58 protein-coding genes and 1 riboswitch (2 of these 59 only partly in view) are annotated in these 57,671 nt (G+C 41.5%); of the genes, 43 read left to right on the top strand and 15 right to left on the bottom strand.

Annotated features, from left to right (window positions below; translation table 11 throughout):
* The 6 genes from NSS78_RS15600 to NSS78_RS15575 form a co-directional block, all read left to right on the top strand.
* Nucleotides 1-247, top strand: the end of a protein-coding gene (locus NSS78_RS15600) for a heavy metal translocating P-type ATPase (protein WP_268492592.1). The gene continues 2,189 nt to the left of window position 1, outside the view; the window shows 247 of its 2,436 coding nt (coding positions 2,190-2,436); the start codon falls outside the window, past its left edge; its stop codon occupies nt 245-247.
* Nucleotides 244-378 (top strand): hypothetical protein, encoded by a 135-nt coding sequence (locus NSS78_RS15595; protein ID WP_267885135.1) that lies wholly within the window; start codon nt 244-246, stop codon nt 376-378. Before NSS78_RS15600 ends, NSS78_RS15595 begins: the two co-directional genes overlap by 4 nt.
* A gap of 176 nt (nt 379-554) precedes the next feature.
* Nucleotides 555-1,832, top strand: coding sequence for a cation:dicarboxylase symporter family transporter (locus NSS78_RS15590; RefSeq protein WP_003213370.1), 1,278 nt, complete (start codon nt 555-557; stop codon nt 1,830-1,832).
* A gap of 16 nt (nt 1,833-1,848) precedes the next feature.
* Nucleotides 1,849-3,294, top strand: a complete 1,446-nt coding sequence (gene aspA / locus NSS78_RS15585) for an aspartate ammonia-lyase (RefSeq protein ID WP_050944151.1) — start codon at nt 1,849-1,851, stop codon at nt 3,292-3,294.
* A 116-nt stretch (nt 3,295-3,410) separates the two neighbouring features.
* Complete coding sequence (locus tag NSS78_RS15580; RefSeq protein WP_003213283.1) at nt 3,411-4,727, top strand: sensor histidine kinase; 1,317 nt, start codon at nt 3,411-3,413, stop codon at nt 4,725-4,727.
* Nucleotides 4,724-5,656 carry a response regulator gene (locus NSS78_RS15575; protein ID WP_003212842.1) on the top strand — a complete coding sequence of 311 codons (933 nt, stop codon included), beginning with the start codon at nt 4,724-4,726 and terminating at the stop codon, nt 5,654-5,656. Before NSS78_RS15580 ends, NSS78_RS15575 begins: the two co-directional genes overlap by 4 nt.
* Before the next feature lie 16 nt (nt 5,657-5,672).
* Here the strand turns inward: NSS78_RS15575 and NSS78_RS15570 are convergent, their stop codons facing one another.
* A complete protein-coding gene (locus NSS78_RS15570) occupies nt 5,673-6,281 on the bottom strand; it encodes a TetR/AcrR family transcriptional regulator (protein WP_253622240.1) in 609 nt (202 codons plus the stop codon).
* Between the two features lie 89 nt (nt 6,282-6,370).
* Between NSS78_RS15570 and NSS78_RS15565 the strand changes: the two genes are divergently transcribed.
* Nucleotides 6,371-6,919 carry a hypothetical protein gene (locus NSS78_RS15565; RefSeq protein WP_003213116.1) on the top strand — a complete coding sequence of 183 codons (549 nt, stop codon included), beginning with the start codon at nt 6,371-6,373 and terminating at the stop codon, nt 6,917-6,919.
* A gap of 37 nt (nt 6,920-6,956) precedes the next feature.
* Here NSS78_RS15565 and NSS78_RS15560 read toward each other — a convergent pair whose 3' ends face one another.
* Genes NSS78_RS15560 through NSS78_RS15550 form a run of 3 tightly spaced genes read right to left on the bottom strand, consistent with a single transcriptional unit; the run spans nt 6,957 to nt 9,524 of the window.
* Nucleotides 6,957-7,895 carry a metal ABC transporter substrate-binding protein gene (locus NSS78_RS15560; protein ID WP_050944146.1) on the bottom strand — a complete coding sequence of 313 codons (939 nt, stop codon included), beginning with the start codon at nt 7,893-7,895 and terminating at the stop codon, nt 6,957-6,959.
* A 13-nt stretch (nt 7,896-7,908) separates the two neighbouring features.
* Nucleotides 7,909-8,781 (bottom strand): metal ABC transporter permease, encoded by an 873-nt coding sequence (locus NSS78_RS15555; RefSeq protein ID WP_003212785.1) that lies wholly within the window; start codon nt 8,779-8,781, stop codon nt 7,909-7,911.
* Nucleotides 8,781-9,524 carry a metal ABC transporter ATP-binding protein gene (locus tag NSS78_RS15550; RefSeq protein WP_212045543.1) on the bottom strand — a complete coding sequence of 248 codons (744 nt, stop codon included), beginning with the start codon at nt 9,522-9,524 and terminating at the stop codon, nt 8,781-8,783. Before NSS78_RS15550 ends, NSS78_RS15555 begins: the two co-directional genes overlap by 1 nt.
* Nucleotides 9,525-9,955: 431 nt before the next feature.
* On the opposite strand from NSS78_RS15550, the gene NSS78_RS15545 reads away from it, so the two are divergent.
* From NSS78_RS15545 to NSS78_RS15500, 10 genes are all read left to right on the top strand, one after another.
* Nucleotides 9,956-12,055: a heavy metal translocating P-type ATPase gene (locus tag NSS78_RS15545; RefSeq protein ID WP_212045542.1), complete on the top strand. Its 2,100-nt coding sequence runs from the start codon at nt 9,956-9,958 to the stop codon at nt 12,053-12,055.
* 144 nt (nt 12,056-12,199) lie between these two features.
* A complete protein-coding gene (locus tag NSS78_RS15540; protein WP_050944130.1) occupies nt 12,200-12,886 on the top strand; it encodes a DsbA family protein in 687 nt (228 codons plus the stop codon).
* Nucleotides 12,883-13,296 (top strand): disulfide oxidoreductase, encoded by a 414-nt coding sequence (locus NSS78_RS15535; RefSeq protein WP_003212957.1) that lies wholly within the window; start codon nt 12,883-12,885, stop codon nt 13,294-13,296. Before NSS78_RS15540 ends, NSS78_RS15535 begins: the two co-directional genes overlap by 4 nt.
* Before the next feature lie 146 nt (nt 13,297-13,442).
* Complete coding sequence (locus tag NSS78_RS15530; protein WP_003212961.1) at nt 13,443-14,054, top strand: trimeric intracellular cation channel family protein; 612 nt, start codon at nt 13,443-13,445, stop codon at nt 14,052-14,054.
* 322 nt (nt 14,055-14,376) lie between these two features.
* Nucleotides 14,377-16,392 (top strand): Na+/H+ antiporter, encoded by a 2,016-nt coding sequence (locus tag NSS78_RS15525; RefSeq protein ID WP_003212699.1) that lies wholly within the window; start codon nt 14,377-14,379, stop codon nt 16,390-16,392.
* A gap of 63 nt (nt 16,393-16,455) precedes the next feature.
* Nucleotides 16,456-17,325 carry an ROK family protein gene (locus NSS78_RS15520; protein WP_050944124.1) on the top strand — a complete coding sequence of 290 codons (870 nt, stop codon included), beginning with the start codon at nt 16,456-16,458 and terminating at the stop codon, nt 17,323-17,325.
* 69 nt (nt 17,326-17,394) lie between these two features.
* Complete coding sequence (locus tag NSS78_RS15515) at nt 17,395-18,240, top strand: aldo/keto reductase (RefSeq protein WP_212045541.1); 846 nt, start codon at nt 17,395-17,397, stop codon at nt 18,238-18,240.
* A 208-nt stretch (nt 18,241-18,448) separates the two neighbouring features.
* Nucleotides 18,449-18,952 carry a hypothetical protein gene (locus NSS78_RS15510; protein ID WP_212045540.1) on the top strand — a complete coding sequence of 168 codons (504 nt, stop codon included), beginning with the start codon at nt 18,449-18,451 and terminating at the stop codon, nt 18,950-18,952.
* A gap of 110 nt (nt 18,953-19,062) precedes the next feature.
* Nucleotides 19,063-19,725: an ATP-binding cassette domain-containing protein gene (locus NSS78_RS15505; RefSeq protein WP_212045539.1), complete on the top strand. Its 663-nt coding sequence runs from the start codon at nt 19,063-19,065 to the stop codon at nt 19,723-19,725.
* A complete protein-coding gene (locus NSS78_RS15500; RefSeq protein WP_212045538.1) occupies nt 19,700-20,662 on the top strand; it encodes an ABC transporter permease in 963 nt (320 codons plus the stop codon). Before NSS78_RS15505 ends, NSS78_RS15500 begins: the two co-directional genes overlap by 26 nt.
* Nucleotides 20,663-20,691: 29 nt before the next feature.
* Here NSS78_RS15500 and modB read toward each other — a convergent pair whose 3' ends face one another.
* The 4 genes from modB to NSS78_RS15480 all read right to left on the bottom strand — a co-directional run bounded on the left by modB (nt 20,692) and on the right by NSS78_RS15480 (nt 24,751).
* Nucleotides 20,692-21,357: a molybdate ABC transporter permease subunit gene (gene modB / locus NSS78_RS15495; protein ID WP_342468155.1), complete on the bottom strand. Its 666-nt coding sequence runs from the start codon at nt 21,355-21,357 to the stop codon at nt 20,692-20,694.
* A complete protein-coding gene (gene modA, locus NSS78_RS15490) occupies nt 21,357-22,133 on the bottom strand; it encodes a molybdate ABC transporter substrate-binding protein (protein ID WP_327839826.1) in 777 nt (258 codons plus the stop codon). Before modA ends, modB begins: the two co-directional genes overlap by 1 nt.
* A gap of 151 nt (nt 22,134-22,284) precedes the next feature.
* Nucleotides 22,285-24,135, bottom strand: coding sequence for an LTA synthase family protein (locus NSS78_RS15485; RefSeq protein ID WP_003213307.1), 1,851 nt, complete (start codon nt 24,133-24,135; stop codon nt 22,285-22,287).
* 124 nt (nt 24,136-24,259) lie between these two features.
* Nucleotides 24,260-24,751 carry a metal-dependent hydrolase gene (locus NSS78_RS15480; protein WP_050944121.1) on the bottom strand — a complete coding sequence of 164 codons (492 nt, stop codon included), beginning with the start codon at nt 24,749-24,751 and terminating at the stop codon, nt 24,260-24,262.
* 171 nt (nt 24,752-24,922) lie between these two features.
* On the opposite strand from NSS78_RS15480, the gene NSS78_RS15475 reads away from it, so the two are divergent.
* The 3 genes from NSS78_RS15475 to NSS78_RS15465 all read left to right on the top strand — a co-directional run bounded on the left by NSS78_RS15475 (nt 24,923) and on the right by NSS78_RS15465 (nt 27,477).
* Entirely contained in the window at nt 24,923-25,351 is a 429-nt protein-coding gene (locus tag NSS78_RS15475; RefSeq protein ID WP_003213061.1) for a MarR family transcriptional regulator, read from the top strand.
* Between the two features lie 82 nt (nt 25,352-25,433).
* A complete protein-coding gene (sspJ, locus tag NSS78_RS15470; RefSeq protein WP_003213383.1) occupies nt 25,434-25,577 on the top strand; it encodes a small acid-soluble spore protein SspJ in 144 nt (47 codons plus the stop codon).
* Nucleotides 25,578-25,698: 121 nt separating this feature from the next.
* Nucleotides 25,699-25,877, top strand: a riboswitch (Lysine riboswitch).
* A gap of 193 nt (nt 25,878-26,070) precedes the next feature.
* Nucleotides 26,071-27,477, top strand: a complete 1,407-nt coding sequence (locus NSS78_RS15465) for an amino acid permease (RefSeq protein WP_050944120.1) — start codon at nt 26,071-26,073, stop codon at nt 27,475-27,477.
* A gap of 35 nt (nt 27,478-27,512) precedes the next feature.
* Here the strand turns inward: NSS78_RS15465 and NSS78_RS15460 are convergent, their stop codons facing one another.
* Nucleotides 27,513-28,451, bottom strand: a complete 939-nt coding sequence (locus NSS78_RS15460; RefSeq protein WP_309215937.1) for an iron-hydroxamate ABC transporter substrate-binding protein — start codon at nt 28,449-28,451, stop codon at nt 27,513-27,515.
* A 259-nt stretch (nt 28,452-28,710) separates the two neighbouring features.
* Here NSS78_RS15460 and NSS78_RS15455 point away from each other — a divergent pair, with 259 nt between their 5' ends.
* The 20 genes from NSS78_RS15455 (at nt 28,711) to NSS78_RS15360 (ending at nt 50,174) form a co-directional block, all read left to right on the top strand.
* Entirely contained in the window at nt 28,711-29,763 is a 1,053-nt protein-coding gene (locus NSS78_RS15455) for an iron ABC transporter permease (protein ID WP_212045534.1), read from the top strand.
* Nucleotides 29,764-30,786: an iron ABC transporter permease gene (locus tag NSS78_RS15450; RefSeq protein WP_065098030.1), complete on the top strand. Its 1,023-nt coding sequence runs from the start codon at nt 29,764-29,766 to the stop codon at nt 30,784-30,786.
* Between the two features lie 19 nt (nt 30,787-30,805).
* A complete protein-coding gene (locus NSS78_RS15445; protein WP_050944116.1) occupies nt 30,806-31,621 on the top strand; it encodes an ABC transporter ATP-binding protein in 816 nt (271 codons plus the stop codon).
* Between the two features lie 176 nt (nt 31,622-31,797).
* Complete coding sequence (locus NSS78_RS15440; RefSeq protein WP_342468154.1) at nt 31,798-32,520, top strand: response regulator transcription factor; 723 nt, start codon at nt 31,798-31,800, stop codon at nt 32,518-32,520.
* A gap of 3 nt (nt 32,521-32,523) precedes the next feature.
* Nucleotides 32,524-34,278: a HAMP domain-containing sensor histidine kinase gene (locus NSS78_RS15435; protein ID WP_050944114.1), complete on the top strand. Its 1,755-nt coding sequence runs from the start codon at nt 32,524-32,526 to the stop codon at nt 34,276-34,278.
* A gap of 136 nt (nt 34,279-34,414) precedes the next feature.
* Nucleotides 34,415-35,851: a glucuronate isomerase gene (gene uxaC, locus NSS78_RS15430; protein ID WP_212045533.1), complete on the top strand. Its 1,437-nt coding sequence runs from the start codon at nt 34,415-34,417 to the stop codon at nt 35,849-35,851.
* A gap of 68 nt (nt 35,852-35,919) precedes the next feature.
* Complete coding sequence (locus NSS78_RS15425) at nt 35,920-36,930, top strand: LacI family DNA-binding transcriptional regulator (protein ID WP_003212963.1); 1,011 nt, start codon at nt 35,920-35,922, stop codon at nt 36,928-36,930.
* A gap of 59 nt (nt 36,931-36,989) precedes the next feature.
* Nucleotides 36,990-38,447, top strand: coding sequence for a tagaturonate reductase (locus NSS78_RS15420; RefSeq protein WP_327839832.1), 1,458 nt, complete (start codon nt 36,990-36,992; stop codon nt 38,445-38,447).
* The gene (locus NSS78_RS15415) at nt 38,444-39,937 is read left to right on the top strand and encodes an altronate dehydratase family protein (RefSeq protein ID WP_212045531.1); all 1,494 of its coding nucleotides are present in this window, start codon (nt 38,444-38,446) and stop codon (nt 39,935-39,937) included. Before NSS78_RS15420 ends, NSS78_RS15415 begins: the two co-directional genes overlap by 4 nt.
* 20 nt (nt 39,938-39,957) lie before the next feature.
* A complete protein-coding gene (locus NSS78_RS15410) occupies nt 39,958-41,349 on the top strand; it encodes a glycoside hydrolase family 28 protein (RefSeq protein WP_212045530.1) in 1,392 nt (463 codons plus the stop codon).
* 172 nt (nt 41,350-41,521) lie between these two features.
* Complete coding sequence (locus tag NSS78_RS15405; protein ID WP_212045529.1) at nt 41,522-42,472, top strand: ABC transporter substrate-binding protein; 951 nt, start codon at nt 41,522-41,524, stop codon at nt 42,470-42,472.
* Nucleotides 42,438-43,496: an iron ABC transporter permease gene (locus tag NSS78_RS15400; RefSeq protein WP_003212738.1), complete on the top strand. Its 1,059-nt coding sequence runs from the start codon at nt 42,438-42,440 to the stop codon at nt 43,494-43,496. The genes NSS78_RS15405 and NSS78_RS15400 overlap by 35 nt, the downstream gene beginning before the upstream one ends.
* Nucleotides 43,493-44,773, top strand: coding sequence for a heme ABC transporter ATP-binding protein (locus tag NSS78_RS15395; RefSeq protein ID WP_327839836.1), 1,281 nt, complete (start codon nt 43,493-43,495; stop codon nt 44,771-44,773). The genes NSS78_RS15400 and NSS78_RS15395 overlap by 4 nt, the downstream gene beginning before the upstream one ends.
* Nucleotides 44,774-44,895: 122 nt before the next feature.
* Nucleotides 44,896-45,465, top strand: coding sequence for a cob(I)yrinic acid a,c-diamide adenosyltransferase (locus NSS78_RS15390; RefSeq protein ID WP_212045527.1), 570 nt, complete (start codon nt 44,896-44,898; stop codon nt 45,463-45,465).
* A 166-nt stretch (nt 45,466-45,631) separates the two neighbouring features.
* A complete protein-coding gene (locus NSS78_RS15385) occupies nt 45,632-46,024 on the top strand; it encodes a hypothetical protein (RefSeq protein ID WP_050944105.1) in 393 nt (130 codons plus the stop codon).
* 15 nt (nt 46,025-46,039) lie between these two features.
* Complete coding sequence (locus NSS78_RS15380) at nt 46,040-46,705, top strand: PspA/IM30 family protein (protein ID WP_003213665.1); 666 nt, start codon at nt 46,040-46,042, stop codon at nt 46,703-46,705.
* A gap of 111 nt (nt 46,706-46,816) precedes the next feature.
* Entirely contained in the window at nt 46,817-47,686 is an 870-nt protein-coding gene (locus tag NSS78_RS15375) for a DUF4097 domain-containing protein (RefSeq protein WP_137054420.1), read from the top strand.
* A 30-nt stretch (nt 47,687-47,716) separates the two neighbouring features.
* Nucleotides 47,717-48,481, top strand: a complete 765-nt coding sequence (liaF, locus tag NSS78_RS15370; RefSeq protein ID WP_034620120.1) for a cell wall-active antibiotics response protein LiaF — start codon at nt 47,717-47,719, stop codon at nt 48,479-48,481.
* The gene (gene liaS, locus NSS78_RS15365) at nt 48,478-49,542 is read left to right on the top strand and encodes a two-component system sensor histidine kinase LiaS (RefSeq protein WP_003212649.1); all 1,065 of its coding nucleotides are present in this window, start codon (nt 48,478-48,480) and stop codon (nt 49,540-49,542) included. The genes liaF and liaS overlap by 4 nt, the downstream gene beginning before the upstream one ends.
* Nucleotides 49,539-50,174, top strand: a complete 636-nt coding sequence (locus NSS78_RS15360) for a response regulator transcription factor (RefSeq protein WP_003213157.1) — start codon at nt 49,539-49,541, stop codon at nt 50,172-50,174. Before liaS ends, NSS78_RS15360 begins: the two co-directional genes overlap by 4 nt.
* Before the next feature lie 47 nt (nt 50,175-50,221).
* Here the strand turns inward: NSS78_RS15360 and NSS78_RS15355 are convergent, their stop codons facing one another.
* Genes NSS78_RS15355 through NSS78_RS15340 form a run of 4 tightly spaced genes read right to left on the bottom strand, consistent with a single transcriptional unit; the run spans nt 50,222 to nt 54,251 of the window.
* Nucleotides 50,222-50,590 (bottom strand): hypothetical protein, encoded by a 369-nt coding sequence (locus NSS78_RS15355; protein WP_003212877.1) that lies wholly within the window; start codon nt 50,588-50,590, stop codon nt 50,222-50,224.
* A gap of 37 nt (nt 50,591-50,627) precedes the next feature.
* A complete protein-coding gene (locus NSS78_RS15350) occupies nt 50,628-51,749 on the bottom strand; it encodes a Ger(x)C family spore germination protein (RefSeq protein WP_212045526.1) in 1,122 nt (373 codons plus the stop codon).
* Nucleotides 51,746-52,840, bottom strand: a complete 1,095-nt coding sequence (locus tag NSS78_RS15345) for an endospore germination permease (protein ID WP_106029297.1) — start codon at nt 52,838-52,840, stop codon at nt 51,746-51,748. Before NSS78_RS15345 ends, NSS78_RS15350 begins: the two co-directional genes overlap by 4 nt.
* Complete coding sequence (locus NSS78_RS15340) at nt 52,827-54,251, bottom strand: spore germination protein (protein ID WP_212045525.1); 1,425 nt, start codon at nt 54,249-54,251, stop codon at nt 52,827-52,829. The genes NSS78_RS15345 and NSS78_RS15340 overlap by 14 nt, the downstream gene beginning before the upstream one ends.
* Before the next feature lie 114 nt (nt 54,252-54,365).
* Between NSS78_RS15340 and NSS78_RS15335 the strand changes: the two genes are divergently transcribed.
* Nucleotides 54,366-54,533: a YvzF family protein gene (locus NSS78_RS15335; protein ID WP_003213147.1), complete on the top strand. Its 168-nt coding sequence runs from the start codon at nt 54,366-54,368 to the stop codon at nt 54,531-54,533.
* A gap of 88 nt (nt 54,534-54,621) precedes the next feature.
* The gene (gene fumC / locus NSS78_RS15330) at nt 54,622-56,016 is read left to right on the top strand and encodes a class II fumarate hydratase (protein WP_137054422.1); all 1,395 of its coding nucleotides are present in this window, start codon (nt 54,622-54,624) and stop codon (nt 56,014-56,016) included.
* A 79-nt stretch (nt 56,017-56,095) separates the two neighbouring features.
* On the opposite strand, the gene NSS78_RS15325 is transcribed toward fumC, so the two are convergent.
* Complete coding sequence (locus NSS78_RS15325; protein WP_050944099.1) at nt 56,096-56,974, bottom strand: TetR/AcrR family transcriptional regulator; 879 nt, start codon at nt 56,972-56,974, stop codon at nt 56,096-56,098.
* A gap of 192 nt (nt 56,975-57,166) precedes the next feature.
* On the opposite strand from NSS78_RS15325, the gene spxO reads away from it, so the two are divergent.
* Nucleotides 57,167-57,331, top strand: a complete 165-nt coding sequence (spxO, locus tag NSS78_RS15320) for an anti-adapter protein SpxO (protein ID WP_003212782.1) — start codon at nt 57,167-57,169, stop codon at nt 57,329-57,331.
* Nucleotides 57,332-57,351: 20 nt separating this feature from the next.
* Here spxO and NSS78_RS15315 read toward each other — a convergent pair whose 3' ends face one another.
* On the bottom strand, nt 57,352-57,671 hold the end of the coding sequence (locus NSS78_RS15315) for a HAMP domain-containing sensor histidine kinase (RefSeq protein WP_106032222.1). The gene runs 1,012 nt beyond the window's last position; the window shows 320 of its 1,332 coding nt (coding positions 1,013-1,332); its start codon lies off the right edge, out of view; its stop codon occupies nt 57,352-57,354.

The following is a 57,671-nucleotide window of genomic DNA, read 5'->3' as shown; positions in this document are numbered from 1 at the left end:
ACTCATGACAGGAGACCTCCATGCCATTGCTGATGCGCTTGAATTTAGTCAAAAAACGATGAGAAACATCAAGCAAAATCTATTTTGGGCGCTTGCTTATAATTGTATTGGGATACCGATAGCTGCTTTAGGACTTCTTGCGCCATGGCTTGCAGGAGCAGCAATGGCCTTTAGCTCCGTGTCGGTTGTATTGAATGCGCTCAGATTGCAGCGATTGAAACCGGTTAGAGAGGGAGTGGCACAATGAAGCTGAATGTCAAATGGATTTGGACGATTAGTGCATTGTTCTACGTTGCTCTTGTCCTTATTGGATATGCGATATACGATAGATTTTATCCACAACAAGATACACCAAGTGAACAAATGCAAAATCATTAGGACTTCGCCCAAAAGCGGAGTCTTTTTTTAACAATTTTGTGGAAAAACCCACCTTTTAAAAGATTTTTCATAAAAAATTCACTTCTTTTTGTTCCTTTTTGTCGTTTTTTGTAGGTTCATCGTTAAGATGCGATTAAGCAACAAAGAAAGCGTTATCAAAAAAAGGGGGTTCACGTATGAAAAAGTTAGGGTTAGCTTCACAAATACTCATTGCACTTGTTCTGGGTGTTATCGTGGGAGCGCTGTTTTATCAAAATGAAACCGTTATTAATGTGTTAACGCCGATTGGCGATATATTCATCCATTTAATTAAAATGATCGTTCTTCCAATTGTTATTGCTGCGTTGATTGTAGCAGTAGCTGGTGTAGGGGATATGAAAACCATCGGAAGACTCGGTGGGAAAACGATTCTTTACTTCGAAATTGTGACAACGATTGCATTAGCAGTAGGACTGCTTGCAGCAAACGTCTTCCATCCTGGTACAGGAATTGACATGAGCAACATGGAAAAAGGCGATATCTCTAAATATGAAGAGACATCGAAAGCTTCTTCCGAAAAAGCAAGTTTCTCTGAAACGATTGTGCATCTAGTGCCAACAAACGTTTTCCAATCCATTGCAGAAGGTGATCTATTACCAACGATCTTCTTTACCGTCTTATTCGGATTAGGAATTGCCGCAGTAGGAGACAAAGGGAAACCAGTGTTAGGGTTCTTTGAGGGTATACTCGAAGCCATGTTCTGGGTGACCAATAAAGTGATGAAGTTTGCACCATTTGGTGTATTCGCGCTCATCAGTGTGACGGTGATCAAATTCGGGGTCGGAGCGCTTCTCCCGCTAGGTAAGCTGGTACTTGTCGTTTACGGCACAATGGCATTCTTCGTGATTGTCGTACTTGGCATTATCGCAAAATTAGCTGGAACAAGCGTCTTTACACTATTTAGAGTGCTAAAAGAAGAAATCATTCTTGCATTCTCAACAGCAAGTTCAGAAGCTGTACTGCCTAGACTAATGGATAAAATGGAGAAGTTCGGCTGCCCGAAAGCGATCACGTCGTTCGTTATCCCAACAGGCTACACCTTTAACTTAGATGGAAGTGCCATCTATCAATCCATTGCCGCCATATTTGTTGCACAAATGTACGGCATGCCACTTTCCATCTATGAGCAAATTACGTTACTATTAATCTTGATGCTGACATCTAAAGGAATGGCTGGTGTACCAGGTGCATCAATCGTTGTTGTCATCACAACACTTGGTGCAATGGGACTGCCGCTTGAAGGACTTGCCTTCATCGTTGGGATCGACCGTATTCTTGACATGGTTCGTACAACTGTTAACGTATTTGGTAACTCACTTGCAGCCATTGTCATGTCTAAGTGGGAAAAAGTTTTTGATCAAGAGAAATCGAAGAAGTATATTGAGGAATTAAAACAACAAACAAAAGCAGCGTAAAAGGAGATCTTTTCAAATGACGAAGCTACAGGACAAGCAAGTTCGAATCGAACGAGACTTTCTAGGTGAAAAGGAAGTAGATACTCAAGCGTATTATGGAATTCAAACATTACGTGCAGTAGAGAACTTTCCAATTACTGGCTACCATGTTCATGAGGAACTCATCAAAGCATTAGGGATTGTCAAAAAGGCAGCCGCACTTGCAAATATGGATACAAAGCGACTATATTCTGGTCTTGGGGAAAAAATTGTTCAAGCAGCAGATGAGGTTATTGAAGGAAAATGGAACAATCAATTTATTGTCGATCCAATTCAAGGCGGGGCTGGCACTTCAATGAATATGAATGCCAATGAAGTCATTGCAAACAGAGCGCTTGAACTACTAGGAAAGGAAAAAGGCGCTTATACTGAGCTAAGTCCAAACACGCATGTGAACATGTCGCAGTCAACAAACGACGTTTTCCCAACAGCGATTCATATTTCAACATTGAATATGATTGAAAAACTACTTTATACGATGGAAAACATGCATCAAGTTATGACAGAAAAAGCGCAAGAATTCGATCATGTCATCAAAATGGGACGTACGCATCTTCAGGACGCTGTTCCAATCAGACTTGGTCAAGAGTTTAGTGCTTATGCAAAGGTTCTTGCTCGTGATATTAAACGTATCAAGCAGTCTAAACAGCATTTATATGAAGTCAATATGGGTGCAACAGCAGTCGGAACTGGCTTGAATGCTGATCCTAAATATATTCGCCAGGTGGTTGGCTATCTATCTGACATTAGCGGATTACCGTTAGTTGGAGCTGAAGACCTAGTCGATGCCACGCAAAATACGGATGCTTATACAGAAGTATCAGCTGCACTGAAAGTATGTATGATGAATATGTCTAAAATGGCGAACGATATTCGCTTGATGGCATCAGGTCCAAGAGCAGGCTTTGGTGAGCTTCACTTGCCACCAAGACAGCCAGGTTCATCCATCATGCCAGGGAAAGTCAACCCAGTGATGCCAGAGGTCATGAACCAAGTAGCATTCCAAGTCATCGGAAATGACCACACGATCTGTCTTGCATCAGAGGCTGGTCAGCTTGAGCTGAACGTGATGGAACCAGTCCTTGTGTTCAACTTGCTTCAATCTCTCAGCATCATGAAAAATGTCTTTGAGTCCTTCGTAGACAACTGCTTGCGTGACCTAAAAGCAGATGAATCTAGATTAAAAGAATATGTAGAAAAAAGTGCTGGTGTCATGACAGCGGTGAATCCGCATATTGGTTATGAAGCTGCTGCACGAATTGCCAGAGAAGCGATTCTTACAGGCGTATCTGTACGTGAGCTTTGTCTGCAAAATGATGTTTTATCAGAGGAAGAGCTTGATGTCATCTTGAATCCTTTTGAAATGACTAAACCAGGTATTGCTGGCGCATCACTTTTAGAAAAGGATCGTTTAGAAGATTAAGCAGCATCATGAGAAGCGCACACCGACAAAGTTCCGGTGTGCGCTTTTTTATGGATGTTTGTTTTTCTCAAGCCCACATAGTATACTATCGTCAATTATTAGGGATGTGACTGCGTTTGAATCTACTGAAAAAATGGCTAAATACAGAGCCTTATTTAATTGTGATGCTTATTGTACTGACACCGATTGGCGGAGAGTTTAAATTTTATCCATTTGAGGACAGTTTTCGGGTCAGCTTTGGAACCGTTGTCTTTTTCTTTATCCTACTCCAAATGAAAAAATTCCCAGCGTGGGCAAGCGGTATCATTGCAGGGGTTTCTGTTTTTGCGTTTCGCGTGCTTCTTGATACAGCCGTCACAGGTCATCTTCCGCTGGAAGAGGCGATTTCTTTAAGATTTCCTTCCCTGCTTTATTACGTCGTCTACGGCACGCTCTTTTATTTATTAAAGGTCAGACGTTTCCGCGATCAGCCTTGGCTGATTGGAGCGACAGGTATCATCATGGAGCTATGCGCGAGCGTTGTTGAAATGATTGCACTTCGTGGCACCATCGATGAAATTTTAACGATGCGGACGCTGTTTCAACTTTTCGTGTTGGCGATTTTCAGAAGCTTTTTCGTGTTGGCTTGTTATACAATGATTCGATTATATGAAGAGCAGGCGAGAGAGCGTCAGATGAAAAAGGAAAAGGAACATCTGCTCATGCTCCTGTCTAATCTTTACACGGAATCTACATACTTTCATAAAACACTTGCACATGCTGAGCACATTACAGCGACATCCTATCAATTGTATCAATCCCTGCATCACGCAAAGGATGCAGAGTCATTGGATTTGAAAAAGCTCGGAAAAACAGCCCTGCAAATCGCAGGAGAGGTGCATGAGATCAAAAAGGATAACCAGCGGATTTTTTCTGCATTATCAAAGCTGATTCATGAAGAAAATTTTCAGGCGTATGCAAGTCCTGCGCATATTGCTGGGCTCGTGATTCGTATTCATGAAAATTACGCAGAATCTCTTAAAAAAAACATTGTCTTTCATTATGATGAAGATGGGCAGCATCCCGTCTATCACGTGTATACCATTCTATCTTTGTTAAATAATATCGTTTCCAATGCTGTCGAAGCCATTCCGGTGGATGGAGAGGTGTCACTCTCTATTTCCCAGAAAGAGAGCCATGTGATCTTTCAAATTAGTGACAACGGGCCTGGCATTAAAGAGCGTAATCATCATGTGATTTTTAAACCCGGTTTTACTTTAAAATACGATCAGGCTGGGAATCCATCAAGCGGTATCGGTCTTTCCTATGTAAAGGATACAGCGGAGAAGCTTGGCGGAAGTGTTGAGATGAAGAGTATCCCAAATAAACAAACGACTTTCACGTTAACGATACCAATGGATCAAGTTAGTAGAAAAGAGGGGATTGGGAGATGAGATTTTTTATTGTGGATGATGATGAAGCCGTGCGTTCTTCACTCGCTCAGCTCATTGAAGATGAAGAGCTTGGCTTCGTCGCGGGAGAAGCAGAGGATGGCGCAGAGTTAACGGCAAGCTACTTAAATGATTTGCACATTGATATCTTATGTATTGATCTATTGATGCCGGAACGAGACGGACTTGAAACGATTCGAGCCATTAAGGATGAGTTTCATGGCAAATACTTAATGCTGTCACAGGTAGAAACAAAGGAATTAATCGGCCAGGCGTATACGCTTGGTGTCGAGTATTATGTGACAAAGCCAATCAATCGTGTAGAGGTCTTAAGTGTGCTCCACCTCATGATTGAGCGGCTTCATTTAGAGCATTCAATTGAAAATATTCAGCACTCACTCAAATCCGTCATGCAGTTTCAGCAGCGCGGTCAGACGAAAACGAAGCAGCGTGGGAAAAGTCTTGCAGAGGCAGGCCAGTTCTTGCTTGCAGAGCTTGGAATTGTGGGCGAAAAGGGATCTAAAGATTTATTAGATATGATCCTCTTCACAGATCAGTATTTAGCGCTACATACCGAACATCATGATTCATTTCCTTCTTTAAAGGTCATTTTCACGGGTGTCACCGAGGATAAATTAAATGAGCCTTACACATCGGCAGACATTGCAAGAGAAGCGAAAGCAGCGGAACAGCGGGTGAGGCGTGCGATCAACCAATCCTTGAAACACATCGCTTCACTTGGGTTAACTGATTTTTCTCATCCGACCTTTGAAAATTACGCTTCTAAATTCTTTGATTTCACCATCGTGCGAAAGAAAATGAGTGAATTAACAAAAGAGACGAGCGGTAGAGAAGAACATACCCGTATCAATGTGAAGAAATTTGTGCAGGTACTCTACTACGAAGCAAAACGTATTTTTATGGAAGATTAAAAAAAGACATGCTCCCTCATGAGGGAGACATGTCTTTTTTGGTGATGGATTGCATGTGCATCTGCAGTACGGAGCGTATGAGCTGAGGCGGTAAGCGATGAGGCTGCAAGATTCCATTCAATGCAAGCCCATTGATGACCGCATAAAGCCGCTCAGTTTCGACTAAAAGATCGATATGATCAAGCAAGAGCCCATCCTCTTTTAATTTCATTAAACAATATTGGGTCATTTGGAAAAGCTCGTCATACATCTTTGTATTGAGCGGCTGTAAATCAGGTTCAGTCATCGACTTGACTGTAAAAGCCTGCCACACCTCCATTTCAAATCTTCGTTCTTCATCAAGTGGGAGAACCTGCTCCAATAACGCGAAGACATTTTCTTCCGTTGAACCGTTCAGCTGAAGTCCTGTCATCCGCTCTTTGACTCTTTCCTGAATCAATGTCATAGAGAAAAGAAATAGCTCCTGCTGTGTGGAGAAATAATGACGCATAGAGCCCGCTGAAATGCCAGCTTCTACCGCTACTTTTCGTACAGAAGCGTTTTCCAATCCATCCTGTTTAATCACTCTCATGGCAGCTTGAGCGACTTTTTGTTTTTGTTTATAGTGATCGACGATTTTTGGCATACATTGATTTTAGCACAGCTATTGTTTTTTTAACACAGTTGTGTTATTTTTTATTTAATACAATCGTATTAAAAAGGATGTGGTGAATATTGATCGGGTTATTGATTGTGGCATGTGAAATTGGCTTTTGGCTGTTTATTCTGGTGGGGTTAACACTTCGTTATGTGTTTAGACAGAAAAAGTGGGGCGCCTTCTTCCTCATTTGTACACCGATTTTGGATCTCATACTTCTTGCAGCGACTTATATGGATTTAAGAGAGGGGGCTGTGGCAAGTGTCATTCACGGGCTCGCAGCTGTTTATATTGGGGTGAGTCTCGCTTTTGGACATCAAATGGTGAAATGGGCAGATGTCCGGTTTGCTTATCGATTTGCAGGAGGCCCTAAGCCGAAGGGAAGACCAAAGTACGGGAAGGAACGGTCTGTATATGAAATAGTCGGCTGGACGCGGCATCTCGTCTCTTATGTCATCGGAGCCGGTCTACTATTTGGGTTATCTTATCTCATCCAAGCACCAGAACGAACGGAAGCACTGATGCAGCTAGCGAGAGTATGGGGAATGGTCTTAGCCATTGATTTCGTCATTAGCATCAGCTATGTGATCTGGCCGAAAAAACACCCGCAAAATATAGCCAGCTAATAAAAAAGACAGGCGAACTCACTCCGCCTGTCTTTTCTTATGATGAAAGCCCTTTGTAAATGGTGTCAATATTCCATTTCATCATCTTATAGTAGCTGTCCCCATCTTCACCTTTCTTTCCAATGGAGTCAGTAAATACTTTTCCTTTAATCGGAACACCAGTTTCTTCAGATAGGCTTTCAAGGCTGCGTGGATCGACACTTGTTTCAAGAAAGAGCGCAGGCACTTGATGATCTTTGACGAAATGAATGATGCGCTTCATTTGTCCAGGTGTTCCTTCATTCTCTGTGTTGATCTCCCAAATGTAGCCTGCCTTTAGTCCATAGGCATCTGCAAAATACTTGAAGGCTCCCTCACTTGTCACAAGACGCTTTTTGTCTTTTGGCAGCTGGTCGAACTTGTCTTTTGCTTCATCATGAAGCGCTTGAAGCTTTTTGATATAGGCTTCTGCATTTTTTTCGTAATCCTCTTGATGCTCAGGGTCCGCTTTAATAAGTGCATCTCTGGCATTTTTAGCATACAGAATCCCATTTTCGACATTTAGCCAGGCATGGGGGTCCTGCTGGCTTTCGAGGCCTTTTGAAGATAAATGTTTTACTTTGACGCCTTTACTCATTTCGGCTACAGGTGCATCATCCCCGTCCTTGCCACTCGATTCGAGCAGCTTTTGAAACCAGCCATTCCCTGTTTCAAGGTTTAAGCCATTATATAGAACAAGGTCTGCATCCGTTGTATGCTGAACATCCTTTGGCAGTGGGTCAAATTCATGTGGGTCTGTACCAATGGGAACAATGCTGTGAATAGAGACATGCTCTCCGCCTACTTCCTTCACAATGTCATAAAGAATAGAGTAGGTCGTGACGACTTTTAATGTGCCGTCATCTTTGCCGGAATTATTTTGTTTTGTAGAACAGCCTGTGATGACCATAAGGGCAATGAATACTGCGGTCAAACGGATTGCAAATACCTTCTTCATATATGTCCTCCTTTTACATAGACGCTTCCTTTTTTAGCTGCGTTCGTTTTCGTTTAGATCTTAATGATCTCCATAGAATTCCTTGCTTTGGTGAAAGGATAAAGGCACTCCCGAATAAAATGGTCGCAACTAGCACGATAGAAGCGCCAGACGACAAGTTATACGTAAAACTAAGCCCAAGACCGGCAACGGCAGAAACTGCCCCGAAAAATGCAGATAAATAAATCATAATCCATAGCCGGTCTGTTAAGAGATACGCAGTGGCTGCCGGCGTAATAAGCATGGCAACGACAAGAATAATCCCAACAGTTTGTAGTGAAGCAACGGTCACAAGGGTCAACAAGGTCATGAGAAAATAATGGATCATTCGATTCGGTAAACCGTAAACCGAAGAAATCACCGGATCAAATGAACTAATGAGCAATTCTTTGTAGAAAATGATGACGGCCAGCAGGATAAAAATGCCGATGCCAAGCGTAATCCACATATCAGATGAACGAACAGCTAGAACGTTTCCAAACAAGATATGATATAAATCACTGGAACTTTTCAAAAATGTGATCAAAATAATTCCGATTGAGAAAAAAGCGGTGAAGACAATACCGATGGCAGAGTCATTTTTAATGCGGCTGTTTTGACTCACATATCCGATCCCAATCGCTGTTAATACGCCAGTTAAGACGGCTCCGAAGAAAAAGTTAATTCCCAGCATATAAGAGATGGCGACACCTGGCAGCACAGCATGCGATATGGCGTCTCCCATCAAGGCCATGCCCCGTAAAATGATAAAGCAGCCAATGACCCCGCAAATAATGCCTACCATCACGGATGTAAATAATGCTTTTTGTAAAAACGCATATTCAAAGAGTCCGGTTAAAAATTCCATTACACGTCTCCTCCTGCTGATTTTAAGAATGGTAGCTGCGTTTCATATGCCTCCAGCATGACCTCTGGGCGAAGGATATCGTGTACAGGTCCAGCTTTGATGAGTTTTTTATTTAACAGAACGAGATGGCTGAAGTAATCATCGGCTTTACTTAAATCATGATGGACCACCAAAATGGTTTTTCCTTCATCCCGTAATTCCTTCAAAATGCCAACCATCGTTTCTTCACTTGCCATATCAATCCCAACAAATGGTTCATCCAAACAGAAGAGCTGTGCGTTTTGCGCAAGTGCTCTTGCAAGGAAGACACGCTGCTGCTGACCGCCGGATAACTCACCAATTTGTCTTTTGGCAAAGTCCTGCATGCCGACTTTTTCTAAACAGTGGTACGCATATGACCGGTCTTCTTTTTTCGGACGTTTGATCAGGCCAAGCTTCGGATATGTTCCAAGTAGGACGGTATCCAGCACATGAATAGGAAACGTCCAGTCTAGATCATTTCTCTGAGGTACATAGGCGATCTGTTTTCTAACTTGTTTAAAGGGCTGTTCAAAAAAGCGAATATCCCCTTGATCTTTTTCAATTAAATCCAAGCATGCCTTGAGTAAAGTCGATTTACCGGCACCATTTGGACCTATGATTCCTGTCATCGTTCCTTCCTGTATGGAAAGAGAGATGTTCTCTAAAGCATCCTGCCCGTGATATGACACATGAAGACGGTCGATTGTTAAAGCATTTGGCATCTCTTGCGGCCCCTTTCGATCATCATTGCACTTCCTAAAGATATATGCATACATTAAATAATTTTGACTAAAGGATGAAATGATTCTCTAACGCTAATTTGTTTCCTTGGGGAAACTTTTATTTCATTCTAAGCGTCTGTCCTTCTTTTGTAAAGAGAAAAAACTGCACTTATTCTGTCAGAGATCAAACGATCGTTTTTATGTTATGCGCAGAAAGGGGGACATGAGCTTGGTTTATTGAAAATCCGTGTGACAGAATGGGACACAAAAAACCAATTATTTCTTCATAAATGATTGACAGAAGATAAGAAATCCTCATATAATAAGGGTAATCCAATATATGAATATATGCTCATATATAAAGTTTTTAATTTTTAATAGGTTGAATCGATCCAGGGAACGTTACTTATCATATAGAAAAAGGTGAGAACATGAAAAAGATGAAGGATGAATACGTATTAAGCGGTCTTGATTGCGGCAACTGTGCACGTAAAATAGAAACAGGTGTCAGCAAAATGGATGGAGTGGAAGCTTGCTCTGTTAACTTTGCGACAGGCACCTTGACTGTGACGCATGCAGATAAGCAAGAAACGATGACAAAGCGTATTGAAAAAACTGTTCAGTCCATTGAACCTCATGTGAGTGTATCACCGAAAGAAGAAGGACATCATCACGATCATGATCATGGGACAAAAAATTTAAAAACGATTGTGCTGAAATTAATTGGCGGTGCAGTCATTGGAACAGCCGCTTTCTTTATACCTGAAGATGGTGTATTAAAGTTCCTTATGTTCTTCGCAGCATATTTACTAGTCGGCGGTGATGTGGTTTTTAAAGCGCTGAAAAATATCGTGCGAGGCCAAGTATTTGATGAGAACTTTTTAATGACCATTGCAACAGTTGGCGCTTTTGTGATTCAGCAATATCCAGAGGCACTGGCAGTGATGCTCTTTTACCAAGTTGGAGAGCTCTTCCAAGGGGCGGCAGTGAATCGTTCAAGACGTTCAATTAGTGAATTAATGAATATACGTCCAGAATACGCGAATCTAAAAGTTGGAAATGAAACGAAAAAAGTGAATCCAGAAGAAGTAAAAGCCGGTGACCGTATTGTCGTGAAGCCTGGTGAAAAAATTCCGCTGGATGGGCTCGTTATTGAGGGCTTCTCACTTGTTGATACATCCGCATTAACAGGGGAATCGGTGCCGCGGGATGTAGAAGCGGGAAAAGAAGTTCTTGCAGGATTTGTGAATCAAAACGGTATACTTGAAATTGAAGTCCAAAAAGAGTTAAGCGAATCGGCAGTGACGAAAATTTTAGATTTGGTTGAGAATGCAAGCAGCCGAAAAGCACAGACAGAAAATTTCATCACAAAGTTTGCAAAATATTATACACCGGCTGTCGTCGTGCTCGCCTTATTGCTTGCCTTTGTGCCGCCGCTTCTTATTCCATCAGCACAATTGTCTGACTGGGTGTACCGGGCGCTTGTCTTTCTCGTGATCTCTTGTCCTTGTGCTCTTGTTGTATCCATTCCATTAGGGTTTTTCGGGGGAATTGGGGCAGCGTCTAAACGAGGCATCCTTGTCAAAGGCAGTAACTATTTAGAAGCATTGAATTCTGTGAAATATGCGGTATTTGATAAGACGGGCACGCTTACAAAAGGAAACTTTACAGTGACCAATATTGCCACAGTCAGTGACAAGTGGTCAGAAGAAGAGCTGCTTTCTTTTGCAGCACTAGCAGAAGCCCATTCCTCTCACCCTATTGCAGAATCGATTAAAGCGGCATATAGCTCACCGCTTGATGAAAGCCAGATCGAAGCATATGAGGATATCGCGGGACATGGAATTAAAGCGACCATCAGCGGATCTCACGTCTTAGCGGGAAATCACCGCCTGATGGAGCGAGAAGACATTGCGTATGAAAAAGAAAAAAGAAGCGGAACCGTTGTGTACATGGCAATTAACGGTGAGTTTGCCGGATCAATCTTGATCGCAGATGAATTAAAGGACGATGCAATCGAAGCCGTTTCTGCTCTAAAAGCGTCTGGTATTCAAACCGTCATGCTCACTGGTGATGCTAAGCAAGTCGGAACGGCGGTCGCTAAGCAAATTGGCATTGATGAAGTACATGCAGAATTATTACCGCAAGACAAAGTAACGAAATTAGAAGAAATTGATCAGAAAAAATCGCCTCAAGAAAAGCTATTATTTGTTGGGGACGGCATTAATGATACACCGGTATTAGCAAGAGCGGACATAGGAATTGCAATGGGCGGGCTTGGTTCAGATGCAGCTGTCGAAGCGGCTGATATCGTCATCATGACGGACCAGCCATCAAAGGTAGCAGAAGCCATCGCTGTCGCAAAACGAACAAGAAGGATTGTCTGGCAGAATATCGCATTTGCCCTTGGTGTCAAAGGCGTTTTCCTATTACTCGGAGCATTCGGAATTGCGACGATGTGGGAAGCCGTCTTCTCGGATGTCGGTGTCACCGTACTCGCTGTTTTAAATGCGATGAGGGTCATGAAATAAAATTGTAAGGAAAATTTCATGAATACCATCTTTCATAATGGACCCCCTCTTGTTAAAATAGAAGAAGTTGGATAATGGCATTTTTCTAAGCTATTATCCTTTTTCTTTTTTAAAAGGAATGAAAAAGATAAGGTAGGTGCTTATGTGAGTAAGAAAAATAATCAATCTTCATCCATTAAATTTGCTGTCATTTTAACCATCATCGCAGCTCTTCTCATCGGTATATTTGTTGTGATTGGAAACAAGAACAGCCAAGAAGCACAAACAGTTGACAGTAAGCCTTCGATTAAAGGACAGCCTGTCATAGGAGACAAAGATGCAGCGGTGCAAATTGTCGAGTTTGGGGACTACAAATGTCCGTCATGTAAATCATTCGAAACAGACATTTTCCCAAAACTGAAAGCAGACTACATAGATAAAGGCGATGTATCATTTTCATTTATTAACTTGCCACTGCCTGTTCATGGAGATGGCGCAGTGTTAGCAGCACTAGCTTCTGAAGAAGTATGGAAAGAAGATCCAAAAAACTTCTGGGCATTCCATGAAGCTGTCTATCAAGCACAGCCAGATAGTGAAGCAGAATGGGTTACGCCTGCTAAGCTGACTGAATTAGCGAAAAAGACAACAAAAATTGATACGGACAAACTCAAAGATAACCTATCAAAGAAAACGTATCAGCCGCAGCTGAACACAGACGATCAGCTTGTGAACAAATACAAAGTGAATTCAACACCAACGATTTTCATTAACAATAAACAAGTCCAAAACTTCTATGACTATGATGAAATCAAAGAATTAATTGATCAAGAGCTTAAAGGGAAGAAATCATGAAGAATAAGCTTATTTACTTGTACAGTGCTTGGATTGTCTCGATCGTTGCGACGATGAGCAGCCTGTATTTAAGTGAAATCAAAAAGTTTATTCCATGCGATATGTGCTGGTTCCAGCGTATTTTCATGTACCCGCTCGTGCTTTTACTTGGAATTGCTACGTTCCGGGGTGATGTCAAAGTGAAGTATTACGTACTGCCTTTAGCTGTAATCGGTGCTGGCTTTTCCATCTATCATTATATGGAACAAAAGATCCCAGGCTTTGCGTCGATTCGCCCTTGCCTCAGCGGTATTCCTTGTTCTGTTGATTATTTGAACTGGTTTGGTTTTATCACCATTCCGCTATTAGCACTTATTGCATTTATTCTGATCATCATCAGTATGCTGCTGTTAAATGCAAAAGAAGATTGAGAGATAGCCTGCTTTTTAGCGGGCTATTTTTTATTTTTGCAAAAAGATAAAATTTAAAGAAAATTTGTATTGCTTTTCGCTTATGTCAGATATACATTAAGGGAGTAGTGTTGGATGATCAGATCATGTAAGGAGATAAGCGGAAAATGGCATGGGAAGTCTTAAGTATCATTGGTATTATCGCATTCGCCATTAGTGGTGCGATAGTGGCAATGGAGGAAGAGTACGATATTCTTGGTGTGTACATTTTAGGGATTGTGACAGCATTTGGCGGTGGAGCGATTCGGAATCTATTAATCGGTCTTCCGGTGTCTGCTTTATGGTCACAGGGCAAGATGTTTACCATTGCTCTTGTATCCATTACGATTGTGTTTCTTTTTCCAAAGCTTTTGCTCAAGCACTGGAGCACATGGGGGAATTTCTCGGATGCGATTGGCTTAGCAGCGTTTGCGATTCAAGGTGCATTATTTGCTGTGCAAAGAGAGCTTCCACTCAGTGCGGTCATTGTGGCAGCCATTCTGACTGGAAGCGGTGGCGGAATTGTGCGTGATTTATTGGCAGGGCGAAAGCCGCTTGTGCTAAAAGCGGAGATTTACGCAGTTTGGGCAGCACTTGGCGGCTTACTCGTAGGACTCGGTTTAGCACAAGGAGAGATTGCTTTGTATTTGCTGTTTCTCATCCTCGTCGTATGCAGGGTTTGTTCCTATCTATTCAAATGGCGGCTTCCCGCTAGGTCTTATTTTTTAAATAAAGGGTAAAACGAGAAAAGAGCGATTTCGCTCTTTTTTTTGTGTTTGAAACGAGCTGGATGTCAGCAGGTAATGGAGTTTTCGTGTAAAATAAAAGCAGGGTCTTTTTGTTCATCATTGGAACAATACATATGATGAAAATTTTGTCAGCTGGCTGAATATCTGGATTCAGCCTTTTTTTGCCTAGATGGATTGTTATGTGTTGGTTTCACATTTTGCGGAATACTAAAGAAGCTTCTATGATCGGACGGATGAATCAACTCGAAATGAACACATCTTTGCATGTAAGCAAAACTTGACGAAAAAATGAAAATAGGAGGGACACGTACTAGTGGAGATTTTTTTGGCAGTGCTCGTACTACTTGCACTCATTGCATCATCTAATATTATCAATCGTTTTGTCCCCTTTATTCCAGTCCCGTTAATTCAAGTGGGCTTAGGAATACTGGTGGCAGCTTTTCCTTCAGGTTTACATATTTCTTTAAATCCTGAACTATTCTTCGTTTTATTCATTGCACCGCTGTTATTTAATGACGGGAAGCGTACCCCAAGGGACGAGCTGTGGAAATTAAGAGCGCCGATTCTTCTGTTAGCCCTAGGGTTAGTCTTTGCGACAGTCATTGTCGCGGGATATACCATCCATTGGATGATCCCAAGCATACCACTTCCAGCCGCATTTGCGCTTGCAGCGATTTTATCACCGACAGATGTGGTAGCAGTCAGTGCTCTTTCCAGCCGTGTGAACATGCCAAAGGGCATCATGAGACTGCTGGAAGGCGAGGGATTGATGAACGATGCATCAGGACTTGTCGCCTTTAAATTTGCCATTGCAGCAACAGTAACTGGCGCTTTTTCAATTGCTGAGGCATCCTTTAGCTTTGTCCTGATTGCCGCAGGTGGTCTATTGACTGGATTTATTCTATCCTTTTTTATCATTCGTTTTCGCTATTTTCTCCGCCGTTTAGGAATGGACGATGTCACGATGCATATCATTCTGCAAATCCTTACACCATTTGTCATCTATTTAGCAGCTGAAGAAATTGGTGTATCCGGTATTTTAGCGGTTGTTGCTGGCGGTGTGACACACGCTATTGAGCAGGATCGAATGGAAGCAAATTTAGCCAAACTGCAAATTGCTTCATCAAACACATGGAATATTATTTTATTTATTTTAAACGGACTTGTTTTCGTTATTCTTGGATTGCAGATTCCGGATGTATCGACAGTGATTTTCCAGGATGAAGCGTTTAATAATATGCAGGTCATCAGTTACATCTTAATCATCACGCTATGTCTCATGATCCTGAGATTCTTATGGGTATGGCTCTTCTGGGCAGGTAACTGGAGTGTAACGAAAAAGCAGAATGTGAAAAAACCGAAGCTGCGTGCTTCGATGCTGATGACATTCTCTGGTGTTCGTGGTGCCGTCACTTTAGCTGGTGCCTTCTCAATCCCATTTACGCTTGCGGACGGATCACCATTCCCCGAGCGGCATTTGATTATTTTCCTCGCAGCAGGCGTCATTTTATGTACACTCATTTTAGCTAGTGTATTATTGCCTCTTTTATCTGAGAAAAAAGACAAGCAAATTGCTGTGGATTTGGATACAAAGGTTCAGCATGCGAAACGGAAGCTGCTGAGAAGTGCCATTAAAACCTTAAGAGAAGGAATGAATGAAGACAACAGGGAAGTGTCTCTAGCACTCATTAATGATTACCGAATGAAGCTGCGTAATATCCAGCGTGAGCCGTACCAATTCGGGATGAGAAGACAGGAACGAAAAATTAGATTGCATGGAATTAAAGCAGAACAAATGAAGCTTCAGCAATTAATTGATGAAGAGAAATTAGATAAAGAAGAAGCCTATGAGCTACAGGAGAGATTTCATGAGCTGGAAATGCTGTATTCAAACTCCTTCAAAATTCGTTTTTCAAAAGTGAAGTTCCTGCGCTTGCTTCAGTGGCTTCAATTATGGCGACCGAATCAGCTCGTTTCCAGCGGTATTTTAGAAAACGAAGACTCGTACAAGCAAATCCGTAAGAAAACGGCAGAGGCTGCTGTGGACTCGATCAAACAGCATATGACCGATGAAAATAAACAAACGTGTCACCAAGTGATTGGCTTTTACAACCAAGTCATTTATCGATGTGAACACGGTCCAAGCTTCTTTCAGCAAAAAGACCGTTCGTTTGACCGGAAGAAAAAAGAGCTTAACTTCCAAGCTGTACAGACGATTCGAAATGAAATTCAAACTTTGTATGAAAATGGTGAAATCAATCGTGATATTGCCCATCATCTAAGGGAGTATATCAATGATATGGAAGCTGTTCTCCTGACCAACACGTAATGTTGTTATCTTTTTCCCTATGTTTTATGATGAAGAAAGAGAACAAGCAGGGGGAGATCAATGATGGCGTATTATGGAGCAATTGAAGCTGGCGGTACAAAGTTTTGTTGTGCAATTGGCAATGAGCACGGGGACATTCTCGAAGAAATGACAATTCCTACAGAGCACCCAGAAAAAACATTACAAAAGCTCATGCCATTTTTCGAGCAGCATGACATTGAAGCATTAGGGGTCGGCTCCTTTGGACCGATTTGTGTCCAAAAGGACGACCCTTCTTACGGTTATATCATGAACACGCCGAAAGTAGAGTGGAAGCATTACCCGTTCATTCCAGAGCTAGAGAAGCAATTAGAAGTCCCAGTATCTTTTACAACAGATGTAAATGCGGCAGCCTTAGGTGAATTAACAAAAGGAGCAGCCAAAGGGCTGAATAGTTGTTTGTATATCACGGTCGGTACGGGTATCGGTGCTGGCGCTGTTGTAAAAAACGAGCTTCTTCACGGTCATTCGCATCCAGAAATGGGGCACATCCTTGTCAGGCAGCATGAATCAGACGTGTTTGAAGGAGTCTGCCCAGCGCATGGGACGTGTTTAGAAGGACTGGCAGCTGGACCAGCGATTGAGAAAAGATGGGGGAAATCTGCTAAAGAGCTTACGGAGGAAGAATCAGTTTGGGCACTTGAAGCTGACTATTTGGCGCAGGCGCTGATGCAGTACTCGCTTATTTTAAGCCCAGAGCGCATCATTATGGGCGGGGGCGTCATGAAGCAAAAACAACTGTTTCCACTAATTCGAGAGAAGCTTGCTGCTTATCTCAATGATTATGTAGACCTGCCGCCGCTTGATTCATATATTGTCTCTCCTGGACTTGAAGACAAGGCCGGCATGACAGGTGCTTTGCTGTTAGCCATCGAAGCGAAGAAAAACGCCTGATAATAGAGTTTTAATGGACAACGTGAGATAATGAAAAAGATGGAATCTATGAAAAAGGTGGTTGTTAAAATGGTTAAAAGCTTGAATGATACCGTAACACTGAATAACGGAGTGGAAATGCCTTGGTTTGGTTTAGGTGTATTCAAAGTGGAGGACGGCAATCAAGTGGTAGATGCCGTAAAAGCAGCCATACGCAACGGATACCGCAGTATTGATACGGCTGCCGTTTATAAAAATGAGACAGGCGTAGGCAAAGCAATTAAAGAATCTGGCGTGAAACGAGAAGATTTGTTCATTACGTCTAAAGTATGGAATACGGATCAAGGCTATGACAAAGCGCTGGCTGCAATTGACGCAAGCTTGAATCGATTAGGTCTTGATTACTTAGACCTCTATTTGATTCATTGGCCTGGCCCAAATGCAGAAACATTTAAAGACACATGGCGTGCGCTTGAGAAGCTTTACAAGGATGGGAAAGTGAGAGCCATTGGCGTCAGCAACTTCTACATTCAGCATTTAGAAGAGCTGTTAAAAGATGCTGAGGTTGTTCCAGCCGTGAACCAAGTTGAATTTCATCCGAAACTGACACTTGTCGAACTGCGTCAATACGCAAAAGAAAAAGGCATTCAAATTGAAGCGTGGTCTCCGCTCATGCAAGGAAAGCTATTAGATCATGACGTATTAAAGGACATGGCTGCACGCTACAACAAATCTGTTGCACAGGTCATCCTGCGCTGGGATCTGCAAAGCGGTGTCGTGACGATTCCAAAATCAATCAACGAAGAACGCATTAAACAAAATGCAGATATTTTTGATTTCGAATTATCAAAGGAAGACATGGAAAAAATCGATGCATTAAACAATAACGAGCGTGTCGGCTCGAATCCAGAGACGATGACGGTTGGGTTTGAATGATAATGCAATAGAATAATGATAAGAACACCTTTCGATAGGCGTAGGAGTGAGACACTTCTATGACTAATAGAAAGGTGTTTTTTTATTAATGAAAGATAATCTATGATCCTAAGAACTCCTTAAATCCACCTTAAATATAATTGTATTTATGGAATTATAATGAAGTATATGGTAAATTATTAACTGTGAATAAAAGGATGTTAATTATATGAAAAAAGTCATTCTTGGCTTGTCGTTAACTTTGGGTGCCACGATTCTACCTACGACATTTGCCGAAGCAACAAATGTTGGTTTAAGTAAGGAGCAAAAAGTACTTCAAGAAGATTATTCTAGTAGTACCATGTATGTACAAACAATAAAGGAAACGAATAAAGGTGAGATGTCTACAAGTGCTTCGAAAGTGTATGCTAAAAGGCTAACCACATCTAGAGGGAGCTTTATGGCTTGGTCCAAATCATATGTAGATTGGAAATATTCTTCGGGTAAAGTCAAATCGAGTTCTGGTTCTCAAGATGCGGGCTATGTCTTCCCTAACAAAGTGGTGAAAAATGGGTCTAAAAGATACTATAAGGGATCTAAACTTCATAAATGGGCACATAAAACAACCCTTAAATTTGGAACACCCACTCCGTGGGGAGATGTTACCTTTGTGAGTAACTCTTTTACAGATCGAGTTTGGGTTAATGGAAAAGGGAAACATGGTTGGGATTAATATAATAGATTAATAGAAAAGGCGCTACTTAAGAACTATTTACAAATCATAGTAGCGCTGTTTAAATATTATAAATAATCTCAAAAAATACTAAGAGGGGTTTTTGGAAAATGATCCATGTAAAAGGATTGACAAAAACATATCGACATCAGCCTGTATTTGAAGATTTACATATTCAAATAAAACATCAAAAAATAAATTTCATCATGGGCAAGAATGGATCCGGAAAAACAACTTTTATGAAATGCTTACTCCAATTAGAACACTATGAAGGGGAAATCTTGTATAACGATCAGCCAATTGACCAAGTAAGAAATGAGATTCAGGTGATGTTTGATGATACTCCACTCTATTTAAATCTAAACGGTTATCAAAATATAAGATTATTGTTAAATAGCCATGTTGATCAAAAAAAGTGTGATGAACTGGCAAGAGAATACCTGCCACATGAGATTCTCAAGAAAAAGGTCAAACATTACTCATATGGACAAAAAAAGAAGCTAAGTTTCATATTCATTGCCTTAACAAAACCAACATATTTATTCTTAGATGAGATATCAAATGGTTTAGATTATGGAACAATGATGGAATTAAAAGCAATGATTAAGAAATGGTCTGAAGACATGACGATTATTGCTACAGGTCATCAGTTTGAATTTTATTCATCTATTGTGGATGAATTGTTTATTTTAAAAGACAAATCAATGATTCAAATCCATGACTTTCAGGAAAAAGGAGAGGATTTGGGTGACATCTATCAAACATATCTTTAAATTAATGAAAAAAGAGTTTTTATATCAATATTATGCCAAAGCATTTCTTGTTTTGTTCATTCCATTAATGCTGATTTCGTTATGGAATGTATATGCTCAATATGAAACAACAAAATCCAACTATGCCCAATATGTAAAAACAGAAAGTGAATACAAAGAGCTCGGGATTGATATTAAGAAGGCTTTGACGATGCCAGTCAACATAGAAGAAGGAGAATTAGCCGGAGCTGAGGGGGAAGTTGTCGAGAATGTCTTGAAATATGATTATGAGCAGTTTATTCATTCACTTCATTTGATGGAACCCACTCAAACGATTTCAACAACTTTAGAATGGATGGGATTTATCTTTTATCCTCTCGTATTTGGTTTATATGCTATTTATTTATCAACATATGATGTTAAATATAAAACACTGAAAATAAAGGCAGTTCGATATGAGTGGAATGATGTATTGTTTTCTAAGCAATTAACTCTGTATGTCATCATTCTACTATTGATTCCTATTCTTTCTCTTATTTCTTATATAGCTAGCCATATCTTTTATTCTGTCATATCAAATGATATATCTGTTCAATTGTTTACATATCAAGATAGTACTGAACATTCTATACTGCTTCAATTCATGTTTGTTGTTTGTACTAGTTGGTTATTTAGTACACTTGTTTTTTACTTAGGCAGTTTATGTCGAAGTTTTATTTTATCAGGGGGCATCTATATGGTTTATTTTTTACTGATTCCTAACTTAGGTGTCTTTGATTTAAAAAATATGATCGCCAACTTAGCTATGCACTTTTTTTTGTTTAAAGGAAACTACCAATTATTTGTGCCGATTCCCATGAATATAACCACCATTCTGATTAGTATTTCATTGCTATTCTACCTGTCATCTTTGATGACTTATACTATTGTAAAACGTCAAAGTAAATATGTAGTCTAAATCCCTCTATTCTCACATAGAGGGATTTTTTACGTACTACTTCTACGCACAGCCAAAAGCATAATAAAAGATAAGATCACAATACAGATCGTCCACGCCCAAGCAAGCTCCATGCGTCCAGAATCAATCGCCACATAGATAGCGGTTGGGAGTGTTTGGGTTTTTCCTGGGATGTTGCCGGCAAACATTAAGGTCGCTCCGAATTCTCCAAGGGCTCTTGCAAAGCTAAGGATGCTGCCTGACAAGAGGGATGGAAGGGCAAGAGGTACAGTAATATAGGAAAAGACTTGGAATGAATGAGCACCATCTACTTTTGCAGCCCCTTCAATATCTGACTCAATTGTAGAAAAGCCCGCCTTTGCTGATTGATACATGAGCGGGAATGCCACGACTGTCGAAGCAATAACCGCCGCCCACCATGTGAAAATGACCGGCTGATGGAAGATCCATTCAATCGCGCCCCCTATTACACTATGCTTTCCGAATACGACGAGCAATAAAAAGCCAACGACTGTTGGCGGGAGAACGAGCGGCATCATCAGGAGCGTTTCCACAATCATTTTCCCTTTAAAAGTTGTTCGCGCCATCCAGAAGCCAATTGTTGTGCCAAAAACTGTGGCCAACAGCCCGCTGACGATAGCCACTTGCACGGACAGCCAAATGGGTGATAGAAAGTCTTCAGTCAGCATAGGCATTACGACACTTTAAAGCCGTATTTCTTAAAAATGGATGTGGCTTTATCAGATTGAAGAAATTGAAAAAAGGCTTTGGCTTCCGTAAGATGATTTGACCCTTTGACAATCCCTACTGGATATATAACCGGGGAGTGCATGTCCGAATTTGCTTCAGCTGCAATCTTTACTTTTTTAGAAACGAGGGCGTCTGTTTTATACACAACACCTGCTTCGACATTTCCAGTTTCAACGTAGCTTAAAACTTGCCGTACATCTTTGGCATAGACAGCATTCTTTTTCACTTGATCCCATATATTCAGTTTTGTGAAAATCTCTTTGCCATATGTACCAGCAGGAACCGATTCAGGTGTGCCAAGAGCGATCTTTCCTTTTACGTGCTGGACGTCTTGAAAGCTTTTAATAGAGGAAGAGCCATCTTTTGGCACAATAAGGACTAGCTCATTTTGTATGGCGTCCTTGATATATTCTCGGTCAATGTCTCCAGATTGAACAAGTTCATCGAAGTGCTCTTCAGCTGCTGAGAAAAAGAGATCCGCTTTTGCTCCTTGAGCGATTTGCTGCTTCAATGCGCCGGATGATCCGAAGTTATTCGTTAATGTCACATGTGGATGCTGTTTGTGAAAGGAGGCTTCAATTTCCTTTAGTGCATCCTGAAGACTTGCCGCTGCTGAAATCACAAGCTCTGTTTTTTTATTCGAATTAGATGGCTTCATCTCTGTTTGGCATCCACTCAGAAGCAAACATATGGAGATGAAGGCTAAGAATATATACTTCATGTTCACACCTCTTATCATTCAATATCATGTAGTTCCCTTTATTATAAGCAAACTTATTTGAGCATTCATAGGCTTTCAATAAAAAGAGAAAAGAAAAAGCCGCCAAATGGCGACTTTCAGCGTGACGACTAAGGAGATCGTTTTATCCTGTTTACTGCTGATAAAAACGCAGCAAATTCCCATTGATCACCTTGTCTGATAAGGAGAGCTCTTTATTGGCTTTTTCGATATAAGGCTGACATACCTCATCCTGCTTCACGGGTTCTTTTGTTTTTTGATCATAGCAGGTGTTCTTTGTATAGAGATAATCATCTGTAATAAAGTTACCGTTTCTCAATACAGCGAAAGGCGTCCGTTCATTTGAAAATAAATCATTGCCGAATTGAATGGAATCCTTCGTTTCAATCCCTAGTAAGTGAAGAAGTGTCGGCTTGACGTCCATTTGACCAGCTGTTTCAGAAATCGTCTGCGGTGCTTGGTCCGTGACACCAGGAATGTAAATCAAAAACGGAACACGCTGCAGTTTGACCGCATCAAACGGTGTGATTTCCTCTTGATTGAGTAGCTGTGCCATTGCCTCATGATGTGCCTCAGATATGCCATAATGGTCACCCATGAGGACAAACATCGTATTGTTATACAATCCTTCTTCTTTCATACGGTCAAAAAACATCTTAATCGCTTCATCTTGATAGCGGACGGTCGTCACATAGCGGTTTAAAATGGTACTGGACGAATCATATTCATCAATAAACTGATCCTTCGGGTCAATTTCAAATGGAAAATGATTGGTCAAAGTAATGAACGTACTGTAATAAGGCTGCTTCAACTTTTTTAAATAATCAATGGATTGATCAAAGAAGTCGATATCCTTTAAGCCCCAGCCAGTGGAATTCCGTTCATTGACATGATATGAATCGACATCATAAAAACGATCAATTCCTAGAGATTCATACATCACATCACGATTCCAAAACGTTTTATTATTCGCATGAAATTGGACGGATTGATAGTTTTCCTTTTTCAACTGCTTGTATAACGTATCATATTCATTATCACTCGCTGTGAAAAAGACAGCGCCGCTGCTAGAAGGGTAGAGGGAATTCGCGACAATAAACTCTGAATCGGACGTCTTCCCCTGTTCTGTCTGCTGATAAAATTCATCAAAATAAAAACTCTTTTTAGCCAATTGATTTAAAAAGGGAGTGATATATTGTCCATTTACCTTTTGATTCATGACAAATTGCTGCGTCGATTCAAGTGAAATGAACACAACGTTCTTGCCTTTAGCAAGTCCGAAGTACTCTTCGTTTGGTGCACTGTAATCAGCCTTTGTGTAGTTTGCTACAGTAGAAAGCGTATCTTCATCTGCAAAAGCCTTTTGTCCAATGCGTGCCGTTTGGGCAGCACCATCGTAAAGATGGAATTGGAACAGCCCGAGGTTTCTGACAATGACTTCACGATCATAAGAGCTTGTCAGAAATCGAGGGTGATCCATCATAGCTGAGCTGACATGAAACAATAGGAAGCTGCAGCAGATCGCATAATATGTTTTGATCGTCTTGTATGACGCTTTTGGGGCTAATGGTTTGCGCTTGAGCAGCCAAGCAAGTACGACAAAATCAACGAGCATCAGCACAAAGAGCGGGTGGAATAATTCCGTCATACTACTGCCCATATCTCCCATGTTCTTCGCTTGGAATAGCACGGGAATGGTAATGAAATCAATGTAAAAACCATAAAAGATCGTATTCGATATAAGAATCGCCGTAAGAATAAAATTTGCAGTCAATAAAAAAACCTTTTGTTTGGTTTCATTTAAAAAAAGAGCTATCCCAAACAAAGGGAGTAGAAAGCTAAGTGGATTGATCAAAAGCAGCCATTCATGAAACAGATTGGCCGTTCGTATGTGAAAACCTAGTTGATAAATGATGTATGTTTTCATCCACATGAAGAGGATGGAATACACTAAAAACCAGTGATTTTTGAAAAACGCTTTCATTTATGTATCTCCTCATCATTCTGTATTCAGCTGCAAGGCAAAAACACTTATCTTAAACCTACTAAAAAAATGAGGAATGATCAATTCATATCTTATCTTTTTCGCAAAACTCTTTTTTATTCTGTTAGAACTGGATGGGGATAGATATGCCGCAGATGACGGCGATGTAATAGCAGGTGACGACAGTGAGAGCAGCTAGTACGACTTGTTCTCCTGTGCTGCCTGTTTTGACATAGAAGGGGAGACGCACTTTAATGGAAGCTGGAAATAAAAATTTAATGCCGTTCACTGTTCCAGCATCAAGGATAAGGTGGCTCGCCATTCCAACTAGTAAACCGATACTTAGGCTGTCATTTGGAATGTATGTTGTCGCAAGAAAATAAATGATCAGCAGAAATAATAAACTGTGAGTGAACGTGCGATGACCGAATACGCTGCTGATCAGTGCCGAGAGCAGCGGAAATTTTCTACCGATTTTACTTTTTGTATGGCAAAGATCGGGGATCAAAGCACCTGCTGATCCAGCTGCAGCCATGATGACTGGGTCGAATCCGTAGTAGTAGGCGACGGCTGTTGAGGCGGCGATTCCGCCCATAATGTGTGTTTTTCCTGTCATGATGCGTACTCCTGTTCTGTTTTTTGTTCAAGTCCTCACTATATCAAGGGTGAATTCATTCAGCAAGACTTATTTCTAAAGAAAAAGAGGGCAAAAGGGTTGGCTGATTGGAAAAACATTCTATAATAAGGGGGAAGTCATGTTGATACTAACGATAAGGATGCGATTCGGATGGGTAATGCAGACATTTTAAAAGAAATTGTTCTTGTACATTATGAAGTCAGCCGTAAATTAAACCGCAAGTTACTTGAGTTAGAAAAAGACATCACGCCTCCGCAGATATATGCTCTTTCTATTTTGATACAAGGCAAAGTATCACATGCCGAAGAGCTGAAACAAAGACTCTCTTTAAACCCAGGTGCAGCCTCCATTGCACTCAATAAATTATGTGAGCAGGGCTATATTCAGAGAGAACGGGACAAAGACGACCCCTCGCTCGTCCGGTTAGAAGCCACCGAAAAAGGGCAGGTGATTTATGAAAAGCACACACGTCTTTTCGGAAAGGTGATTCAGCATATGATGTCAGACTTCACAAAGGAAGACTTAAAGACCTATTTGACGTATCTGCAAAAAATGAGACAGACCTTTCATGATGATTGAGCCTTTCCACTTTGTATAATGCGGCGCACTGTAGCACAAATTAAACAGGCAACCGCATTTTATGAAAAGGGAGGAAACAGCGATGTCATTTTTCCAAAAGGATAAAAAGGCGAAAAGCGAGAAAGACCACAAGCAAGTAGATCAGCTGTTAGAAGAAGCAAGCAAAGAGCTAGCAGGCGATCCGCTTCAGGAAGCTGTACAAAAGAAGAAAAACAACGATCAATAAACAGGTATAGGGCAGAGAAAAGGATCTCTGCCCTTTTTCTATGTTTTTCCCTTTGACAGAAGTGAGAATGTTTGATAACCTTCGTGTAGTAAAAATGAATAGAAATCCTCACGCTATGTCTCAGTGAGGTAGAGGTTGCGCGGATGATGAGTCACTCATGGGAGAGATGGAATCGAAGAACATGAGAAAAAAGGCATCAGCGCCGAAGTGTAGAGAGAGCTCCAACTTTCTTTATGCTGGGTCTGCATTGAATAAATGCAGGACTGCCACGTCTTTGAAGCGTGGAGGGCTATCCGGAGATCAAGGTGTATGTTTTGAAAAGCATGGACTGTTGTTCAGGCTTTTTTTTATGTTCTGAGTACCGAAGATAAGGGTATGCTGTTAAGAAAGTGGACCCATGAGGAACATAAAGAATACAAGTCATTGCTTCACAAATATATCAATGAAGATACTGCCGGGTCTGGTCCGAAGTGAATATAACGGAGGTACGGAAATGGAACAGACAAAAAAATGGGGTTTTTGGTTATTGACGGCTTTTGTCGTCGGAAATATGGTAGGTTCAGGCATCTTTATGCTGCCAAGTACGCTTGCCCAGCATGCGAGTCCTTTAGGTGTGACGATGGCATGGCTTGTCACAGGTGGCGGTGTGCTGATGATTGCACTTGTTTTTGGGCATTTGTCCATTCATAAGCCGCAGCTAACGGCAGGACCACAAAGTTATGCAAGAGCACTTTTTAACGATCCGAAAAAGGGGAAAGCGGCCGGTTTTACAATGGTTTGGGGATATTGGGTAGCAAGCTGGATTAGTAATGTCGCGATTATTACGAGTCTTGCCGGTTATTTAACGACATTTTTCCCAATTCTCACAGTGAAGACGGAGATTTTCACCTTTGGTAAAGAAGCGATCACACTTGGTCAGCTGACAACGTTTATTGTATGTACCATTCTTCTTTGGGGAACACATACGATCTTAATTACAAGCTTAAGTGCTGCAAGTAAATTAAACTTTATTACGACCTTTTCAAAGGTACTTGGATTCGTCCTTTTTATTGTTGCGGGATTATTTGCATTCCAAACGGCATTATTTGAACATTATTACTTCCCAGTTGCAGCAGAAGGCGAAGGAATGCTCGGACTTGGAGGCCAAATTCATCATGCGGCCATTTCCACTCTATGGGCATTTATTGGCATCGAATCTGCTGTCATTTTATCAGGAAGAGCGTCCTCGCAGCGCGATGTGAAACGTGCAACGATTACAGGTCTTTTAATTGCACTTTCTATCTACATGATTATTACTTTGATTACAATGGGCGTCCTGCCACACGATCAGTTGCAAGGCTCAGATAAACCATTCGTTGACGTGCTTCAGCTTATTATTGGACCGGCTGGTGGAATTGTGATGGCATTGCTTGCGATTATTTGTTTATTTGGCTCGATGCTTGGCTGGATCTTACTTGGTTCAGAAGTACCATACCAAGCAGCAAAGGCTGGCGATTTCCCGGCAGTATTTGCAAAAACAAACAAAAAAGGCAGTCCTGTTTTTGCTTTAACGGTTACAAATATCATGTCACAGCTGTTTATTTTCTCAGTGATGTCTCGTACGATTAATGAAGCTTTTACCTTTTTAACGACATCAGCGACACTTGCGTATCTCATTCCGTATATTGTGTCTTCGATCTATAGCTTTAAAGTCATCATGCAAGGTGACACGTATGATCTTCAAAAAGGGAAGCGAACAAGAGACGGAATCATTGCGCTTGTTGCGATGGGGTATTCCGCTTGGGTCATTATTTCAGGAACAGCTGATTTGAAAACATTTGGACTTGGCATCGGTCTGTTCTTAGTAGGTATTTTGCTTTATCCATTCATGTCAAAAGGATTTGCCAAAGGAACGGAATAAGGGAAACGTTTCTCCACATATGGAGAAACGTTTTTTTATGATGCAGATGTTAATCGGTCCACAATAAACTCAAGCTGTCCTTCTAATGAAACTGGGTCATTAAAGAAGTAACCGACAGGGTCGATTTCAAATACGTGTTTATTTTGTACAGCAGGAAGTGATGCCCAAATGCTGCTTTCATACACCTGGTCTCCTTTACTTTTTGACCCGCTCCATGGACTAGTGAAAATATAGTCGCCTGCGTATTCTGGCAGCTTTTCAAGGGAAATGTTTGCATAGCCGACGCCGCTGTCGATGGCATCTTTTTTAACTGCCTTTGGCGCACGTAATTTCAGCTCATCATAAATAATTTCGCCTCCGCGTGCAAAGGTGTTTCCAAAGATATAGATCCCTTTATCAAAAGGTGACACGATTGAAACGGTTTTACTGCCGACCGCTTTTGTTACTTTAGGCTTTACCTCAGCTATTTTGGTATCCCATTTTTTGATCCATTCTGCTGCTTTTTTCGGTGTACCTGTCATTTTACCGAATTCTTTTAGTTGATCTTTAAAGGAATATTGATTGTATTTAATGGCAACGGTTGGCGCAATTTTTTTATATTGATCAAATTTCTCGTCTTCTCCCCAAGCAATAATCATATCTGGCTTCAAAGCGGCGACCTTTTCGACAGAAGGGGTTGTTCCAAGGTTTTTGACACCATCCGTTTTGCCTTTATAGAAAGGGTTTTTAAAGATGGGTGCCGTTGCAGCAATTGGCGTCTTGCCAAGTGTCACGAGGTCACCGTAGTAGCTTTCTGCCAGAAGCACAATTCGTTTTGGATCTTTAGGGAGTTTGACTTCACCTTTTACATCCTGATAGGTGATTGTGTCATCCTGGTTGGCACCAGATTTTTTATTTGAAGTGCTGCCGCAAGCAGCTGTAAAAAGCATGAGAATGGCTAAGGATATCAAAAGAAATCCAGATCGGTTTTTCACAAAGATTCTCTCCTATTCACTCATATATGATAATGATTATCAATTTCAATTATATCGTAACATGATGGAATGAAAAATGCATCGGCTATTTTAGGGCCTAAAGAAAAATGGTGAATTTCTCCCGGTTTTTTGATGAAAATAAAGAAAATGTTCAGAACAATGATTTCAAAAAGAAAAGAAAGTGATATACTAGACTTCGAGATTGATAATCATTATCACTAATGAGGAATAGATTTGAACGGAAAGGAAGAGACTGGTTTTGGGCTCACAATCGAATAAACAGCTGCCGGCCAAAGACAATGCAATGGATATTGTCACGAAACCCTTTGGAACAGCAGTTGTTGTCATCATAGGAATTATCGCTTTAGCATTTGGTCTTTTTTTATCGGTATCATTAGGAGCAGCAAATATTCATCTTCACACGGTATGGGAAGCCATTTTTCAATTTGATCATGAGCAAACTTCACATCAAATCATCCGGGAATTGAGGCTGCCGCGTACAGTTGGGGCTGCACTCGTCGGTGCCTTTTTAGCCGTATCGGGGGCTATTATGCAAGGCATGACAAGAAATGCGCTTGCGTCTCCTGAAATTATGGGTGTGACAAATGGCTCTGCATTTGCGATTGCCATTGCGTTTGCTTTTTTCCCAGGACAATCTTCTTTTACATTAATTCTTTGGTCATTTGTTGGTGCGGCACTCGCTGCCTCTATTGTGTTTGGTGTCGGTACTCTTTCAAAAGGTGGATTGACCCCAGTGAAGCTCGCACTAGCTGGTACGGCTGTTGGGGCACTTTTAAGCTCCATCTCCTCAGCAATTGCCATCCGGTTTGACGTCGCTCAAGACATGAGCTTTTGGTATGCTGGCGGCGTGGCTGGTGTGAATTGGAGCAATATTAAGGTCATCATTCCAGTTGCGGTTGCGGGGCTGATCATCGCAATGATTCTTGCCCGCTCGATCACTGTTCTCAGCTTAGGTGATGAATTGGCAAAAGGGCTTGGACAGTACACGAAAACTGTCAAGGTACTTGGAATATTGGTCGTCATTCTTCTAACAGGTGCTGCTGTCTCAGTGGCCGGTACTATTGGCTTTATCGGGCTTGTGATTCCTCATGTCACTCGTTTCTTGGTCGGAGTTGACTATCGATGGATTATCCCATGCTCAGCTATTTTAGGGGCGGTTCTGTTAATTTATGCAGACATTGCTGCAAGGCTGGTCAATGCCCCATTTGAAACGCCAGTCGGTGCCATTACTGCAATTATAGGCGTTCCTTTCTTCTTATATTTAGCTAGACGTGAAAGGAGCGGGATTTAGATGGAAATGGTGCAGCAGGCAAAGAAAAAGAAATACAAACGAACGATGCTCATGATCTTTTTGGCGATCGTGGCTGTGTTCCTTATTAGTTTAAATACCGGAGAAATTCGCATTTCTCCGATGGATACATTGAAAACATTTTTTGGATTCGGAAGTGAAATGGATGAGCTTGTATTATTCGAGTTCAGACTTCCAAGAATGGTCATCGCTTTACTTGTTGGCGCTTCTATCGCTGTATCAGGAGCGATTTGGCAAGGTGTTTCTCAAAACGGTTTAGCCGATCCAGGCATTCTTGGTGTCAATGCGGGCGCAGGCTTTGCAGTGGTTTTGTTTATTTTTGCTTTCCAAGGTACGATGTCAAACCTAGGTGATTTTACGATCTTTGTACTGCCGCTCTTCGCTTTTGTAGGTGCAGGCTTTGCTGCATTTCTCATCTATGTGTTAGCGTGGAAAAAAGGCATCACACCTGTTCGATTGATTTTAACGGGTATTGGCGTGAATGCTGCGTTTTCAGCAGCAATTGTGGTTATTCAATTAAAAATGAGCCCAAATGATTTTAACCAAGCCATCGTGTGGTTATCTGGAAGCATTTGGGGCTCAAGCTGGACGTATGTCCTGGCTGTCCTGCCATGGATGCTGATTTTCCTTGTATTAGCGGTTGTAAGAGCACGCTACTTAAATATCATGAATTTGGGTGACCAGCTTTCCTACGGCTTAGGGATCTCGGTTCATAAAGAAAGAAGCTTTTTTATGCTGATTGCTGTTGCATTAGCAGGTGCTAGTGTCGCTGTTGCAGGTAGTATCTCGTTCTTAGGGTTAGCCGCACCGCACTTGGCGAGAAAGCTTGTTGGACCAAAGCATCAAGGAATGATACCAGCCTCCGCGTTGATTGGCGCATTGTTATTATTACTGGCAGATACACTTGGCCGCGTCATACTTGCACCATCAGAGGTGCCAGTTGGTCTTGTCGTTTCGGCTTTAGGCGCACCTTACTTCATTTACTTATTGATGAAAACGAACTAATGAGGGAGGAGAAAAACTTATGAAATCGCTCGAAACAGAAAAGCTTTGTATCGGTTATCAGGACCGTTTGATTGTAGAGGATTTAAATATCAGTATCCCAAAAGGCAAGGTGACAACACTAATCGGACCGAATGGGTGCGGAAAATCAACGATTTTAAAAACAATGTCCCGTATCATGAAGTCCAATCAAGGCGTTGTTTACTTAAATGGTCAGGCTATTCATCAAACGCCTACAAAAGAAATTTCAAAACAAATGGCGATCTTACCGCAAACGCCCGAAGCACCAAGTGGACTGACAGTGTATGAGCTGGTGTCATATGGACGTTTCCCACATCAAAATGGATTTGGACGCTTATCAAATGAAGATAAACGAATCATCAGATGGGCACTTGAAGAAACGGGTATGATTGCTTTTCATGACCGGCCAATTGAAGCACTTTCTGGTGGACAGCGTCAGCGTGTATGGATTGCGATGGCACTTGCCCAGGAAACAGAACTGCTTCTATTGGATGAGCCGACGACGTATTTGGACCTGGCACATCAGCTCGAGATTCTTCAGTTGCTAGAACGGTTAAACAGAGAGCAGGGACGAACTGTGTTGATGGTCATTCATGATTTGAATCATGCGGCACGTTTTTCTCATTACATGATTGCCCTCAATCAAGGAAAAGTCATCAAAGATGGGACGCCTCATGAGGTCATGACCAAAGAAGTGCTTGGTCAGGTATTCCACATTGATGCAGAAATCGTACTTGACCCTAGAACGAATAAGCCGATCTGTTTAACATATGACTTAATGAATCATGAAAGAAAGCTAGAAGCTGTGAATGGATAATAGAAGTAAAAGGAACTCGGTGGAATAGCCGAGTTTTTTTGCGTCTCTGAAACTTCCTAGTGCTGCCATTTTCTCCAGTTGATATTTTTTCGCTTTTATGCAGAAAAGAGGTACTTTTTTACTTTAGACAATGGTAATATACGGTTAGAGATCATAGCTAGAAAGGAAAGAGATGCGTGGAAACAGCAAAAATATTGATTGCAGATGACGAAGAAGCAATTGTAAAAATGGTTGAACGCGTATTAAAAAAAGAAGGATTCAAGCATATTTATAAAGCCTACCATGCAGATGAAGCATTAGATGTTGTCAAAAACGAGGACATCCACCTTTTACTTCTAGATGTGATGATGCCCGGTAAGTCTGGTTTTGATGTTCTTCCTGAAATGAGAAAATATACGAAAGCGCCCATTTTCTATTTAACCGCAAGAACGTCTGATGTAGATAAACTGACCGGCTTTGCTCAAGGAGCAGATGATTACATCACAAAGCCATTTAACCCGCTAGAGCTAGTGGCTAGAATTAAGGCTCACTTAAACCGAACATATATCTCTTTAAAGGAAGACCACGATGAGGCTCAAAGTCAATACGAATATGCCCATTTCTCTTATCATCCTCATTCAGCCGAATTGAAAGTAAGAGGAGAGGTGACTGCATGCTCAGCTCAGCTGCTTTCCTTGCTGAAGTACTTTTGTGATCATCCGAATATGGTTCTTTCAAAAGATCAAATCTATGAGAAAGTATGGGGCGTCCCATCATATGGTGATAACAACACCGTGATGGTTCATATCCGAAAGCTGAGAGAAAAGATCGAGCTAGATCCGAGTCAGCCAGAATATATTGTGACGATCCGTGGTATGGGCTATAAATTTATACCGCACCCAGCAAAGGTTCTTAAATAATTTATGAATCTACGAGCAAAACTCTTCTTTCACTTTGTCGGACAAATGTTTATTGTGATTGCCATTTTGATCATCGGAAATACGTTCTCTGATAATTTATATTTAAAAAAATACTACGAGAACATGGCTGAAACCGGTTTAACAAAAGCTGATGGAGATACACTCATGAGCTGGCTTTATTTTAATGAGGATGGAAAAATGGAAGCCGATGATCAGCTGAAACAAGCAGTGAGAAAACGAGACGGATGGCTGCAAGTCATTGATTCAAAAAAGGATAACGTCTATAGCTATCACCGCCCTAAGTCCATTCCAACTTCCTATCAAAAGGATGAAATGATCAAGATCTTTGAAAAAAGGCAATATAAAGATTACAAGATGTACTTCTGGCCCATTGAGATTGATCAAAAAAGCTTTATCGTGCTATACGGGTTCAAAACGAACAGCACAAAGGTCGCCAACTATCTGAAGCAACACGAGAAAGACTTGGCTGCATTATCTCAATATTCGGTTGAAACGAAAGAATTCTTGAAGAGAATGAATGGATCGGTGCATCTGTTCAATGATGAAGGGAAATATTTACAAGGTATTCGAGCCAATACCAATTTGAAACATGAGGTAACAGATGTTGAACTGCTCAAGTATCAATCAAAGCCTTGGGAGTTTAGAAGTGATCTGTCTTATATCAGAGTGAATAAAAACCTGTATATCATTATTTCTGTACCAAATAAAGTATACAGCCCAGATGGATTATACGATAAAGAAACAGACGCTTTAAATCAATATACGACCATCTTAATTGCAGGTCTTGCGATTACGATTATTATCGTCATGACATTATGGTACTCGTATCGCTATGGACTGCCGATCTATCACATTATCCGCTGGCTGATTTTCTTATCTAGAAATAAATTGCAGGAACCAACAAATAGAAAAGGAATTCCAATCAGTAAAAATAAAAAAGGTCGTATTAAGCGGGAATACCGATTATTTGAGGATATCCTAAAAACAATGGATCAGCTCACGCTTACATTAAAAGAGAATGAAGCAAACCGAAGAAAAATTCAAACCACAAGGGAAGAATGGATTGCAGGATTGTCTCATGATTTGAAAACACCCCTTAGTACGATTTACGGCTACGGGCTCATGCTTGAATCTGATCAATATCAATGGTCCAAGGAAGAAGTCATGGAAATGGGACAGGTGATTCGTGAGAAATCAGAATACATGTCGACCTTGATTGAAGATTTAAACCTCACGTATCGACTAAAAAATGGCGCATTGCCTATTAATCGAAAGCCGATCGAGCTTGGTGAATTCTTAGCATCCATTATGGACGAGTTTTCAAGGAGCTCATTTTCAGAAGATTTCCCATCCTCCTTCGAAGATCAAACTGATGGTGTCATGTTTGAGATCGACAAAGCCTGGTTCAGACGAGTGATTGAGAACCTGCTAGCGAATGCAGTCAAGCATAACCAAAAAGGAACTCATATTACAGCTACCTTATCTGAAACAAATGAAGAAGTTCGGATCGAAATGAAAGACAACGGATGCGGAATGGCACAAGAAACGGTCGATCACTTATTTAACCGCTACTATAGAGGGACAAATACAAATGACCCAACGAATGGAACAGGACTCGGGCTGGCGATTGCAAAAGAGCTTGTCTTGCTGCATGACGGTGATATTCAAGTGGAAAGTGAACAAGGTGCTGGAACAACTATTGCGATTATCCTAAAAAAATCACCTCCTGTAAAATAGCCAAAAAACGATTTTCCTTTCAAAAGGAGATCGTTTTTTCCTGTTTTAGGATTGAAATCAACTTTGTAAACGATTACAATTAAATTGTTAACGTGAACAAAACAATTTCATACGATAAGAGGGATGGGGGAATTTGATGAAAGCCTTTTTAGATGAGCAGTTTTTACTAAACAGTCCAACGGCGGAAAAGTTATACCATGAGTTTGCAAAGGACCTTCCAATCATAGATTACCATTGTCATTTAAGCCCTAAAGACATCTATGAAAATAAAACCTTCCGAAATATCACCGAGGCATGGCTTTATGGAGATCATTACAAATGGCGTGCCATGAGAGCAAACGGCATCCCTGAAACGCACGTCACGGGGGATGCATCTGATGATGATAAATTTTTGGCGTGGGCAAAGACCGTCCCTATGACCATAGGAAATCCGCTCTATCACTGGACTCATCTAGAGCTGAGAAGATATTTCGGAGTCGAAGACCTATTAAATGAAAAAAATGCAGACATCATTTGGCAGAAAGTCAATGAAAAGCTGCAAGGAGAGGGATTTGGGGCGAGAGACTTCATCATGAAATCAAACGTTGAAACCGTTGTCACAACAGATGATCCGGTCGATTCTCTTCAATATCATCAAAAACTGCGGGAAGAGGGATTCTCTGTACAAGTGCTTCCAGGGTTTCGACCTGATAAAGTACTCGATATAGCGAATGATCTGTTTGAAAAATATGTTCATGAGCTGGCAGAGGCTTCAGCTATCCCAATACAATCCTACCAAGACTTCTTACATGCCCTCCGTGCGAGAATTGATTTTTTTCATGATCACGGCTGCTTGATCTCAGATCATGCCATTAATGAAATGACATATGAAGAAACGACACAAGAAGAAGTGGAGACCATCTTTCATAAAAGAATGTCTGGTCATCCATTGACGGAAAAAGAGAAGATCAAATTTAAAACAGAGACATTCATTATGCTAGGTCAGGCTTACTGTGAGCGTGGCTGGGCAATGCAGCTTCATATCAATGCACTTAGAAACAACAATACGAAAATGTTTGAGAGGCTCGGACCAGATACGGGGTACGATGCGATGAATGACGAAGACATTGCAAAGCCGCTTTGCCGAATATTAGATCGTTTAGAACAAGAAGATGCATTGCCAAACACGATTCTTTATTCCTTGAATCCAAGGGACAATGTAGTGATATCAACATTGGCTGGAAGCTTTCAAGACGGGAAGACACCTGGGAAGATGCAGCACGGAACAGCCTGGTGGTTTAATGATACGAAGCAAGGAATGACAGAGCAGATGATGGCTCTTTCCAGTATCGGACTGATCAGCCGTTTTATCGGAATGCTAACAGATTCACGAAGCTTTTTGTCCTATACAAGGCATGAATATTTCCGAAGACTGCTTTGTGATATCATCGGGGATTGGGTAGAAAAAGGAGAAGTCCCCTATGACCTTGAGCTGTTAGGGGGCATTGTGAAAGGTATCAGCTATGAAAATGCCAAGCAATATTTTCAATTTGACCGGGCAAAGCAGCTCCATCATCAAAGTAAAATCACATGAGGAAAAAGGTGAGAAAATGAAAGCGGTTTTATGATAAGATGGAAAAAAATCATAAAAGGCGGAATAGCATGACAGTCACAATTAAAGACATAGCAAAATTGGCAAATGTCTCTCATACCACAGTATCAAGGGCTTTGAATAACAGTCCTTTTATTAAAGAGAAGACAAAACAAAAGATTTTGTCGATTGCAAAACAGCTGAACTATTCACCAAATGTCCATGCCAGAGGCCTTGTATCACAAAAATCGTTTACAATCGGTCTGTTTTTCACGAGTTTAACAGAAGGCACATCCTCAAGCTTCTTTGTGGATGCGTTAAAAGGCGTCAATAGCGTCATGACAGAGCATTACAATCTGTTTGTTAGGGGTATTGACGATTTTCACGATTACACAACCATTCATAAACAGCGCTACGATGGCATTTTGCTGATGAGCCAAAGCGAGCACGATGAAGCGTTTATCCATCATGTCAAGAAACAGGGCATTCCAATCATTGTGCTGAATCGCCGTGTAGAAAGTAATGAAGTGATGAATATATTAGCAGATGATAGTCAAGGAGCATATCAGGCAGCGCACTATTTCATTCAGCAAGGCCATCAACAAATCGCCATCATTGAAGGAAAAGAAGGCTTTAAATCGACTCAGGAGAGAAAAGCTGGCTTTCTCCAAGCGTTAATTGATCACCATATTCCTATGAAAAAAGAATATATGATCACGGGTGACTACCATATGAAAAGCGGCTATGAATCAATGGAATCTCTGCTGACCCTTGATCATCCGCCAACAGCGCTTTTTTGCTCTAACGATGACATGGCCATTGGTGCGATGAATGCTTTATATGCAAAGGGCAAGACGTGTCCAGGCGATATCTCTATTATTGGTTTTGATGATATTGCATTTTCATCCTATACCACGCCTGCACTAACAACGGTGAAAAAGCCAATCGAAAAAATGTGTGCACTTGGAGCAGAAGCCATCCTATCCGTCATAAACGGTGAAGAGCAGGAAAAAGATCATATGGAAAAAATGTATGTCCACACAGAGCTGATGATCAGAGATTCAGTCAAAAAGGTGCAGTAATCAGCATCTTTTATAGAAGAATGTTCACGTGTGCATAAATTACAGAGAGGGGAATCCATTTGAAACGTTTATCAAAAGCCCTATACCCGGTGCCTGAGTATCCGGAAACGATTTTGCAGATTGGTGAAGGGAATTTTATGCGAGGCTTTATTAATTGGCACATCCAAAAGCTGAACGACTGCACAGATTTTAAAGGAAGAGCTGTTGTTGTTCCCCCGAGAAAAGGATCTGTTGCAGCTTTAAATGAACAAGATGGCTTATACACATTATGTATACAGGGCTATCATGACCAGCAAGAAATGAATGAGCGGATGGTCATTCAATCGATCAGCAGAGGAATCAGTACGTATACGGATTATGATGTTTTTTTACAAGTAGCTGAAAACCCCGATCTCCGCTTTGTCTTCTCCAACACGACAGAGGCAGGGCTTATGTTCAGAAAGGCGGATCGCTTGGAGGATCGACCGCAAGCGAGTTTTCCAGGAAAGCTGACGGCGTTCCTATATCACAGGTTTAAAGCATTTGCTGGAGATGAACAAAAAGGGCTGATCATCCTTCCATGTGAACTGGTCGAACATAACGGTGATCGCTTGAAGGAATATGTGATAGACATGGCAACTAAGTGGGACCTGCCGCTTGCGTTTATCACATGGATCAAGGAAGCCAATACGTTTTGTAATACGCTTGTGGATCGGATCGTTCCTGGGTTTTCTAAGGAAGCAGCTGAAATTGTTCAAAAGGAAGAGGGATATATCGACGAGTTGCTTGTCACGGCAGAATACTATCACCTCTTTGTTATTGAAGCACCTGTCTTCGTACAAAAAGAGCTTCCCTTTCAAGAAGCAGGTTTAAATGTCCTTTTTGTAGAGGATATTGCGCCTTATCGCCTGAGCAAGGTACGGATTTTAAACGGTGCCCATACAGCGATGGTGCCAATCGCTTACTCATGCGGGGTAGAAACTGTAAAAGAGGCTGTGGATGATGAGGATGTTGGCCCGTTCATCCGGCGGATGCTGGAGGAGGAAGTGCTGCCAGGGCTTGAGCTCTCTCGAGATGAGCTTCTTCTTTATACACAATCGGTTTGGGATCGCTTTTGCAATCCATTTGTGAAGCATCAATTGCTGGATATTGCGCTCAATGGTGTATCTAAGTTTCGAACCCGTATTCTTCCGTCATTGCTTGATTATGTTGAGCAAAAGAAACAACTGCCAATGAAACTCGTGTTTTCACTCAGCAGCCTCATTTATTTTTACAGAGCACATGCAGAAAAGATAAAGGATGATGAGACTGTACTGGTATTCATGAAGGAAGCCTTTGAAGGAGAGAACCAATCTAATGAAGCGATCGCAGCTAAGATTCTATCATGTGAGTCATTATGGGGGAAAAATTTAACGGATATAAATGATTTGGTTCACGCTGTAGCTGATCAGCTTACCCTCATACAGGAGCAAGGGATGAGAGCGGCTGTTCAACGAATGCTGCAGCATCAATATGAAAGTCAGGGGGAGAAGGCATGAAAGATTTTATTGTGATTCACCCTTCAGATAATGTCGGTATTGCTTTAAAAGTGCTTGAACAAGGGGAGGAGCTACATCATCAAGATCATTCCGTTATTTTAAAAGAGACCATCGCCAAAGGTCATAAGTTTGCATTGGCTGATATCAAGCAAAGAGAGAATATCATGAAATACGGTTACCCCATTGGGCATGCAACGACTGCCATTTCTGCTGGAGAATGGGTGCATACACATAACATCAAAACCAATCTATCAGGCAAGCTCGATTATGAATACGAGCCTTCATTTACAAATAACCCCTATGAAAAAACGAATCTTACATTTAAAGGATATAAACGAAAAAATGGGGAAAGCGGGATTCGCAATGAGCTTTGGATTGTCCCAACCGTTGGATGCGTAAATGGCATTGCCGATCAAATCATCCAAATATTCACCGCTGAAATGGGCGGAAGCATCCATCCGTTTGAAACAGCTCTTGTATTAAAGCACAATTATGGATGCTCACAGCTTGGGGACGATCATGAGAATACAAAAATCATTTTACAAAATGCCGTGAAGCATCCCAATGCTGGAGGAGTGCTCGTCCTCGGACTTGGTTGTGAAAATAACGACATTGAAGATTTTCAGTCTACATTAGGTGAATATGACCATGAGAGAGTGAAATTTTTAAGAAGCCAAGAAGTAGGAGATGAGATTGAGGCGGGAGTTGCTTTACTCAAGGAAATTTATGAGGCAGCGAAAGAAGATCACCGTGAAGAAATCCCGTTATCTGAGCTGAAAATCGGCTTGAAGTGCGGGGGATCAGATGGATTCTCCGGCATTACCGCAAATCCGCTTTTAGGAAGGCTGTCCGATTTTATTGTTGCTCAAGGCGGCACGACAGTGTTAACAGAAGTGCCCGAAATGTTTGGAGCAGAAACGATTTTAATGGAGAGAGCGGAATCAGAAGCGACTTTCGACAATATTGTGCAAATGATCAATGACTTTAAACAATACTTCATGGATCATCGACAGCCAGTATATGAAAATCCTTCCCCGGGAAATAAAGCAGGTGGAATTTCGACATTAGAGGATAAATCTCTCGGTTGTACACAAAAAGCAGGAACTTCTGACATTCAAGATGTATTGAAATATGGGGAATTGCTGAAGCGAAAGGGCCTAAATTTATTAAGTGCACCGGGAAATGATTTGGTTGCTTCATCTGCTCTTGCCGCTTCTGGCTGTCAGTTGGTTCTTTTTACAACAGGCAGAGGGACACCATTCGGCACGTTTGTCCCAACAATGAAGGTCTCGACGAATACAGCCTTATATGAAACAAAAAAACATTGGATTGACTTTAATGCGGGAGAACTGCTTGAAGATGTACCAGAAGATATTGTGTTAGAAAAATTTATTTCAACTGTCATTGAGGTGGCGAGCGGGAAGCTATTGAATCATGAAAAAAACAATTTTAGAGAGCTGGCTATTTTCAAAACAGGTGTCACACTTTAAGGCGACAGGGGGATGAGAATGTGTCTAGAAAACGGGATTTGATGTATATCACAGCAGGAACGGTACTCACAGGAATCGGACTCACTCGTTTAGCAAGGCAAGGGAAGAAAGACAAAGAAGCAAACGGAATCGATCAGGTGTTAAAGCAGATAAAAGCACCACTGTTCCCTGATCGTGAATTTAATGTGGTTCATTATGGGGCAGATGCAAAAGGAACCGAGCTTTCAACAGATGCTATCCAGTCTGCCATTGATGATGCGCACCGTTTGAAAGGGGGACGTGTGCTGATTCCAGAAGGGACGTTTGTGACAGGTGCGCTAGAATTGAAGAGTCATGTAGAGCTGCATTTGCATGAGAAAGCGTATGTGGCATTCAGCCAAAACCGAAAGGATTATCTGCCGCTTGTCCTGACAAGATATGAAGGGGTTGAGCTTTATAATTATTCACCTCTCATTTATGCACACCATGCAGAAAACATCGCCATTACAGGAGCTGGAACGCTTGATGGCAGAGGAGATGAGCATCATTGGTGGCCTTGGAAATATGGCACGAATGGCCAGCCTTCTCAAGATCGGGATCGTCAGCTTCTATTTGACATGGCTGAAAAGAGAATACCAGTAGAAGAAAGAGTGTTTGGAGAAGGGCATTATTTAAGATCAAGCTTTATCCAGCCCTACCAATGTCAGCAAGTTCTTATTGAGGGAGTGACAGTGAAGGATTCACCGATGTGGCAAATTCACCCTGTACTAAGTGAACATGTGATTGTCCGTGGAGTTCATATTATCGGGCATGGACCAAACACAGATGGTGTCAATCCGGAGTCTTGCCGGAATGTGCTCATTGAAGATTGTTATTTTGATAATGGCGACGATTGTATTGCCATCAAATCTGGAAGGAACGAGGACGGACGGAGAATAGGGATTCCATCTGAAAACATTGTTATTCGTAGAAATGAGATGCGTGATGGACACGGCGGAGTGACGATTGGGAGTGAAATCTCTGGCGGGGTAAGGTATATCTATGCAGAGAATAATGTCATGGATAGTCCGAACCTTGACCGGGCACTGCGGATTAAAACCAACTCTGTCAGAGGCGGTACCATTGAACATATTTACTTTAAAAACAACACAGTCAAAAGCTTAAAGCATGAAGTGGTCTGTATCGACATGATGTATGAGGAAGGGGATGCGGGTCCACATCGTCCTGTTGTACGTCATATTCAAGTGGAAGGACTGAAAAGCAGCGGCGGACGATATGGTGTGAAAATAGCTGCCTACTCACATTCCCCCGTGACAAACTTCAACATGAAAAATTGTGTCATAGACCATGTGACGTATCCACTTTCTTTGGAGCATGCAGTAGCGCCTTCTTTTCAGAAAGTTGTCATCAATGGGGAACAAATTAATAAATAGATGGGCGTAAAACAGTCTTATTAGAGGCTGTTTTTCTTTTATCAGAACGAAAAAGACGCTTTTAGAAATCACATATACAACCTAACTGCACTGTAGTATAATATTCCCGAAATTAGAAAAGAATTGACGGAAGAGCTTTCGTCAAGCAGTACATAAATCAGGGGGTTCATTCATGAAAAAGTTAACGGCCATTTGGCTATCGCTATTGCTTGTGATGGGTGTTTTAGCAGGATGTGCAGGTGCTGAAACAGACCATAAAGCAAAGAGTTCACAAAATAACGAAACAGCGGCTGCGGCATTTCCTGTCTCGATTAAAGATGCAGCTGGTAAAACAGTCGAAATCAAAGAACAGCCTAAACGTATTGTCTCATTAATTCCAAGTAATACAGAGGTTGCCTATGCGCTTGGTCTTGGAGATAAAATGGTTGGACGATCTGATTTTGACAATTATCCAAAGGAAGTTGAAAAGGTAGAGAAGATTGGCGGACTTGAATTCAATGTCGAGAAGGTGATTTCCTTAAAGCCTGATCTTGTACTAGCTCATGCCTCGCAGATGGGATCAAAAGAGGGATTTAAACAGCTAGAGGATGCAGGAATTCAAGTACTGACTGTAAATGATGCCACTTCCTTTAAGGATGTGTACAAATCGATCAATACGATCGGTGAAGCAACAGGTGCAAAAGAAGCATCAACAAAGCTTGTAGACGAGATGAAAGCAAAATTGAATCACATCAAGAAACAAGCAGAGGCGATCTCCAAAGACAAACAAAAAACAGTCTTTGTTGAAGTTTCAGGTACGCCTGAAATTTATACAACAGGTACTCATACATTTATGGATGAAATGCTTTCTGTTATCCATGCGAAAAATGCTGCTAGTGATCAAACTGGCTGGGTGCAAATGACAGAAGAATCGATTATCAAACGAAACCCTGACGTAATCGTCACAATTGATGGTTCCAGCTTAGCTGATCTGAAAAAGAGAGACGGCTGGAATACGATCAAAGCAGTGAAGGGAAAACAAGTCTTTCAATTGAATACGGATCTCGCATCAAGACCGGGGCCGCGATTGGTTGAAGGAGTCGAGGCTCTTGCGAAAAGCATCTATCCTGACACGTTCAAATAAATTCATCATCGCATACACACTAAGTGCTTTACTTCTTGTGGTAAGCATTGGAATGGGAATCTCCTTTGGAAGCTTAGGGATTCCCATTCCTTCTATTCTCCGTATATTTGTTCATGAACTATTCGGTGTGCAGATAGGCACAATAGATTCAATTGATCGCAATATTATGATGAATATCCGGCTGCCGAGAGTGATATTAGCGGCATTAGTCGGAGCAGCGCTGGCGTTATCTGGTGCAGCCTTTCAAGGTTTATTAAAAAATCCTCTTGCTGACCCATATACACTGGGTGTATCTCAAGGGGCATCAGTTGGAGCCGTCGCGACCCTATTTTTCAGTTTGCAGCTCCCTTTGCTCGGCAGTTTCACACTGCCTTTTTTCAGTATGACAACAGCGCTTGTGACCCTATGTCTCGTCCTCTTTTTTGCGCGTCTTGTCCATCGGGGGATGAGCATCTCCTCTTTAATTTTAACAGGGGTGATTTTCAGTTCTTTTTTGGGCGCGCTTATATCATTGATGATTGCCTTAACGGGTGATGATTTAAAAGAGATTATTCATTGGCTTCTTGGCAGTGTGTCCATGAGGGGCTGGCGCTATATTGTGCTTTTCCTTCCTTTCTTTCTGATTGGGACCTTTGCATTAATGCTGATGGGGCGAGATTTGAATGTCATGACGTATGGCGAGGAGAAGGCAAAGCTATTAGGTGTACATGTGAAAAGGAGCAAATATATCGTGCTGCTTGCTGGATCGATTCTGACTGGTAGTGCAGTAGCAGTGTCAGGGACAATTGGGTTTGTGGGACTTGTGATTCCGCATTTTATTCGCCTCTTAGCGATCACAGACCACCGGCACCTCCTGCCTTTGTCTATGCTGAATGGCGCTTCCTTTCTCGTTTTAGCAGACGTGTTATCACGTACGATCATTGAGCCGACTGAATTACCGATCGGCATCATCACAGCGTTAATTGGTGCCCCTGTATTCGGCATCATCCTCATTCGTAAATACAGAGGAGGGACGCATCTATGATTCAAGTGAAGGAAATCAAAGGTGGATATGGAGAGAAAGAGGTCATACGTGGCATCAGTTTTGAGGTAAATCAAGGGGGATTTCTCGGTATACTTGGTCCAAATGGAAGCGGGAAGTCGACCTTGCTTAAAATGATCTCTGGGCTGCTGGAACCTGACAGTGGTGAGGTACGCCTGAGCGGTCAACTGATTCAATCTTACCGCCCAAAGGCACTTGCGCAAAAAATGGCTGTTCTACCGCAGAAAACGGACCAAGCTTTCTCATTTACAGTGGAAGAAACGGTTCAATTCGGTCGTTATCCATATCAAAAAGGATGGCTGCAATCTGTTACACGAGAAGATATGCAGATCATCAACAAAGTAATGGAACAAACGGATGTTGCACAATTTAAGGATCAATCTATTCATGAGCTAAGCGGGGGAGAACAGCAGCGTGTGTACTTGGCACAGGCATTAGCCCAGCAGCCTGAATATTTATTGCTGGATGAACCAACCAGTTTTCTTGATTTGGCCTATCAAAAGGATTTGCTTGATTTAATTAAAGAAGAGACCACTTCCTCTAGGCTAACGGTGATCGGTGTGTTTCATGATGTGAACATCGCCAGTTTGTATTGTGACCGGCTGCTGCTGCTTGATGAAGGAAAGACGGAAATAGTAGGGCTGCCGCATCACGTCTTGACGCCTGAGCGAATCAACCGTGTGTATGAAACAGATGTAACACCGCTCCAACACCCGCGAAGGGCAAATCCTCAGCTGATCATTGAACCTGCGGGGGCTTCTGTAGCATCAAATGCAAAGTTAGCGGATGGGTGGAAAACGTATGGAGGAGAAGGAATGACGTTTTCCCTCAAACAGCCGCTCCGCATCCTTTCCTCACATCAGAAAAGGGGCGGCTTCTTTTGGAAAAGGTCTCTCGGAACGGGAAGTGACATGCTTCGTGACGAGTTGGATGATCGTGAGGGACTATTGTTTTATAACCTAACGAGTGGACCAAAACAATTTGCTGCTGAAGACACAGACGACGACATGGTGCTTTACGGTATGCGTCATCAAGAAGAGCTGACCATTTGGCTTGTATTGAAAGAGTCTATATCAGACGGATCGTCTGTTCAGCTTATGGGGCAGCTTGTCCACATGATAAAACAGGAGACGAGCATGTCCATTCATCATCTTTGTATCGCTGCTGCGGGTATGCAGGAAACAGAAGATGATGAGCATTTACACGAAAGATTAAAGCAGAAAGTGCACCTCCTTCTTTATTCATTGAATGCCATTTAAAAGTGAACCAAAGGGTTCGCTTTTTGTTTATGATGCGATCACAGTACTTTAGTTAAACAAATACATCCTTTTCACTTCAGGTTATACTAAAAGGACAAAGCAAAAGAAAAGGAGGAACACCAATGAAACTTTATACAAAAACAGGGGATCAAGGTCAAACAGGCTTGATCGGCGGGAGAGCCGATAAGGATGATGTGAGAGTAGAGGCGTACGGCACGTTAGATGAGGCGAATAGCTTCATTGGACTCGCACATGCACATTTACGTCAGCATGGCGAATTGTTTCAAGACATTTTGTCAGAGCTGATTGTGATACAGCACGAGCTGTTTGACTGCGGCGGTGATTTGGCAGTAGTCAAACCACCGAAAGAAGGTAAATTAACTGAAGCGTCTGTAGCAGTCCTTGAGCAAAGAATGGATGACTATGTAGAAGAAGCCGCGCCTCTCACGAAGTTTATTTTACCGGGCGGTCAGGAAGGTGCAGCTCTCTTACATGTGGCGCGGACAGTCGTCAGAAGAGCAGAGCGGCATATGGTGACGCTTGCTAAGCAGGAGGAGATTCCAGCAGTTGCCCTCACATATGTAAACCGGCTCTCTGACTATTTATTTGCAGCCGCCCGAATCGTGAATCATCGGCTCGGTGAAGCGGATGTTGAATATGAACGAAGTGCAAACGTATTTCGGTCTAAATAAAGGAAAGCACTCTTCAAATGAGAAGAGTGCTTTTTTATTGGGTTCTACCGCTCAGTCTGAGCGAAGTTACGACTCTGGTCGCAATGAAAGATCAATCTGCGACACGTTTTGCCAGCTTTCTTTTTTGACTATAGTAAAAGCAAGGAGCAAGAAAGGAGGCATGAAGATGAAAATAACAAGTAAAACCATCATCGGTTCGATTTTAATGTTTGTCGGTCTATCCATCTTCTTCGGTGGCTCACTAGGAGGGCTGATCCCAATTCTGATTGGGGCGTGGCTCATCTATGTAGGTGTAAAGAAATATGAAAAAGGCAGTAAAACCTTCGGCGTCATTCTAGCAGTCATTGGTGTCATGATCGTTGTGCAAGCTCTTCCATTTATCCTTGGAATCGCACTAGCTGGGTGGCTTCTCTACTTCGGCTGGACGATGATCAATGGTAAACAGGCAAAAGAATCATCAAGTAGATCATATATGGAGCCAAACACGTCACCGAAAATGGAAGAACCTATGCACACGTCATTTGATCAAGAATGGGAAGACTTTTTAAAGAAAAAATAAGAGGAGGAAATTCAAATGGTATTCAGAAGAATGAGAGATATGTTTGTTGCAACGGTCAATGAGGGCTTAGATAAAATGGAGAATCCACGTGTCATGCTGAATCAGTACGTTCGTGATATGGAGGACGATATTGCCAAAGCGAAACATGCGATCATCAAACAGCAAACGATTCAACAAGGCTTCCTGCGCAAAGCAGAAGAGACGGAAGCATTTGCTGATAAAAGAAAGAAGCAGGCTGAGCTGGCATTTCATGCAGGAGAAGAAGAATTAGCACGAAAAGCGCTCACAGAAATGAAGTATTTTGAAGAAAAGCATCAGGAATATCAGGAAGCTTATCAGCAATCTGTGAAACAATTAAAAGAGCTGAAAGAGCAATTGCAACAGTTAGAAACGAAGCTGCGTGATATTAAAGACAAGAAGCAGGCACTCATAGCAAGAGCAAATGCCGCACAGGCAAAGCAGCATATGAACGAATCTATGAATAAAGTAGATAGTGAAAGTGCATATAAAGAATTTCTTCGAATGGAGAACCGTATCGAAGAAATGGAGACAAAAGCGGGCAGCTATACACAATTTGAGGATCAAGGAGCATATGCTCATCTAGACTATGCTGATGAGGTTGAAAAAGAATGGCAGAAGCTCAAGCTGGAGAAGAAGCCTGAGCAGCAGCAAGCAAACTAAGAAATCAATGGCAGATCGGAAGAAAAGCAGGATTTTTCTTCCGATATTTGATTTCTTTCTGTTTCGCTTTTCCTTATAATGAAAAGGTCAGAAGATAAAGGGATGGTATGAATGAAGCGATTAATTGGTCTAATTTGTATACTCGTAGGTGTCTTTTTAATGATTGGGATGCTTTTCAAAAACGAAAATCTCTTTCATTTGAGTTTCTCCCGTGAAAAACCAGTCACAACAGCTTCAGCGAAAAAAGATGAAATTGATCAATTAGATATTTCTCTTTCTGGATTTCGCGTGAAGGTAAAACCTGAAAATCGTTCCGATATTTCCGTGATGGTCGTAGGTGGAAAAGGGAAAATGTATGCGGAACAAACAGGCAGTACATTTAAAATCCGTGCTGAAAATAAAGGATTCTTGTTTTTCACTTCATTTGAAAAAGGAGAACTCTTAGTCAAAATGCCAACAGATTATCATAAAAATGTGAAGATTACGGGTGGAAGCGGGGTCAGTGAGATGGACGGCGAAGGGAAGCTGGCATTTGAAGATGTGATCCTCAAATCAACAAGCGGAAACCTCAATGCCGAGAATTTCTCAGCAAACAATGTCGAAATCAAAGCGACATCTGGCAGACTCTCTGTGTCTCACATCGATGCGAAAAATAGCGATATTGGAGCAACCTCAGGGCGTGCCGATATTAAAGATGTCAAAGGCGAAATGCAGCTAGAAATGACAAGTGGTAGATTGACGGCAAGTTTTGATACCATTGAATCACCTGTCTCTTTTCACATGACATCAGGCAGCGCAAAATTTAACCTGCCGGATGAAGGAGATTTTAATGTCCAAGTGAAAAAAACAAGTGGAAGTGTCGATCACACCTATCACTTTGATCAAGCAGATAGTGAAGGTCGAGGCTTTACAGGCACGCGGGGAAAAGGGACACACTTAGTCGATATTGAAATGACAAGCGGAAACTTAAAGCTGCGGTAATGAACGAAACAAAGGAAGGAGGCGAGTCAACTGCGTTTTTCAAGGAATCAAATTTTAGGCATCATTGTCGTGATTTTTGGTATTAATCTATTTCTCAAAATTATTGGGATCGGAGCCGATTTGTTTTGGCCTGTGTTTTTTGCGCTTGCGGGCTATTGGCTGCACTCAAGATCCAAACGTTGGCTCGGTTCAGTTTCCTATATTTTTGCCGGCTTTCTCTTTTTAAAATTCCTGCTCAATATTACATTTAGTCTCACAGGATATTTATTTGCGGCCTTTTTGATATATGCCGGCTATCGCTTATTGAAAAACAAACCTGTTTTTGATGTCGATAAAAAGGAAGCACCGGAGAGCGATAAGCCTTCATTGAAAGTCAATCTTGAAAAAGAGGGCGAGCAAAAGAAAACAAAGAGCCAGACAAAGCCGCGCAAGGAGCATGACTTTTTTATCGGTGAAGTCAGGCTGATGAAAAAGCCGTTTCAATTAAGTGATTTGACGATTTCAGGGTTTATCGGGGATGTCAAAATCGACTTATCAAAGGCCATCATCGCAGAAGAAGAGAGCACGATCGTGATAAGCGGGCTCATCGGAGATGTGGATATTTTCGTACCGCAGGATATTGAAGTATGTGTGAGTGCTTCAGCTGCCATTGGTGATATGAAAATTATTGATGAAAAAAGAAGCGGATTCGGCAGTAAAGTGTATGTGATGACAGACAATTACGATGAGAGCAAACGAAAAGTGAAAATCTCCATCTCTTTACTGATCGGAGATGTGGATGTGAGATACTTATGAGGAAACTCCATCTAGGTATCCAGTGGCAATCTATTCGTCTTGGAGTAGGGATCTCGCTTGGTGTTGTCATCATGACGATGCTGCCCATGTTTTTTTATTATCAGCTTGATCCGATGATTCTCCTCTCTACCCGCTGGTTTGGCATCCCGTTTTTTTGTATTTTACTGATCATTAGTCTTGCCATTGGGTTTTCTGCCTCACATGTATTTGGCTATCAGCATAAAAAGCGTCTTGATCAGCTTGTAGAGTCGATTTTAAAGTTTGAAAATGGGAACTTTGCATACAGACTGCCGTCTCTTGGCGACGATGAAATTGGCTTAGCGGCTGATCAATTAAATGAAATGGCGAAACGAGTGGAAGGTCAAGTAGCCTCTTTGCAAAAGCTCTCGAATGAGCGGGCAGAATGGCAGGTGCAAATGAAAAAGTCGGTCGTCTCAGAAGAACGTCAGCGTTTAGCACGAGAACTGCATGATGCGGTTAGCCAGCAGTTATTTGCGATCTCGATGATGACCTCTGCGATTCTTGAAGTCATGAAGGAAAAGGATGAAAAGATTTTAAAGCAAATGCGCCTAGTCGAACGAATGGCTGGCGATGCACAAAATGAAATGCGTGCGCTTTTGCTTCATCTCAGACCGATCACCCTTGAAGGAAAAGACTTGAAAAAGGGCTTGATTGAGCTCCTAAATGAATTTCAAGCAAAACAGCCGATTGATATTGATTGGGAAATAGAAGATGATGTTCCGCTCTCAAAAGGAGTAGAGGATCACCTCTTCCGAATTGTACAGGAAGCCCTGTCAAATGTATTCAGGCATGCAAAGGCGACAAAGGTGACGGTTCGTCTGCTCATTCGAAATCGGCAGGTGCAGCTGAAGATTATCGACAATGGGATCGGCTTTCAAACCGATCATGTGAAGACGGCCTCCTACGGACTGGAATCAATTCGTGAAAGAACAAGTGAAGTAGGCGGTGTGGCAGAGATTATGTCATTTGAGGGAAAAGGAACACAAATTGATGTGAAGGTTCCCATTTTTGATGAAGGAAAAGGAGAGAACGTTCGATGATTCGAGTGCTTTTAATCGACGATCACGAAATGGTGAGAATGGGGCTTGCTGCTTTTTTAGAGGCACAGGCTGATATTGAAGTCATTGGTGAAGCGTCAGATGGACAAAAAGGTGTAGAGCTCGCAGTTGAATTAAGGCCAGATGTCATTTTAATGGATCTTGTCATGGAAGGCATGGATGGCATCGAAGCAACGAAAAGAATTTGTCAGGAAATTGAAGATGCTCGAATTATCGTTCTGACGAGCTTTATTGACGATGATAAAGTTTATCCAGTGATTGAAGCAGGTGCTTTAAGTTATTTATTAAAAACATCCAAGGCAGGAGAAATTGCAGATGCCATTCGGTCTGCAAGTATCGGCGAACCAAGACTAGAATCAAAAGTAGCTGGAAAGGTGATGAATAAACTTCGTCATTCCTCAAATGGATCGATCCTTCATGATGCATTAACAGCAAGGGAAATGGAAATCTTGAAGCTGATTGCCGATGGGAAATCGAATAAGGTCATCGCTGAGGAACTATTTATTACAATTAAAACAGTGAAGACACATATTACAAACATTCTTTCCAAACTCGATGTAGAAGACCGGACGCAAGCGGCTGTGTATGCGCATCGTCATAAGCTGATTCAATAAAATAAAAAAACAGCTTTCAAAAGAAAGCTGCTAGAACATGCGTAAATTTAGTCCTTCTGTCCTGTGATCGGACGTTCGGATAGTTGATGGAGCTCAGGAACTGGAAAAGCCTCCTGCTCCTCGGCCGATTTGTCTTCTAGGGCTTTCTTCATCTCGGATAATAGCTTTACGCTCTCCTTTGCCAATGCTGCCTTTTTCTCTTGCAAACCAATGATCTGTGAAAGTCCGACGAATATACCGCCTCCAACAAGAAGGAGCGCAGGGGTTTGTCCATAATAGATCACGATCAAAAATGTGCTTGAAAAGCTGTCGGCTTCAATGAAGAAATCTTCTTTTGATTGCATGAATACAACGACTAACAGGAGTATTCCTAGAATCAAAAATAGAATGCCGGCCGAAAGTAAAGCTCGTTTCATGATTGACACCCTTTTTTTCTTACCATTTTAACATACTCTATAAGGATTGTGTTGCGCCCTTAGTCCCGAAGTCACGGATTTTCACATTTGCTTTGTACTGAATATCTGATTCACTAAAAATTTCATCCCAATGTTTTGCATCTTTTCGAAAATCCTTCGGGTAAGCAATACTTGCCTTCTGATAGAACCCGCAAATATCAGCTTTGATCTCATGCTGTAATTCACCGATGAAATCTTTAACGCTTGTCTCTATTCGACGCTTGACAACGCCTTCAATTTCTCTGAGATACTTTTCATTAAAAGCGTTCTCACGTTCATTCCAATCCTCAGACAATCGTCCATCAAGTTCCACTGACACATCAAATTGATATTTTCCGCTGGCTGATTTATTGGTTTTAATATGGTGCTTGAGTTTGAATATCTCAAAAGAGTAGATGCTGTGTTCATATTCAAATTCAATGACTCCACCCAGTCCGTCTCCAGTTAACAGATTGTATGACTGTACTGCTAATGGAGAGATATTGGTGAGAAATCGCTTATTCTTAATAATAGAGGCTCCATCGATCATTAATTTTCCTTGATCAACGCTGACTTTCGGAATAGCGAAAGATACATTGTTTTGCATGGCAGAAGAAATATCTCCTAATGAGCTAGTCTTAAACATGCGAATGGTCGATTTTCTATTCTCAGAAAGATCGTATAAGGTCGTAGAGGCTGGCTGTCCGTCGTCATTGATTTTCAGCATGTCTCCAGGATTCTTAGAGGTCATAAAGACGAGGCCTCCTCTCCTCGTTTCATTGTCTCGAATGAATTGATTAATGACGAGGTCGAAATCATTCTCATTGATGAGTTCCTCAGAAAACAAAAACACCCGTAGCTGCTGTGCGAAAATGCGATGGCTTTTCAGCGCCGTCGTGCGGAATATTTGATGCACAGAATCCCCGTTTGTTTCAATGATTTTCGTAGGGTCTTTGATGTTTGATTCCTGAGAGATCTTTTGAGGAACGAGGACTTGCATAGATACCTTTAATTTATTCCCTTGGTCCCCTTTGTCTACTGCAAATCCAATCGCCATGTTAAGCTCCTCAATATTTGTGCTATCCCAGCAACCACTTAATAGAACCAGCGTCAAAAGAGCAACAGCTGCTTTTTTTTTCATGTTGTGTTCCGCCTCCTTTTGAAAAACACGATGATAAATAAGAGAAACGGGAGAATGCCGAACAGCAGGAAAAAGAGGTTGTTCACATAGGTTAAATAATTTCGCACTGTATCGACATCCTTTGGAAAAATCGCTGCAAAGTAAATGACAATTCCCATTAAAACAAGGACCACTTTTTTAGGAAACTTGGTCAGTTTAGACACCCCGATTGCAGCAAAAAATGTATATCCGACAAAGCTTGTATAAAGCTGAATCAGCCAAACGATAAGCAAAAAGGAGTCAATTCGTTCAATAAAAATCCCCTGAATATCAAATGATTGAAATAAGGCAATGGTCGGCCAAGTCAAAGTCGCCGTTTCTTTAACAGTCAGCGCACCAATCACCATCATATAAGTGAAAATATAAATAATCGCAGGAATCAAAAAGCCGACTGTCCCATAAGCAAAGGTGTGTTTTTGTGTGTTCAGATAAGCAGGCATAAACAGTATCATTTCAATGCCGACAAACGATATGGCAGATGCATTCAAGGAATTGAAGACAGGGGAGAACCCCTCTCCTAAAACGGGACGGAGGTTATCTAACTTAAATTCTTGGAGACTAAGTCCATAAGCGACAAATAAGATGATGAGCGTCACAATCAGTATAAAAGGGAAAAGCCGGGCTAAATCACCAATTCCGCCAATCACCAGATAAAACCCAACTACAATAAAGCTGATCATTGTCACGGCTACTGGCGTGTTTTGAAGCAGAAAGAATTTGACCATTTCCGACATCGCGCGTACTTCATAGCTGGCGACGCCAAGAAAATAAATAATAATCAAGAGATTGGCAAGAGCGCCCAGCCATTTCCCAAGCCCTTCGTTCGTATAATCATAATAAGAGGAGAAGGGGACTTTTTTCATCATCAGGACATTTGCAAAAATAAACACTATGTAAATGACACTCATAAGTAAGAGTGCAATCCAGCCGTCAGGTGTAGCCGCAGCCTGAGCCATCGATCTTGGCAGAATCATCATACTTGCGCCTAGTGTTGTATTTGCAATAATGGCACTTGCCTGATAGCTTGATATCGACTCTTTATGATTGACCATCTCGTTCTCCTTTCTGTTGATTTTTTAAGGGCAATCGAATAATGGAATTGTCCTCGTTTTTATAGCTGAACACAAAATCTGGTGAGAAATACGGTGTGCCAAAACTTTTTTGCCGTGTGAGATGAGTAAGGAGTACGAGCATAAACAGCACAATCCCGTATAAACCAAAGGTAGCCGCAGCAAACATGGACACAAAGCGGAGCACACGAAAGGACATGCCCATCCCGTATTGAGGAACAGTAAAGGACGCAAGGGCCATCACGCTGACGATAATCACCATGATCGAGCTCACAATATGAGCCTGAACGGCTGCCTGGCCAATAACAACCCCGCCAACAAGTCCGATCGTTTGACCGAGCGGGTTTGGCAGCCTTAAGCCGGCTTCCCGCAGGAGCTCAATCGTCATCTCCATGATGAGTGCCTCCACAATAGGCGGAAAGGGGACATTTTCTCTTGTACTTGAGATCGAAATAGCCAAAGTTGTTGGTAAAAGTCCTTGATGGAACGACACAAGCGCAATATAAATGGCTGATAAAAATAATGTCAGAAAGATCGAGGTAAACCGCAGCATACGAATGAGAGAGGCGGCGATCCATCTTTCATAATAATCATCAGGTGATTGCATAATCGTCGCGAGCGAAGCAGGTACAATTAACACAAAAGGTGAATGATCGACAAAAATGGCGACCCGGCCATTATTTAAAGCAGACGCGACTTTATCCGGCCGTTCTGTGTTTTGAATTTGCGGGAAAGGAGAGTACACATTGTCTTCAATGAGCTCCTCAAGAACACCAGAGTCCTGTATATCATCAATGGTGACTTGCTTGAGCCGTTTTTTTACCTCTTTTAAAACAGAGGTTTCAACGATACCGTCAATGTACATGATGGTCACTTGGGTGTATTTCTTTTCCCCGATCTTCATGTTTACTGTTTTGAGGTCAGGGTTTTTCAAGCGCTGTCGCACGAGAGCTAAGTTCGTGTTTAAATCTTCAATGAAGCCAACTTTCGGCCCTCTTACGACTGTTTCAGATGTAGAATCCCCTAAACTGCGTTTCTTCGTTCCATGCGTTTCTAAAATATACGCATGCTGAAATCCATTAATCAGCACCACGCAATGCCCTTCAAAAATCGCATCGATCAATTCTTCAGAGGTCTTCACCGAACGTGTCGTCATCATGGATAAATTAGATTCCAACTTCTCTTTTGTAAGAGAGGTATGATCTTGGAGAAGCAGCTTTAAAAAGGTTTGAATCTCCATCTTTTCGTTCATTTCTTTTATGTATAAATAGTAAACAACCTGCCCGTGAGGCAGCGTTTTTTTCTCATGGACCAAATCATCCATTTCCTTTAATTGCGGGAGAATGACGGAGAGATTATCGTATAAGTGTTCTTTCAATGGAGTCTGATTCAAAAGGATCACCCGCCTCAAATAACTTTTTCTTAGCATTACCTGCTTGAAAAAACAATATTCTGTGTTACATTATTTTGTGGTAAAAGAAAGAATGAGGGTTTTGGAGGAAACAAGATGGCACAAATTCGTTTAGCAGGAACAAAAGAGGAGATTGACCGTATTCTACAGTCGTTTGACAAGCATTATGAAGTGACATATACATCAAAGGATTACGGAAAAACGAACCCAAAATACAAATATTCGAAAGATGTCCGCGTTTATATTGAACTAAAATTAAAATAAAGATAAAATTTTAATTGAAAACGCTTAAAGGATTTTCGTTTTTTGTATAGAATAGAGTTGAGTGTATAAAGCTATGGAGGGATACATAATGACAGAATTTAGAATCGAAAAAGATACAATGGGCGAAATCAAGGTGCCAAAGGACAAGTTCTGGGGTGCACAAACACAACGAAGCAAAGAAAATTTCAAAATCGGTTCTGAGAAAATGCCAAAGGAAGTTGTGAATGCGTTTGCAATATTGAAACGTAGCACAGCGATTGCCAACGAACGTCTTGGCAACCTTGAGAGCGAAAAAGCAGAAGCAATTGCTGCTGTATGTGATGATATCATCAGCGGAAAGTATGACGAGCATTTCCCGCTTGTTGTATGGCAGACAGGTAGCGGGACACAAAGTAACATGAATATGAACGAAGTCGTTGCAAATAGAGCAACTGCTTACTTGAAAGATAAAAATAGTGAGTTCAGCATTCATCCGAATGATGACGTCAACCGTAGCCAAAGCTCAAATGACACATTCCCAACTGCTATGCACGTGGCAGCTGTTTTAGCTGTGTACAAAAAATTATTGCCTGCGATTGATCAATTAAGAGCGACTCTTGATGAGAAGGCAAAAGCATATCAAGAGATTGTTAAAATCGGTCGTACGCATTTGCAAGACGCAACTCCACTGACAGTAGGTCAAGAAATTAGCGGCTGGGTGTACATGCTGGACCGTTCAAAAGAAATGATTCTAGAATCAACTGAAAAAATGAGAGAGCTTGCGATTGGCGGAACAGCTGTTGGTACAGGAATTAACGCACATCCTGAGTTTGGTCAATATGTCGCTGAGGAAATCAGCAAGCTGACAGGTCAAAATTTCAATTCTTCACCAAACAAATTCCATGCGCTGACAAGCCATGATGAAATTACGTATGCACACGGTGCCCTAAAAGCACTTGCAGCTGATTTAATGAAAATTGCCAACGATGTGAGATGGCTGGCAAGTGGTCCTCGCTGCGGAATTGGTGAATTGATCATTCCTGAAAATGAGCCAGGAAGCTCCATTATGCCAGGTAAAGTCAACCCAACTCAAAGTGAAGCATTAACAATGATTGCAGCGCAAATTATGGGAAATGATGCAACTATCGGTTTTGCTGCCAGCCAAGGAAACTTTGAGCTGAACGTATTTAAGCCGGTCATCATCTATAACTTCTTGCAATCAGTTGAATTACTTGCTGACGGCATGAACTCATTCCATGACAAGTGTGCAGTTGGAATCGAACCAAACCTAGAAACAATCGAGAAAAACTTGAACGATTCATTGATGCTTGTGACGGCACTTAACCCGCACATCGGATATGAAAATGCAGCGAAAATTGCAAAGCTTGCTCACAAAGAAGGATTAACGTTAAAAGAAGCAGCACTTCAATTAGAGCTGTTAACAGAAGAGCAGTTTGAAGAGTTTGTGAAACCAGAAGAAATGGTGACACCGAAAGCAAAATAAAAACCAGGGGCGGCTGCCCTTGGTTTTTTTCATTGAACGTGATGTGGACAAAAATGAAACCCAGGTTCTGCCTTGGGTTCTACAAATGATCCTCTTTCAAAATACGCAAAAGTGACTCAGATACGGATTGGAGCGGTGCGAACAATTTCAGTTGATGCAGCATACCTTTCACGATGACTTGTCTAGGTTTTTGTTTGTTTAATTCGTTTTCTAGAATGCCGAGTGCTTCAAATAAATCAGGCTCGTCTTTCACTTCATAATGTGCTTCAGCTTGCTCTCTTAATTCTTTTAAAAGAGATTCTGTCAGCGGGTCGAATGACCGTTCATAAATAGGACCAAACCAATCGCTCGCTTGATCTACAGAGATGAGCGGAAGATCATGTCGCGCCATCATACCGCCCATCAAATCATCGATACGGTGAATCATCGTTGCGGCTAGCTCCTCAGCCTCCAACTGAAAATCATATAAAATCGCAAGCTCGAAATAAACGTGGCTCATGCCCTCAATTGTCAAACAAAGATCAGCCATATAAGGAATCGCTGCATCTCCATATACCTGCTTAATGTTATCAATGTGAAGCTGAATAGTGGCAAGTCTGATTTGTTTTGCGAGCTGCTGCGTTTCTTCATTCATTGGCAGTGCTCGATCGCTCAGCTGCATTTTAATAAAATCCTTTTGCTGCAAAATATTATCGTAGTAGACAGTAAGCTGCTTGCGGTAGGCTTCCTTTGGTGTGCCGCCCTCTGTTTGAACCTCGTGGATCCGGGTAAATACCTTATCGTAATAGTAATGTAAGATTGAAATGAGCAGTGCTTCCTTTGATTTAAAATAAAGATAAAAAGCACCCTTTGACATGTGGCATTCATCCGCAATTTCCTGAACAGACGTTGTATTGTAGCCTTTACTGGCAAACAATTTCATGCCAGCCTCAATGATCATTTTCTCTTTCTTTTTCAATATGAATGTCATCCTTTCTTACCGAGAGACAAATGTCTTAGGAAACGTGCGCAAAGAGATGTGACTTATCGGTCATAAACGACGAAAGTTTTCAAAAATTAATCAGATTGTAACTTGTTTTTTACAGTGTAATTCTTTATATTATAAAGTAAGGTGACCAACTGGTCAAAAAATGTGAAAGGATGATGTTCCATGAGAGAAATTGATGATATGATAAGACGCTTGCGAACAAAAGGAATTCAAGTAGAAAAAGTCAAAATGCCAAAAGAGACAACCATTGAAAAGAAATGGATGTATCAAGCTGGCAAGAAAATCAAAGCCACATACCGTGATTTCAATGGGTATTCATTCATCTAAAAAAGACTGCGGTCAAAAACCTACAGTCTCTTCTTTGGAACCGTGATCGTATAACGTACACCTAGATCATCATTTTCAATTGATATAGACGCTTGATGCATGGAGAGAATTTTTTTGACAATGCTTAATCCAATACCGAATTCGCCCTTTTTTCCCTTACTAAAAGGTTCGTATAGGCTGGATAGCATATGTTCTTCAATTGGAGGACCGTCATTACGAATGACAATGCGTATTTGATCCTCTTCCTGTTTCATTTGAATATCAATTTTCCTTTTTGCGTAGCGAAGTTGATTTTCTAGGACATTTTCAAATAATTTGCTCCATTGTTCTGGATCGCCTT

The organism is Bacillus sp. FSL W8-0920 (assembly GCF_038593215.1).
Classification (GTDB): domain Bacteria; phylum Bacillota; class Bacilli; order Bacillales; family Bacillaceae; genus Bacillus; species Bacillus pumilus.
This window is presented reverse-complemented; position numbering and strand designations above follow the sequence as displayed.

Excerpts from the sequence above, each read along its gene's own strand:
- NSS78_RS15595 (WP_267885135.1), top strand. The coding sequence starts at position 244 with ATGAAGCTGAATGTCAAATGGATTTGGACGATTAGTGCATTGTTCTAC.
- NSS78_RS15590 (WP_003213370.1), top strand. The coding sequence starts at position 555 with ATGAAAAAGTTAGGGTTAGCTTCACAAATACTCATTGCACTTGTTCTG.
- aspA (WP_050944151.1), top strand. The coding sequence starts at position 1,849 with ATGACGAAGCTACAGGACAAGCAAGTTCGAATCGAACGAGACTTTCTA.
- NSS78_RS15575 (WP_003212842.1), top strand. The coding sequence starts at position 4,724 with ATGAGATTTTTTATTGTGGATGATGATGAAGCCGTGCGTTCTTCACTC.
- NSS78_RS15570 (WP_253622240.1), bottom strand. The coding sequence starts at position 6,281 with ATGCCAAAAATCGTCGATCACTATAAACAAAAACAAAAAGTCGCTCAA.
- NSS78_RS15560 (WP_050944146.1), bottom strand. The coding sequence starts at position 7,895 with ATGAAGAAGGTATTTGCAATCCGTTTGACCGCAGTATTCATTGCCCTT.
- NSS78_RS15555 (WP_003212785.1), bottom strand. The coding sequence starts at position 8,781 with ATGGAATTTTTAACCGGACTCTTTGAATATGCGTTTTTACAAAAAGCA.
- NSS78_RS15550 (WP_212045543.1), bottom strand. The coding sequence starts at position 9,524 with ATGCCAAATGCTTTAACAATCGACCGTCTTCATGTGTCATATCACGGG.
- NSS78_RS15545 (WP_212045542.1), top strand. The coding sequence starts at position 9,956 with ATGAAAAAGATGAAGGATGAATACGTATTAAGCGGTCTTGATTGCGGC.
- NSS78_RS15535 (WP_003212957.1), top strand. The coding sequence starts at position 12,883 with ATGAAGAATAAGCTTATTTACTTGTACAGTGCTTGGATTGTCTCGATC.
- NSS78_RS15530 (WP_003212961.1), top strand. The coding sequence starts at position 13,443 with ATGGCATGGGAAGTCTTAAGTATCATTGGTATTATCGCATTCGCCATT.
- NSS78_RS15520 (WP_050944124.1), top strand. The coding sequence starts at position 16,456 with ATGGCGTATTATGGAGCAATTGAAGCTGGCGGTACAAAGTTTTGTTGT.
- NSS78_RS15515 (WP_212045541.1), top strand. The coding sequence starts at position 17,395 with ATGGTTAAAAGCTTGAATGATACCGTAACACTGAATAACGGAGTGGAA.
- NSS78_RS15510 (WP_212045540.1), top strand. The coding sequence starts at position 18,449 with ATGAAAAAAGTCATTCTTGGCTTGTCGTTAACTTTGGGTGCCACGATT.
- NSS78_RS15505 (WP_212045539.1), top strand. The coding sequence starts at position 19,063 with ATGATCCATGTAAAAGGATTGACAAAAACATATCGACATCAGCCTGTA.
- modB (WP_342468155.1), bottom strand. The coding sequence starts at position 21,357 with ATGCCTATGCTGACTGAAGACTTTCTATCACCCATTTGGCTGTCCGTG.
- modA (WP_327839826.1), bottom strand. The coding sequence starts at position 22,133 with ATGAAGTATATATTCTTAGCCTTCATCTCCATATGTTTGCTTCTGAGT.
- NSS78_RS15485 (WP_003213307.1), bottom strand. The coding sequence starts at position 24,135 with ATGAAAGCGTTTTTCAAAAATCACTGGTTTTTAGTGTATTCCATCCTC.
- NSS78_RS15480 (WP_050944121.1), bottom strand. The coding sequence starts at position 24,751 with ATGACAGGAAAAACACACATTATGGGCGGAATCGCCGCCTCAACAGCC.
- NSS78_RS15475 (WP_003213061.1), top strand. The coding sequence starts at position 24,923 with ATGGGTAATGCAGACATTTTAAAAGAAATTGTTCTTGTACATTATGAA.
- sspJ (WP_003213383.1), top strand. The coding sequence starts at position 25,434 with ATGTCATTTTTCCAAAAGGATAAAAAGGCGAAAAGCGAGAAAGACCAC.
- NSS78_RS15465 (WP_050944120.1), top strand. The coding sequence starts at position 26,071 with ATGGAACAGACAAAAAAATGGGGTTTTTGGTTATTGACGGCTTTTGTC.
- NSS78_RS15450 (WP_065098030.1), top strand. The coding sequence starts at position 29,764 with ATGGAAATGGTGCAGCAGGCAAAGAAAAAGAAATACAAACGAACGATG.
- NSS78_RS15445 (WP_050944116.1), top strand. The coding sequence starts at position 30,806 with ATGAAATCGCTCGAAACAGAAAAGCTTTGTATCGGTTATCAGGACCGT.
- NSS78_RS15435 (WP_050944114.1), top strand. The coding sequence starts at position 32,524 with ATGAATCTACGAGCAAAACTCTTCTTTCACTTTGTCGGACAAATGTTT.
- uxaC (WP_212045533.1), top strand. The coding sequence starts at position 34,415 with ATGAAAGCCTTTTTAGATGAGCAGTTTTTACTAAACAGTCCAACGGCG.
- NSS78_RS15425 (WP_003212963.1), top strand. The coding sequence starts at position 35,920 with ATGACAGTCACAATTAAAGACATAGCAAAATTGGCAAATGTCTCTCAT.
- NSS78_RS15415 (WP_212045531.1), top strand. The coding sequence starts at position 38,444 with ATGAAAGATTTTATTGTGATTCACCCTTCAGATAATGTCGGTATTGCT.
- NSS78_RS15405 (WP_212045529.1), top strand. The coding sequence starts at position 41,522 with ATGAAAAAGTTAACGGCCATTTGGCTATCGCTATTGCTTGTGATGGGT.
- NSS78_RS15395 (WP_327839836.1), top strand. The coding sequence starts at position 43,493 with ATGATTCAAGTGAAGGAAATCAAAGGTGGATATGGAGAGAAAGAGGTC.
- NSS78_RS15390 (WP_212045527.1), top strand. The coding sequence starts at position 44,896 with ATGAAACTTTATACAAAAACAGGGGATCAAGGTCAAACAGGCTTGATC.
- NSS78_RS15385 (WP_050944105.1), top strand. The coding sequence starts at position 45,632 with ATGAAAATAACAAGTAAAACCATCATCGGTTCGATTTTAATGTTTGTC.
- NSS78_RS15380 (WP_003213665.1), top strand. The coding sequence starts at position 46,040 with ATGGTATTCAGAAGAATGAGAGATATGTTTGTTGCAACGGTCAATGAG.
- NSS78_RS15375 (WP_137054420.1), top strand. The coding sequence starts at position 46,817 with ATGAAGCGATTAATTGGTCTAATTTGTATACTCGTAGGTGTCTTTTTA.
- liaS (WP_003212649.1), top strand. The coding sequence starts at position 48,478 with ATGAGGAAACTCCATCTAGGTATCCAGTGGCAATCTATTCGTCTTGGA.
- NSS78_RS15360 (WP_003213157.1), top strand. The coding sequence starts at position 49,539 with ATGATTCGAGTGCTTTTAATCGACGATCACGAAATGGTGAGAATGGGG.
- NSS78_RS15355 (WP_003212877.1), bottom strand. The coding sequence starts at position 50,590 with ATGAAACGAGCTTTACTTTCGGCCGGCATTCTATTTTTGATTCTAGGA.
- NSS78_RS15350 (WP_212045526.1), bottom strand. The coding sequence starts at position 51,749 with ATGAAAAAAAAAGCAGCTGTTGCTCTTTTGACGCTGGTTCTATTAAGT.
- NSS78_RS15345 (WP_106029297.1), bottom strand. The coding sequence starts at position 52,840 with ATGGTCAATCATAAAGAGTCGATATCAAGCTATCAGGCAAGTGCCATT.
- NSS78_RS15335 (WP_003213147.1), top strand. The coding sequence starts at position 54,366 with ATGGCACAAATTCGTTTAGCAGGAACAAAAGAGGAGATTGACCGTATT.
- fumC (WP_137054422.1), top strand. The coding sequence starts at position 54,622 with ATGACAGAATTTAGAATCGAAAAAGATACAATGGGCGAAATCAAGGTG.
- spxO (WP_003212782.1), top strand. The coding sequence starts at position 57,167 with ATGAGAGAAATTGATGATATGATAAGACGCTTGCGAACAAAAGGAATT.